At 72.3% G+C, this 56,605-nt stretch carries 56 protein-coding genes and 2 pseudogenes (1 of these 58 cut by a window edge); 38 read left to right on the top strand and 20 right to left on the bottom strand.

Annotation, left to right across the window (positions count from 1 at the left end; genetic code table 11):
* Positions 1 to 322 precede the first annotated feature (322 nt).
* Positions 323 to 1,645 (top strand): Na+/H+ antiporter NhaA, encoded by a 1,323-nt coding sequence (gene nhaA / locus O7627_RS16855; protein ID WP_278094472.1) that lies wholly within the window; start codon positions 323 to 325, stop codon positions 1,643 to 1,645.
* 4 nt (positions 1,646 to 1,649) lie between these two features.
* Here the strand turns inward: nhaA and O7627_RS16850 are convergent, their stop codons facing one another.
* The 7 genes from O7627_RS16850 to O7627_RS16820 form a co-directional block, all read right to left on the bottom strand.
* On the bottom strand, positions 1,650 to 2,015 hold the full coding sequence (locus O7627_RS16850; RefSeq protein ID WP_278094471.1) for a DUF1622 domain-containing protein: 366 nt from the start codon (positions 2,013 to 2,015) through the stop codon (positions 1,650 to 1,652).
* A gap of 86 nt (positions 2,016 to 2,101) precedes the next feature.
* Positions 2,102 to 2,689 (bottom strand): TMEM165/GDT1 family protein, encoded by a 588-nt coding sequence (locus O7627_RS16845; RefSeq protein ID WP_278094470.1) that lies wholly within the window; start codon positions 2,687 to 2,689, stop codon positions 2,102 to 2,104.
* 151 nt (positions 2,690 to 2,840) lie between these two features.
* Positions 2,841 to 3,851 carry an L-histidine N(alpha)-methyltransferase gene (egtD, locus tag O7627_RS16840; RefSeq protein WP_278094469.1) on the bottom strand — a complete coding sequence of 337 codons (1,011 nt, stop codon included), beginning with the start codon at positions 3,849 to 3,851 and terminating at the stop codon, positions 2,841 to 2,843.
* Complete coding sequence (gene egtC / locus O7627_RS16835) at positions 3,848 to 4,600, bottom strand: ergothioneine biosynthesis protein EgtC (RefSeq protein WP_278094468.1); 753 nt, start codon at positions 4,598 to 4,600, stop codon at positions 3,848 to 3,850. The genes egtD and egtC overlap by 4 nt, the downstream gene beginning before the upstream one ends.
* A 34-nt stretch (positions 4,601 to 4,634) precedes the next feature.
* A complete protein-coding gene (egtB, locus tag O7627_RS16830) occupies positions 4,635 to 5,975 on the bottom strand; it encodes an ergothioneine biosynthesis protein EgtB (RefSeq protein WP_278094467.1) in 1,341 nt (446 codons plus the stop codon).
* A complete protein-coding gene (egtA, locus tag O7627_RS16825; protein ID WP_278094466.1) occupies positions 5,972 to 7,207 on the bottom strand; it encodes an ergothioneine biosynthesis glutamate--cysteine ligase EgtA in 1,236 nt (411 codons plus the stop codon). Before egtA ends, egtB begins: the two co-directional genes overlap by 4 nt.
* A gap of 30 nt (positions 7,208 to 7,237) precedes the next feature.
* Positions 7,238 to 8,089, bottom strand: a complete 852-nt coding sequence (locus tag O7627_RS16820) for a hypothetical protein (protein ID WP_278094465.1) — start codon at positions 8,087 to 8,089, stop codon at positions 7,238 to 7,240.
* A 120-nt stretch (positions 8,090 to 8,209) separates the two neighbouring features.
* Here O7627_RS16820 and O7627_RS16815 point away from each other — a divergent pair, with 120 nt between their 5' ends.
* From O7627_RS16815 to O7627_RS16720, 20 genes are all read left to right on the top strand, one after another.
* On the top strand, positions 8,210 to 8,557 hold the full coding sequence (locus tag O7627_RS16815) for a metalloregulator ArsR/SmtB family transcription factor (RefSeq protein WP_278094464.1): 348 nt from the start codon (positions 8,210 to 8,212) through the stop codon (positions 8,555 to 8,557).
* Complete coding sequence (locus O7627_RS16810; RefSeq protein WP_278094463.1) at positions 8,554 to 9,426, top strand: SRPBCC family protein; 873 nt, start codon at positions 8,554 to 8,556, stop codon at positions 9,424 to 9,426. Before O7627_RS16815 ends, O7627_RS16810 begins: the two co-directional genes overlap by 4 nt.
* Positions 9,427 to 9,553: 127 nt before the next feature.
* The gene (locus O7627_RS16805; RefSeq protein WP_278094462.1) at positions 9,554 to 10,909 is read left to right on the top strand and encodes an ABC transporter substrate-binding protein; all 1,356 of its coding nucleotides are present in this window, start codon (positions 9,554 to 9,556) and stop codon (positions 10,907 to 10,909) included.
* Positions 10,894 to 11,811 (top strand): sugar ABC transporter permease, encoded by a 918-nt coding sequence (locus O7627_RS16800; RefSeq protein ID WP_278094461.1) that lies wholly within the window; start codon positions 10,894 to 10,896, stop codon positions 11,809 to 11,811. The genes O7627_RS16805 and O7627_RS16800 overlap by 16 nt, the downstream gene beginning before the upstream one ends.
* Entirely contained in the window at positions 11,808 to 12,644 is an 837-nt protein-coding gene (locus O7627_RS16795) for a carbohydrate ABC transporter permease (protein ID WP_278094460.1), read from the top strand. Before O7627_RS16800 ends, O7627_RS16795 begins: the two co-directional genes overlap by 4 nt.
* A 42-nt stretch (positions 12,645 to 12,686) precedes the next feature.
* Entirely contained in the window at positions 12,687 to 13,817 is a 1,131-nt protein-coding gene (locus O7627_RS16790) for an ABC transporter ATP-binding protein (RefSeq protein ID WP_278094459.1), read from the top strand.
* Between the two features lie 21 nt (positions 13,818 to 13,838).
* Positions 13,839 to 15,323: a serine/threonine-protein kinase gene (locus tag O7627_RS16785; protein ID WP_278094458.1), complete on the top strand. Its 1,485-nt coding sequence runs from the start codon at positions 13,839 to 13,841 to the stop codon at positions 15,321 to 15,323.
* 202 nt (positions 15,324 to 15,525) lie between these two features.
* A complete protein-coding gene (locus tag O7627_RS16780) occupies positions 15,526 to 16,527 on the top strand; it encodes an LCP family protein (protein ID WP_278094457.1) in 1,002 nt (333 codons plus the stop codon).
* A 96-nt stretch (positions 16,528 to 16,623) separates the two neighbouring features.
* Complete coding sequence (locus tag O7627_RS16775; protein ID WP_278094456.1) at positions 16,624 to 16,830, top strand: hypothetical protein; 207 nt, start codon at positions 16,624 to 16,626, stop codon at positions 16,828 to 16,830.
* A gap of 128 nt (positions 16,831 to 16,958) precedes the next feature.
* Positions 16,959 to 18,479, top strand: coding sequence for an alpha-N-arabinofuranosidase (locus tag O7627_RS16770; protein WP_278094455.1), 1,521 nt, complete (start codon positions 16,959 to 16,961; stop codon positions 18,477 to 18,479).
* A gap of 52 nt (positions 18,480 to 18,531) precedes the next feature.
* A complete protein-coding gene (locus O7627_RS16765; protein WP_278094454.1) occupies positions 18,532 to 19,734 on the top strand; it encodes a PLP-dependent aminotransferase family protein in 1,203 nt (400 codons plus the stop codon).
* Positions 19,735 to 19,992: 258 nt separating this feature from the next.
* Positions 19,993 to 21,225, top strand: coding sequence for a sugar ABC transporter substrate-binding protein (locus O7627_RS16760; RefSeq protein ID WP_278094453.1), 1,233 nt, complete (start codon positions 19,993 to 19,995; stop codon positions 21,223 to 21,225).
* 49 nt (positions 21,226 to 21,274) lie between these two features.
* The gene (locus O7627_RS16755) at positions 21,275 to 22,240 is read left to right on the top strand and encodes a sugar ABC transporter permease (RefSeq protein ID WP_278094452.1); all 966 of its coding nucleotides are present in this window, start codon (positions 21,275 to 21,277) and stop codon (positions 22,238 to 22,240) included.
* The gene (locus O7627_RS16750; RefSeq protein ID WP_278094451.1) at positions 22,237 to 23,148 is read left to right on the top strand and encodes a carbohydrate ABC transporter permease; all 912 of its coding nucleotides are present in this window, start codon (positions 22,237 to 22,239) and stop codon (positions 23,146 to 23,148) included. The genes O7627_RS16755 and O7627_RS16750 overlap by 4 nt, the downstream gene beginning before the upstream one ends.
* Entirely contained in the window at positions 23,145 to 23,714 is a 570-nt protein-coding gene (locus tag O7627_RS16745) for a hypothetical protein (protein ID WP_278094450.1), read from the top strand. Before O7627_RS16750 ends, O7627_RS16745 begins: the two co-directional genes overlap by 4 nt.
* A gap of 186 nt (positions 23,715 to 23,900) precedes the next feature.
* Positions 23,901 to 25,643: an ABC transporter family substrate-binding protein gene (locus O7627_RS16740; RefSeq protein WP_278094449.1), complete on the top strand. Its 1,743-nt coding sequence runs from the start codon at positions 23,901 to 23,903 to the stop codon at positions 25,641 to 25,643.
* A gap of 84 nt (positions 25,644 to 25,727) precedes the next feature.
* Positions 25,728 to 26,714, top strand: coding sequence for an ABC transporter permease (locus O7627_RS16735; protein WP_278094448.1), 987 nt, complete (start codon positions 25,728 to 25,730; stop codon positions 26,712 to 26,714).
* Complete coding sequence (locus O7627_RS16730) at positions 26,707 to 27,633, top strand: ABC transporter permease (RefSeq protein WP_278094447.1); 927 nt, start codon at positions 26,707 to 26,709, stop codon at positions 27,631 to 27,633. Before O7627_RS16735 ends, O7627_RS16730 begins: the two co-directional genes overlap by 8 nt.
* Positions 27,630 to 28,691, top strand: a complete 1,062-nt coding sequence (locus tag O7627_RS16725; RefSeq protein WP_278094446.1) for an ABC transporter ATP-binding protein — start codon at positions 27,630 to 27,632, stop codon at positions 28,689 to 28,691. The genes O7627_RS16730 and O7627_RS16725 overlap by 4 nt, the downstream gene beginning before the upstream one ends.
* Complete coding sequence (locus tag O7627_RS16720; RefSeq protein WP_278094445.1) at positions 28,688 to 29,743, top strand: oligopeptide/dipeptide ABC transporter ATP-binding protein; 1,056 nt, start codon at positions 28,688 to 28,690, stop codon at positions 29,741 to 29,743. Before O7627_RS16725 ends, O7627_RS16720 begins: the two co-directional genes overlap by 4 nt.
* Before the next feature lie 238 nt (positions 29,744 to 29,981).
* Here the strand turns inward: O7627_RS16720 and O7627_RS16715 are convergent.
* Positions 29,982 to 30,059, bottom strand: a pseudogene (locus O7627_RS16715) (GntR family transcriptional regulator); the annotation flags it as partial.
* 215 nt (positions 30,060 to 30,274) lie between these two features.
* Here O7627_RS16715 and O7627_RS16710 point away from each other — a divergent pair.
* Together O7627_RS16710 and O7627_RS16705 are read left to right on the top strand one after the other, a co-directional pair.
* Positions 30,275 to 30,580, top strand: coding sequence for a cell division protein DivIVA (locus O7627_RS16710; protein WP_278094444.1), 306 nt, complete (start codon positions 30,275 to 30,277; stop codon positions 30,578 to 30,580).
* A 46-nt stretch (positions 30,581 to 30,626) separates the two neighbouring features.
* Positions 30,627 to 31,457 (top strand): sugar nucleotide-binding protein, encoded by an 831-nt coding sequence (locus tag O7627_RS16705; protein WP_278094443.1) that lies wholly within the window; start codon positions 30,627 to 30,629, stop codon positions 31,455 to 31,457.
* Positions 31,458 to 31,534: 77 nt separating this feature from the next.
* Here the strand turns inward: O7627_RS16705 and O7627_RS16700 are convergent, their stop codons facing one another.
* The 5 genes from O7627_RS16700 to O7627_RS16680 are packed head-to-tail and all read right to left on the bottom strand — an operon-like array spanning position 31,535 to position 36,712.
* Positions 31,535 to 32,470, bottom strand: coding sequence for a nucleoside hydrolase (locus O7627_RS16700; protein ID WP_278094442.1), 936 nt, complete (start codon positions 32,468 to 32,470; stop codon positions 31,535 to 31,537).
* Entirely contained in the window at positions 32,467 to 33,975 is a 1,509-nt protein-coding gene (locus O7627_RS16695) for an MFS transporter (protein ID WP_278094441.1), read from the bottom strand. Before O7627_RS16695 ends, O7627_RS16700 begins: the two co-directional genes overlap by 4 nt.
* Before the next feature lie 45 nt (positions 33,976 to 34,020).
* Entirely contained in the window at positions 34,021 to 34,755 is a 735-nt protein-coding gene (locus O7627_RS16690; RefSeq protein ID WP_278094440.1) for a DUF2071 domain-containing protein, read from the bottom strand.
* Between the two features lie 48 nt (positions 34,756 to 34,803).
* Entirely contained in the window at positions 34,804 to 35,040 is a 237-nt protein-coding gene (locus O7627_RS16685) for a hypothetical protein (protein WP_278094439.1), read from the bottom strand.
* Between the two features lies 1 nt (position 35,041).
* Positions 35,042 to 36,712 (bottom strand): DUF885 domain-containing protein, encoded by a 1,671-nt coding sequence (locus O7627_RS16680; RefSeq protein ID WP_278094438.1) that lies wholly within the window; start codon positions 36,710 to 36,712, stop codon positions 35,042 to 35,044.
* A 70-nt stretch (positions 36,713 to 36,782) separates the two neighbouring features.
* On the opposite strand from O7627_RS16680, the gene O7627_RS16675 reads away from it, so the two are divergent.
* From O7627_RS16675 to O7627_RS16665, 3 genes are all read left to right on the top strand, one after another.
* Positions 36,783 to 38,174, top strand: a complete 1,392-nt coding sequence (locus O7627_RS16675; protein ID WP_278094437.1) for a BNR repeat-containing protein — start codon at positions 36,783 to 36,785, stop codon at positions 38,172 to 38,174.
* 107 nt (positions 38,175 to 38,281) lie between these two features.
* Positions 38,282 to 40,969, top strand: a complete 2,688-nt coding sequence (ppdK, locus tag O7627_RS16670; RefSeq protein WP_278094436.1) for a pyruvate, phosphate dikinase — start codon at positions 38,282 to 38,284, stop codon at positions 40,967 to 40,969.
* A 10-nt stretch (positions 40,970 to 40,979) separates the two neighbouring features.
* A complete protein-coding gene (locus tag O7627_RS16665) occupies positions 40,980 to 41,471 on the top strand; it encodes a hypothetical protein (protein ID WP_278094435.1) in 492 nt (163 codons plus the stop codon).
* A 79-nt stretch (positions 41,472 to 41,550) separates the two neighbouring features.
* On the opposite strand, the gene O7627_RS16660 is transcribed toward O7627_RS16665, so the two are convergent.
* A complete protein-coding gene (locus O7627_RS16660) occupies positions 41,551 to 42,255 on the bottom strand; it encodes a CBS domain-containing protein (RefSeq protein WP_278094434.1) in 705 nt (234 codons plus the stop codon).
* Between the two features lie 182 nt (positions 42,256 to 42,437).
* Between O7627_RS16660 and O7627_RS16655 the strand changes: the two genes are divergently transcribed.
* Genes O7627_RS16655 through pflA form a run of 3 tightly spaced genes read left to right on the top strand, consistent with a single transcriptional unit; the run spans position 42,438 to position 45,935 of the window.
* Positions 42,438 to 42,983, top strand: a complete 546-nt coding sequence (locus O7627_RS16655) for a universal stress protein (RefSeq protein WP_278094433.1) — start codon at positions 42,438 to 42,440, stop codon at positions 42,981 to 42,983.
* Complete coding sequence (gene pflB / locus O7627_RS16650) at positions 42,934 to 45,180, top strand: formate C-acetyltransferase (protein ID WP_278094432.1); 2,247 nt, start codon at positions 42,934 to 42,936, stop codon at positions 45,178 to 45,180. Before O7627_RS16655 ends, pflB begins: the two co-directional genes overlap by 50 nt.
* Positions 45,180 to 45,935, top strand: coding sequence for a pyruvate formate-lyase-activating protein (gene pflA, locus O7627_RS16645; protein WP_278094431.1), 756 nt, complete (start codon positions 45,180 to 45,182; stop codon positions 45,933 to 45,935). The genes pflB and pflA overlap by 1 nt, the downstream gene beginning before the upstream one ends.
* A gap of 7 nt (positions 45,936 to 45,942) precedes the next feature.
* Here pflA and O7627_RS16640 read toward each other — a convergent pair whose 3' ends face one another.
* Complete coding sequence (locus O7627_RS16640) at positions 45,943 to 46,287, bottom strand: hypothetical protein (protein ID WP_278094430.1); 345 nt, start codon at positions 46,285 to 46,287, stop codon at positions 45,943 to 45,945.
* Positions 46,288 to 46,559: 272 nt separating this feature from the next.
* Between O7627_RS16640 and O7627_RS16635 the strand changes: the two genes are divergently transcribed.
* The 4 genes and pseudogenes from O7627_RS16635 to O7627_RS16620 form a co-directional block, all read left to right on the top strand.
* Positions 46,560 to 47,648, top strand: coding sequence for a helix-turn-helix transcriptional regulator (locus O7627_RS16635; protein WP_278094429.1), 1,089 nt, complete (start codon positions 46,560 to 46,562; stop codon positions 47,646 to 47,648).
* Positions 47,645 to 48,175, top strand: coding sequence for a hypothetical protein (locus O7627_RS16630; RefSeq protein WP_278094428.1), 531 nt, complete (start codon positions 47,645 to 47,647; stop codon positions 48,173 to 48,175). The genes O7627_RS16635 and O7627_RS16630 overlap by 4 nt, the downstream gene beginning before the upstream one ends.
* Before the next feature lie 58 nt (positions 48,176 to 48,233).
* The gene (locus tag O7627_RS16625; protein ID WP_278094427.1) at positions 48,234 to 49,163 is read left to right on the top strand and encodes a siderophore-interacting protein; all 930 of its coding nucleotides are present in this window, start codon (positions 48,234 to 48,236) and stop codon (positions 49,161 to 49,163) included.
* A 40-nt stretch (positions 49,164 to 49,203) separates the two neighbouring features.
* Positions 49,204 to 49,644 (top strand): annotated as a pseudogene (locus O7627_RS16620) (DUF2690 domain-containing protein); the annotation flags it as partial.
* Here O7627_RS16620 and O7627_RS16615 read toward each other — a convergent pair.
* Positions 49,607 to 50,056: a PPOX class F420-dependent oxidoreductase gene (locus O7627_RS16615; RefSeq protein WP_278094426.1), complete on the bottom strand. Its 450-nt coding sequence runs from the start codon at positions 50,054 to 50,056 to the stop codon at positions 49,607 to 49,609. The pseudogene O7627_RS16620 and the gene O7627_RS16615 overlap by 38 nt on opposite strands.
* Before the next feature lie 56 nt (positions 50,057 to 50,112).
* Between O7627_RS16615 and O7627_RS16610 the strand changes: the two genes are divergently transcribed.
* On the top strand, positions 50,113 to 50,601 hold the full coding sequence (locus O7627_RS16610; RefSeq protein ID WP_278094425.1) for a MarR family transcriptional regulator: 489 nt from the start codon (positions 50,113 to 50,115) through the stop codon (positions 50,599 to 50,601).
* Positions 50,602 to 50,728: 127 nt separating this feature from the next.
* On the opposite strand, the gene O7627_RS16605 is transcribed toward O7627_RS16610, so the two are convergent.
* Together O7627_RS16605 and O7627_RS16600 are read right to left on the bottom strand one after the other, a co-directional pair.
* Positions 50,729 to 51,379: a nucleotidyl transferase AbiEii/AbiGii toxin family protein gene (locus tag O7627_RS16605; protein WP_278094424.1), complete on the bottom strand. Its 651-nt coding sequence runs from the start codon at positions 51,377 to 51,379 to the stop codon at positions 50,729 to 50,731.
* A complete protein-coding gene (locus O7627_RS16600; protein WP_278094423.1) occupies positions 51,379 to 51,729 on the bottom strand; it encodes a hypothetical protein in 351 nt (116 codons plus the stop codon). Before O7627_RS16600 ends, O7627_RS16605 begins: the two co-directional genes overlap by 1 nt.
* A gap of 49 nt (positions 51,730 to 51,778) precedes the next feature.
* Between O7627_RS16600 and O7627_RS16595 the strand changes: the two genes are divergently transcribed.
* The 4 genes from O7627_RS16595 to O7627_RS16580 are packed head-to-tail and all read left to right on the top strand — an operon-like array spanning position 51,779 to position 55,640.
* Positions 51,779 to 52,723 carry an NADP-dependent oxidoreductase gene (locus O7627_RS16595; protein WP_278094422.1) on the top strand — a complete coding sequence of 315 codons (945 nt, stop codon included), beginning with the start codon at positions 51,779 to 51,781 and terminating at the stop codon, positions 52,721 to 52,723.
* Positions 52,724 to 52,774: 51 nt separating this feature from the next.
* A complete protein-coding gene (locus tag O7627_RS16590; RefSeq protein ID WP_278094421.1) occupies positions 52,775 to 53,317 on the top strand; it encodes an SRPBCC family protein in 543 nt (180 codons plus the stop codon).
* The gene (locus O7627_RS16585) at positions 53,314 to 54,489 is read left to right on the top strand and encodes a zinc-dependent alcohol dehydrogenase (RefSeq protein ID WP_278094420.1); all 1,176 of its coding nucleotides are present in this window, start codon (positions 53,314 to 53,316) and stop codon (positions 54,487 to 54,489) included. Before O7627_RS16590 ends, O7627_RS16585 begins: the two co-directional genes overlap by 4 nt.
* A gap of 47 nt (positions 54,490 to 54,536) precedes the next feature.
* The gene (locus tag O7627_RS16580) at positions 54,537 to 55,640 is read left to right on the top strand and encodes an SMI1/KNR4 family protein (protein ID WP_278094419.1); all 1,104 of its coding nucleotides are present in this window, start codon (positions 54,537 to 54,539) and stop codon (positions 55,638 to 55,640) included.
* A gap of 75 nt (positions 55,641 to 55,715) precedes the next feature.
* Here O7627_RS16580 and O7627_RS16575 read toward each other — a convergent pair whose 3' ends face one another.
* Positions 55,716 to 56,288: an RloB family protein gene (locus O7627_RS16575; protein WP_278094418.1), complete on the bottom strand. Its 573-nt coding sequence runs from the start codon at positions 56,286 to 56,288 to the stop codon at positions 55,716 to 55,718.
* A gap of 75 nt (positions 56,289 to 56,363) precedes the next feature.
* On the bottom strand, positions 56,364 to 56,605 hold the final stretch of the coding sequence (locus O7627_RS16570) for an ATP-binding protein (protein ID WP_278094417.1). Its footprint extends 979 nt past the window's final position; the window shows 242 of its 1,221 coding nt (coding positions 980-1,221); the start codon falls outside the window, past its right edge; its stop codon occupies positions 56,364 to 56,366.

Below are 56,605 nucleotides of genomic sequence, written 5' to 3'. Positions count from 1 at the left end.
CGGGAGCCGATACGTTCCAGCGGTGTGATCGACGCAGCGTCTCACTGAATGTAGAGGAACCAACCCGTCTAGTTGCCGCGAATCGGCTCAACAAGGCAGATAACTAGCCACCGACCGTCGGGGTAACGCGGCAGGCCGGCAACCGACGGTGAGTGCCGGAAGCGGCGGACATCTGGCAGGGTGGGATCGGCCACTGAGCGCCTCCGACCGGTCGCCCTGGGCATCCCATCCCGATAAGATCATCGAAGGCGTGCCGGGAAGTCTGGTCGGCGAGCGATGCCTGCTGACCTTGACCGGAACCTGACGCGGAGGGTGCATCACCATGTCCGACCGCACTCCCCCACCCACCCCCACCGGACTCCGCCGGCTGTTGCAGCCGTCGTCCTGGCCGGAGGCACGGTTCGTCGGTGACATCCTGCGCACCGAGACCGTCGGCGGTGGGCTGCTCCTGTTCGGCGCCGTGGTCGCCCTCGTCTGGGCCAACTCCCCCTGGTCGGAGTCCTACTTCCGGCTCGGCGAGTTCGTCCCCTGGCCCGGCGGCGAGGCGCTGCACCTGGACCTCGACCTGTCACACTGGGCGGCCGACGGACTGCTGGCGATCTTCTTCTTCGTGGTGGGCCTGGAACTCAAACGGGAGTTCGTCGTCGGGGACCTGAGCAACCCGAGACGGGCGGCGCTGCCGATCGTCGCCGCGATCGGCGGCATGGTCGCACCGGCCCTGATCTACGTCGCCTGGACGGCCGGCGCCGGCGGCGAGGGGCTGCGCGGCTGGGCGATCCCCACCGCCACCGACATCGCCTTCGCCCTCGCCGTGCTCGCGGTGATCAGCTCCCACCTACCGCTCGGGTTGCGCGCCTTCCTGCTCACCTTGGCGGTCGTGGACGACCTGTTCGCCATCACGATCATCGCGCTCTTCTACACCGATGACCTGAACCCGCTCCCGCTGATCGCCACCATCGTGCCGATCCTCGCCTTCGCCTTCCTGGTGCAGCGGCGAAAGACCTGGTGGTGGGCGCTGATCCCACTCGCGGCGGTGGCCTGGACGCTGATGCACGCCTCCGGCGTACACGCCACGGTGGCCGGGGTGATCCTCGGCTTCACGGTTCCGGTGCTGCGCCGGGACCGGGAGGGCGTCTGCCTGGCCGAGAAGCTGGAGCACCGGTGGCGGCCGATCTCGGCCGGCTTCGCGGTGCCCGTGTTCGCGTTCTTCGCCGCCGGGGTGGCGCTGCGCGGTGCCGACTTCGGCGAGCTGGTGAGCGACCCGATCGTGCTGGGCGTGGTCACCGGCCTGGTGGTCGGCAAGACCGTCGGGATCCTCGGCTTCACCTACCTGTTCTCCCGGTTCACCCGCGCCGAACTCGACTCCGACATCACCTGGACCGATCTGCTCGGCGTCGCGCTGCTGGCCGGGATCGGCTTCACCGTGTCCCTGCTCATCGGTGAGCTGGCCTTCGGCAGCGGCAGCGAGGCCAACGACCACGTCAAGGCCGCCGTTTTGACCGGCTCGCTGACCGCGGCGGTGCTCTCGTCGATCGTGCTGATCCGCCGCAACCGCGTCTACCGGCGGCTGCGCGAGGAGGAGACCCGCGACGTCGACGCCGACGGCATCCCCGACATCTACCAGCAGCCCGCCCGCGAGACCTGACAGATCATTCGGTACGCCGGTCGCCGCCCCGCCCGACCTGACGCTGCTCCTGGTCGATCTCCCGGCCGAGGAAGTAGTTGAGGGCGGTCCGGATGGTGGCGATCGCGGCCAGCTGGCCGATCTGCTCGAAGCTCGGCGCCGCCGCCGTCCGCAGGATGTCCGCCGCGAGCTGGAACTCCAGCCCGAGGGTCAGGAACCGACCGAGCGAGAGCCGGATCGGCGTGAAGACCTCGGCGGAGCGGTGCCGGATCCCGGCGACCACGAACCGGGCCACCGCCCAGAGCGCGCCGACCGAGATCACCGTGGCGCCGGCCGCCTCGATGACGGCGACCAGCACCCCGGAGACCCGGTGCAGCACCTCTTCGGACACCCCGCGCCCCCTCCGCACCGCCGGCCACCGGATTACCCGGCATCCGGGCCGGTACGCGTCCGGCTCAGGTGAGCTGGGGTCGGGGCTCAGGTGAGCTGGCCGACGGCGTCCACGGTCAGCCAGATGCCACAGATCCCGAACAGCGCCGCCGCGCCGTACCGGATCGTGCGGTCCGGCAGCCGGCGACCGAGCATCCGCCCGGCGACGATGGCCAGCGCGTCCGCGGCGACCATGCCCACCGTCGAGCCGAGCCAGGTGCCGAACCAGCCGTACTGGGTGGCCAGCGTGATGGTGGCCAGCATGGTCTTGTCGCCGAGCTCGGCGAGGAAGAAGGCCACCGAGACCGCGACCACGGCCGACCGGTCGCTGCGCTCCGCCCGGGTCTTCTCCTGCTCGGTGAGCGAGTCCCCGCGCAGGGTCCAGATCCCGAAGCCGAAGAACGCCAGCCCGGCGACCAGGGCGATCCAGCCGGTGGGCAGGGCCGCGCCGAGACCCACGCCGATCGCCACCGAGACCAGGTGGACCAGGGCGGTCGCGCCGGTGATGCCGATCAGCACCGGCAGGGTGCGGAATCGGGTGGCGAAGGTCAACGCCATCAACTGGGACTTGTCGCCGAGTTCCGCGACGAAGATGACGCCGAAGCTGATCACGAGCGCGGCGAGAAAGCCCTCCATGTAACCCCTCCCGGTCGAGCCGGGTTCGGGGCACGACGACCTCGACCCGGCTGGTACAGCCAGAGTCGAAGGTCTCGCTCGCCCCAGCTGGTGCTGAGGCCGCGCGGCCGGGTGCCCACGGGCACCAGTGTGTCGACCACGGCGTTGGGAGCTACTCCCCTTCGCGTACCGCCAGCCTAGCCGGTTGGTCCGCGCCGACCTGGGCCAGGGTCACCGAGAAGAGCCGATCGGGGTCGGTCCAGCCGGCCCGAGGTACGAACCCGGCCGCGGTGAGCTCGGCCGGCAGGTCGGCCGGGCGGAACTTCGCCGAGATCTCGGTCCGTACCTGCTCACCATCGGTGAACGCCACGGTCAGGTCCAGGTCACGGATCCGGACCCGCATCGCGCGGCGGGCGCGCAGCCGCATCTCGATCCAGCGCCGCTCGGCGTCCCAGACCGCCACGTGGTCGAACCCGGCCGGGTCGAAGTCCCCGCCCAGCTCCCGGTTGATCACGTGGAGCACGTTGCGGTTGAACTCGGCGGTGACGCCGGCCGCGTCGTCGTAGGCCGGCACCAGCAGACCCGGGTCCTTCACCAGGTCGGCGCCGAGCAGCAGCCAGTCGCCGACCGCCAGGGCGGCCCGCATGTCGCGCAGGAAGTCGGCCCGCTCGGCCGGCACCAGGTTGCCGATGGTGCCGCCGAGGAACGCCACCAGCCGGCCACCACCGGCCGGCAGCCGATCCAGGTGCCGGCTGAAGTCGCCGACGATGCCACGGACCCGGACCCCGGGGTAGTCGGTGGCGATCAGCTCGGTGGACCGGGCCAGCGCGCTGGTCGACACGTCCAGCGGGACGAAGGTGCCCAGACCACCCCCGGCGTAAAGCGCGTCGAGCAGTAGCCGGGTCTTGTCCGACGATCCCGAGCCGAGCTCGATCAGGGTCTTGGCGTCGGTGAGTCGCGCGATCTCGGCGGCGTGCGCGGCCAGGATCGCCCGCTCGGTACGGGTCGGGTAGTACTCCGGCAACCGGGTGATCTCCTCGAACAGGGCGCTCCCCCGGGCGTCGTAGAACCACCGCGGCGGCAGCCACTTCGGCCGGGCGGTCAGCCCGAGCCGGACGTCCCGGCGCAGCTGCCGGGCCAGCTCCGGCTCGGTCAGGTGGATCTCCAACGGTTCGGCGGTCATCCAAGACTCCCATCCATCGGTCGCATCAGGACACGGCCGTCGGTGACGGTCACCAGCTGACCGTCGTCGACCGGCCGCCAGCCGGGTTCGTCATCGAGCGGTTCCGAGGCGATCAGCACGGCGCCGGCCCGTTCGCACACCGACAGGGCGTGCCCGACCGCGCTGGCGACCGCCCGGCGGCCGTCGGTGAGCAGCAGGTTCAGCCGGGAGCCGGGCGCGGCGGCGAGCACGTCGCGGACCGTGCCGGCGACCGCCTCGTCGGGGGGGTGACCGGTCCGCAGCCGGTGCCGCACCAGCGCCCAGAGCAGCGCCGAGTCGGTGGGCGCGTCGAGGGTGAGCAGGTCCCGGGTCGGCAGCCGGCTGGCGAGCGGGACCACCGACCCCGGCCAGTCCCGGACCACGCCGTTGTGGCTGAACAGCCAGGGTCCGTCGGCGAACGGCGCCGCCGCCGTCTCGACCACCGGCATCCCGACGGTGGCCGACCGGACCGCGGCGAGGACCGCACCGGAGCGGACCTGGTCGGCCAGCGCCGGCAGCCCCGGATCGGTCCAGATCGGCCGGTCGCTGCGGTAGCGCACCGGGTCGGGGCCGCTGCCGTACCAGCCGATCCCGAATCCGTCGGCGTTGATGGTGCCGCCACCGCGCATGTCGCGCGGGGCGTAGGACTGCCGGACGAGGCCGTGCGGCGGGTCGAACAGCAGGGCGCGCAGCGCGACCGGCGGGCCGAGGTGGACCAGATGCCGGCACATCAGTCGACCACCACCGCCGCCGGCCGGGCCGCCGTCAAGCGGAAACCTCGTCCGGACCCGGATCGCGGGCGCAGCGGAACCCGCTGAAGATCTGCCGGCGGATCGGCAGGTCCCAGTTGCGGAAGGTGCCCCGGCAGGCGGCGGCGTCGGTGCCGAAGGAGCCACCCCGCAACACCCGGTAGGCGTCGCCGAAGAACACCTCCGAGTACTCCCGGTACGGGAAGGCGGTGAAGCCCGGATAGCCGCGGAACGGGCTGGCGGTCCACTCCCAGACGTCCCCGATGAGCTGATGCACGCCGAGCGGCGAGGCGCCGGCCGGGTAGGCGCCCACCGGCGCCGGGGTCAGGTGCCGCTGCCCGAGGTTGGCCCGTTCGGGACCGGGGTCCGCGTCGCCCCAGGGGTACCGCCGGGACCGGCCGGTGGCCGGGTCCCACCGGGCGGCCTTCTCCCATTCGGCCTCGGTGGGCAGCCGCTTGCCGGCCCAGGCGGCGTACGCCTCGGCCTCGTGGTAGCCGACGTGCACCACCGGCTCGTCGGGGACGACCGGCGAGTACCGGCCGAACCGGCGACAGACCCAGTTCGCGCCGTCGCGGTGCCAGTGCATCGGCGCGGTCAGGTCGGCGGCCCGGCGGTGCTCCCAACCGGCGGCGCTCCACCAGCGCCGGTCGTCGTATCCCCCGGCGGCCAGGAACTCCAGGAACTGGCCGTTGGTCACCGGCGCGGCGTCGATCAGGTACGCCGGCAGGTCGACCTGGTGGGCCGGGCGTTCGTTGTCCAGCGCCCACGGGTCGGTCGAGGTGCCCATCGTGAACGGGCCAGCCGGAATCAGCACCTCCCCGGTGACCGGCCGCGCGGCGGCCGGCGGCGGGGGCGCCGCCAGTACCGGCGGGCCGGCCCGCAGCTGGTGGGTGGCGAGCATCGTCTCGTCGTGCTGCTGTTCGTGCTGGACGATCATCCCGAACGCGAACCCGCCCGCGGTGAGCGGCCGGTCGTCGAACCGCACCCGGCCCAGCAGGTCGAAGACCTTGTCCCGCACGGTGAGCAGGTAGTCGCGTGCCTCGCCCGGCGGCAGCAGGGGCAGCGACGGACGGTCCCGGCGGGGCTGTTTGAAGGCGTCATAGAGGTCGTCGATGTCGCGGCGGACCGGTTCCCGGCCGCCGACGTCGCGTACCAGCCAGAGTTCCTCCTGGTTGCCGACGTGCGCCAGGTCCCACACCAGCGGCGACATGATCGGCGAGTGCTGACGCATCAGGTCGGCGTCGTCCACCGCCTCGGTGAGCAGGGCGCTGCGCCGCCGGGTGCGGGTCAGCTCGGCGGCGATCCGGTCCCGCAGCCGCTCCGGCTGATCCGTCGTGGGCCAGGTCTCGTCGTTCACAGCGGTCTCCTCTCACCGGCGGCAAGCCGCCGGTCGACGATGTTGCCGATCTGTTCGCGGGTGGCCGGGCGCAGGTCGGTCCGGTCCAGGACACGGGTGGCGAGGTCCAGCACCCGGGCGGCGGCCCGGGCCAGGTCCGGGTCGGCCAGTCCGAGCAGGGCCGCGTCCCGCCAGCGGTCGAGCACCGGTTCGCAGGCCGCCAGGGCCTGGCCGAGCGCGGCCTCGTCGGCCAGCAGCGCGGCCAGCACCGCTACCGGGGCGACCCACTCGTCGCCGGGCTGGCCGTCCAGGTACCGGATCTCCAGGTAGCCGCGCGGGCGGACCGGCGGGAACAGGGTGGTCAGGTGGTAGTCGAGGTCGTCACGCGTCGGCGGTCGCGGCAACGCACCGCCGATCCAGTCCCGGAAACTCACCCGGTACGGGTTGAGCCAGTCCCCGCCGCGGCGGCGTACGCAGAGCAGCGGCGCCGTCAACGCGTACCGGATCCAGGAGTGCACCGGGTCGGCCGGGCCCACCGCCGGGGTCCAGACCGGTCCGGTGCGGGCCGGGTCGATGGCCAGCCAGGCGGCCATCCGGGCGGACGCCCAGCCGGTGTCCCGGCCGGCGTGCCGGCGGGCGGTGGCGAAGGCCGCCACCAACGGCGGGCCGAGGGCGTGCACCGCGTACCACCGCTGCGCGAGCCGGTCGGACTCGCCGGCGTCCAGGCAGAGCTGCAGCCCGGCGGTGCTGTACATCATGGTCCGGCCGGCCGGACCGCGGCGGTCGAACGCACGCCGCATGGCCCGGTAGCGGGCGGTGTCCAGCAGGGGTCGGGGCGGCCGGTGGGGATCGATGCCGGTGTCACCGAGGGTGAGGCCGGCGGCGTTGAGGAGTTCGCTCAGGTGGGCGATGTCCGACCGGGCGGACTGGTGGAGGTCGTCAAGGGAGCGGCGCGGGGCGGTGGAGATCTCCACCTGTCCGCCGGGCTCGACGGTGACGGTGCCGGAGTGCGGCAGCGGGACCGGGCGGCGGTGCGGATCGAGGGAGCTGGGAGCGTAACGGCCGAGTGCGGTGCGGAGGCGGGTGCGGTCGAGGTGTCGGTCGGGTTCGGCTGCGTCGTGGACGGTCCATTCCAATTCCACGCCGGTCAGCGCGGGTGGCCCCGTCTTGAAGCAGATCCTGGCCAGATAACCCTCCGCCTGGCTCTCCTCGCGCAGGACGGTGGTGCCGTCAAGATCCGGGTGGGTCGACACTGATGGCGCCCCCTCGCATCGGTGGTCGGCTCAATCCTGCCACCGCACCGCCTGTTCCAGCCATCGAATCAGCTGCCGCCACTGGGTGGCCAGCCGGGACGATTCGAAGCCGCGGAGCCGGCGGCGGGCCAGCGAGAAGGTGCCGGCGCCGGTGGCGGCCCGCAGCGCGTCGTCGAAGCGGTCGAGATACTGGCCCTCCGCCAGCGCCCCCTGGATCCGGCGCAGGTTGAGCGCGTGGGCCAGCTCCGCGGTCAGGTTCCGGGCCGGCAGCAGCAGCTCCGGGATCCACTGGTCCGGCGAACCGGCGAGGTTGGTGGGCACCAGGTCGAACTCGAACCGCTGGACCCCGTCCAGCGGTGCGTCGTCCGGGTCGGCCGCGGCCACCCCACCGTCGGTGCCCGACCCGCCGGCGGCGTCCGGCTCGGCGTCCGGGTCCGGCTCGGCGTCCGCCCCGGTGTCCGCGTCGGGCTCGGCGTCCGCGTCCACGCTGGTGTCCGCGTCGGGCTCGGCGGTTGCCTCCGGCTCCGCGGCCGCGTCGGGCGCCGGGGTCGGCCGGGCGCCGGTCTGGACCGGCACGGAGGGCTCCGGAGCCTCGGTCAGTGCCGCCGGCACCAGGTCGGTGGCCCGATCGCGCCAGCCGGGCAGCCCGGTCAGGTCGTGTTCGGCGTCGCCGGCCAGGAACCGGGCCAGCGCCGCTGGGCTCTGGAACAGCAGCAGCTTCCCGTCCCGGGTCAGGAAGGCGGCCTCACCAGGGGTCCCGACGGCATCGACATCGGGGTACGTCCGCAGGGTGTAGCCGGTGCCGGAGGGAAGTACCAGCTCGATGATCTCGACCGCGAACTCGCGTACGTCATCGCGGTAGGTCAACTCGGACGAATCCACGACCGCGAGTGTAGAGGATCGCGGACCGGCGGTCGGGATCCGATGCGGGGCGCCCGGCGGGCCGGCCTCAACCCGTGCATTCTCTTGCGGTCATATTACCGGCAAGGTATGTTGCAACGCGTGTCCGCACCCTTTGATGTGCTCGCCGAACCCGTCCGGCGCCGGATCCTGGACCTGCTCCGGGAGCGGCCGCACCTGGTCGGCGAGCTGACCGAACAACTCGGGCTGACCCAGCCCGGCACCTCCAAACACCTGCGGGTGCTGCGTCGCGCGGGCCTGGTGAAGGTCCGCGCGGACGCCCAACGCCGCTGGTACGAGCTCTGTCCGGAACCGCTGGCCGAGGTCGACGCCTGGCTGGCGCCGTACCGGTGGATGTGGGCCGACCGGTTCGACGCCCTGGAGCGCCGGCTGGACGCGATGCCGGACCAGCCACCGACCGAGCAAGCCGACCAAGGAGACGAGACATGACCGAAAACCTGAACACCGTCGACGGCCGGCAACGCCTGCGGATCGAACGACGACTCGGCCACCCGCCGGCCAAGGTCTGGCGGGCACTCACCGAACCCGACGAACTGCGCCACTGGTTCCCGGCCGAGGTCCGGCTCGAACCCCGGGCCGGCGGGCGGATCACCTTCGGAGCCGATTCCGATCAGGACTTCAGCGTCATCACCGCGTACGACCCGCCGCGGCTGCTCGCCTTCGGCTGGGGCGGCGACACGCTCCGGTTCGAGGTGACGCCCGACGGGCCGGGCAGCCTGCTCGTCTTCGAGCACACCTTCGACACCCGGTCCGCCGCCGCCAGCTACGCCTCCGGCTGGCAGGCGTGCTTCGAAGGGCTGGACCGGGTGCTGGCCGGTCGGCCGGCCGAGCTGCCCGGCGAGCCGTCCGCCGCGGCACACGAACACTTCGTCCGCGCGTTCGGGTTGGACGAGGGCGCGGCGGAGACGACGGAGGCCGGCTGGCGGGTCCGCTTCGACCGGCAGCTCACCCAGCCGGCCGAGAAGGTCTGGGCGGTCCTGCTGGCCGCCGGCCCGGACCCGGCGGCCGAGCCCGTGGTCGGCGGGCCGGTCCCGGCCGGGTTCGGCCACGAGAGCTTTCCCGCCGCCGCGGTTGCCGCCGTCGACGCGCCCAGGTTGTGCGAGTACGGCTGGCGGGCCGACGACTCCGACCCGGGCCAGCCGGTCGGCCGGATCCGCTGGGAACTCGCCGCCGGCACCGGCCACGGGGCGCGACTGCTCCTGACCGTGACCGGTCCCGAACAGCTCAGCGGGCACCGGGACGCGGCGTTGACCGGCTGGCGGAGGCGGATCAACGAACTCGCCGACCAGCTCCGGTGACCTGATGGCCCTCGGTAACCCTTGACAATCAGGTAGGCAAATATGTGCACTGGTGGCAATCCGCCACCGCCGCACCGGCGCCCGCGGAGATCATCCACGTCCCGGCCACCACCCACGGGGGACAACGATGCATGGTCCGCGTACCGCTGCCGACGCCCACCTCCGGCTCGACCGACGCACGCTGCTCGGGCTCGGCCTCACCGCCGGGATGGCGCCGCTGCTGACCGCCTGCGGCGGCGCCTCCACCAGCGGCGGTGACGGCGGCGAGGGCGCCGTCACCTTCCTCTCCACCCAGTTCACCCCGGTCGAGGAACGCCAGCGGTTCGAGGGGATCCTCGCCGCCCGGTTCACCGCCGCGCCGGTCGCCTACAACCCGGTCGAACCCGGCGTCTTCGCCGCCACCATCACCTCCCAGGTGGACGCCGGCCGGGTCGAGATCAGCCTGGCCGGCGGGCTGCACGGCGACCTCGCCCCGCACGCCGAGCGGTTCGAGGATCTGACCGACCTGGCCGGGCAGCTCGCCGACCGGGGATTCGGAGCGGACATCGCCGCGCTGGGCCGGCTGGACGGCGCCGGGACGGCGTACCTGCCGTGGATGCAGGCCTCCTATGTACTCGCCATCCACAAGCGCGCCCTGCAGTGGCTGCCGTCCGGCGCCGACGTGCAGGCGCTCACCTACGAGCAGCTGCTCGACTGGCTGACGGCCGCCCGGCAGGGCAACGGCGGCCGCCCGGTGTTCGGGCTGCCGTGCGGACCCAAGGGCCTCTACCACCGGTTCTTCCAGGGGTACCTGCTGCCGAGCTTCACCGGCGGGCAGATCACCACCTTCCGATCCCCGGAGGCGGTCGGGGCCTGGGAGTACCTGAAGCAGTTGTGGGCGCAGACCGCGCCGGCCTCGACCAACTACGACAACATGCAGGAGCCGCTGCAGCGCGGCGAGGTCCTCATCGCCTGGGACCACGTGGCGCGGCTGGTCAACGCGCCCGCCGACCGGCCGGACGACTGGCTGATGGTGCCGGCCCCCCGCGGGCCGAAGGGGCTCGGCTACATGCTCGTGGTCGCCGGTCTGGCGATCCCCCGCGGCGCCCCGGAGCCGGACCTGGCCCGGCAGGTCATCACGGCGCTGACCAGCCCCGACGCCCAGCTCGACGTGCTCCGCCAGAACGCCTTCTTCCCGGTGGTCGACGCGCCCACCGCCGCCGGTCTGCCAGCCGCGGTGGCGCTGGAGGCCGAGGCGGTACGCCGGCAGCAGGACGCCGACGGCGCCATCGTGGCGCTGCCGCCGGTGGGGGTGGGCAGTCGCGACGGCGAGGTCTCGCAGATCTTCAAGAACTGCTTCAAGGAGATCTGCCTGGACGGCCGGCCCGTCCGGCAGGTCCTCGACAACCAGGCCGAACAGCTCAACGCGATCCTGGACGAGTTGAAGGTGCCCTGCTGGCGGCCCGACCCGGTGACGGCGGGGCAGCCGTGCCGGGCGCTCTGACCGACCCGGGGCCGGCCGGCCCGGGACCGTCGGCCGCCCGGCGCCGGCGCGCCCGGCGGCCGCGGCTGCCGACGGCGGTCCTGCTCGTCGCGCCGTCCGTGCTCTTCCTGGCCGCGCTCTTTCTCTGGCCGGTGGTGGTCGGTGTCGGACAGGCGGTCACCGGCGACGACGGACCGACCCTCGCGCACCTGCGCCGGATGCTCGACGACCCGTACTTCTGGCCGGCCGCCCGCAACACGGCGTTGCTGATCGTGGTGCTGATCCCGCTGCAGTTCGCGTTCGCGCTGACGATGGCGTTGCTGCTGCGCGCCCGCCCCCGACTCGGATCGTTCTACTTCTACGTCTGGTGCGTACCGTTGGCGATCAGCGACCTGGCCGCCGGGCTGGTGTGGCTGGCCATCTTCGCCGACCGCGGCTACCTCAACTCCGTCCTGGCCCACCTCGGGCTCGGCGACGGATACGCCTGGCTGTCGTACCAGAACCAGACCACCATGTTCGTGGCCGTGCTGCTGGCCGAGCTGTGGCGGGCCACCTCGCTGGTGCTGGTGATCGTGGTCGCCGGCCTGCAGAACGTGCCGCGCGACTACGACGAGGCGGCGGCGGTGTTCGGGGCGACCTACTGGCAGCGGCTGCGGCACGTCATCCTCCCGCAGCTGCGGCCCAGCCTGCAGGTGGCGCTGATCCTGCGGACCATCCTCGGCCTGCAGACCTTCGCGGTGGCGCAGGCGCTGACCGGCCGGAACTTCCCGCTGCTGGTCGGCGAGACGTACCACTGGTACGTGACGCTGCGCAACGAGCGGGTGGCCGCCGCGATCGCCCTGGTCATCCTCGCCATGTCGCTGGCCACCGCCCTGGTCTACCTGCGGGTGCTGCGCTCGCCCGAGGCCGGGGTGTCCCGGTGACCGGGCCGTCGTCGGCGGCCCGGCGGGCGGCCCGCCGGCGCACGGCGCTGATCCAGGCGGCCTGCGTGGCGGTCACCGTCTTCATGGGGCTGCCGATCTACCTGATCGCCCTCGCCGCGTTCGCCACCCGCGAGTCACTCAACCAGTTTCCGCTCGCCCTGCTGCCGACCGACCTGTCGATCGAGACGATGCGGATCTTCCTCGACTCGACCGGCGTGACCCCCGGGTTCCGCAACTCCCTGGAGGTCGGCCTGCTCAGCCTCCTGCTGTCCCTGCTGCTCGGCGTGCCGGCCGGGTACGCGGTCGCCCGGTACGCGTTTCCCGGCCGGGACCCGTACCAGCTCTTCCTGCTGCTGACCCGGGCGCTGCCGATCGTGGTGCTCTCCGTACCGCTGGCCCGGGTCTTCCTCGCCACCGGCCTCTACGACACCACGTACGCGGTGGCCCTGCTGCACACCGCGCTCGCGTTGCCGACGACCGTGCTGATCACGTCGGCGATCTTCGTGGCGGTGCCGGTGGAGCACGAGGAGGCGGCGAAGGTCTTCGGCGCCACCGCGCCGCGCGCGTTCCTGCGGGTGGTGCTGCCCCAGGCGCTACCCGGGATCGCCGCCGCCGCCATCTTCACCTTCGTCACCTCCTGGAACGAGGTGCTCGGCGCGGCGGTGCTGACTCTCAACCGCCGCACCCTGCCGGCCCAGGTGCTCGCCACGCTGTCGGAGTCACCGATGGCCTTCCGGTTCGCCGGCGGTTTCGCGCTCGTCGTACCGGCGCTGGTCTTCATCGCGTTCATGCGGCGCTATCTGATCAACATGTGGGGGTCGACCGTCCGGTGACCGCACCGGACGGCGCGACCGCAGTGCGACGGGAGGACGGCGTTGGCCGAGATCGAGATCCGCGACCTGGTGAAGACCTATCCGGGCAACCGGAGCCGGGCCACCGACAACATCAGCCTGCGGGTGCACGAGGGTGAGTTCCTGGTGCTGGTCGGCCCGAGCGGCTGCGGCAAGACGACGCTGCTGCGCATGATCGCCGGGCTGGAGACGCCGGACGCCGGCACCGTGCACATCGGGGGACGGGAGGTCACCCACCTGCCGGCCCGGGAGCGCGGCCTGTCGATGGTCTTCCAGTCGTACGCGATCTTCCCGCACCTGCGGGTCCGGCAGAACATCGCCTTCGGCCTGACGATGCGCAAGCTCCCCCGGGCCGAGATCGACCGCCGGGTCGGCGAGGCCGCCGAACTGCTGCACCTGACCGAGTTCCTGGACCGCTACCCGGCCCAGCTCTCCGGCGGTCAGCGGCAGCGGGTCGCGGTGGCCCGCGCGATCGTGGTCGACGCCGACGTACTGTTGATGGACGAGCCGCTGTCCAACCTGGACGCGTTGCTGCGGATGGAGTTCCGCACCGAGCTGAAGAAGATCGTCGCCAAGCTCGGCACCACCACCGTCTACGTCACCCACGACCAGGCCGAGGCGCTGTCGCTGGGCGACCGGATCGCGGTCCTGCGGCAGGGCCGGATCGCCCAGATCGGCGCGCCGCTGGAGGTGTACGACGCGCCGGCCGACCGGTTCGTCGGCGGCTTCCTCGGCGCACCGCCGATGAACTTCCTGCCGGCCCTGCTCGACCGCGCGGCCGGCCGGCTGCGCGTCGGCGGCCAGTCGATCCCCGCCGGAGCGGCCGGAGCCGACCCGCCGGCCGGAATCGAACCGCCGGGCGACGGCACGGTGCCGGTCACCGTCGGGATCCGCGCGGAGAACATCGAGGTCTTCGACGCCGGCGGGGGCGACCGGCTGGCCGCCCGGGTCGAGGTCGTCGAACCGACCGGCTCGGCCGTCCTGCTCACCGTGGACCTGGACGGTCACCAGCTCAAAGTCCAGACCCCACCGACGGTACGGGTGCGCGCCGGCAACCCGGTCTGGCTGGCCGTCGACCCGGCCCGGGTCCGGCTCTACCCACCCGACGAGCGGGCCGACCAGCCGCTTCGGGATCGGCCGGGCGCCGCTGCTTGACGGCCGGCCCGGCTGGGTACGGTGGGAACCGTGTTGGAATCCGGAGTCCTGCTCAGCGACCGCTACCGCCTCGACGAACGGGTGGCCACCGGCGGCATGGGTGACGTCTGGCGGGCCACCGACCTCGTGCTCGACCGCCGCGTCGCCGTCAAGGTGCTGCTCCCGGCGTTGCTCGCGGATCCCGGTTTCATCGCCCGGTTCCGGGCCGAGGCCCGGATGATGGCGGCGCTGCACACACCGGGTGTGGTGCAGGTCTACGACTCCGGCGAGACCACCCTGCCGGGTGGCAGCAGGGCCGACTACCTGGTGATGGAGTACGTCGACGGCGAGCCGCTGTCGCGCCGGCTGGCCGCCGTCGAGCGGCTCGACGTCGCCGAGACGATGTCGATCGTCGCCCAGGCCGCGCAGGCACTGCACGCCGCGCACAAGGCCGGGATCGTGCACCGCGACGTCAAGCCGAGCAACCTGCTGGTGCAGGCGGACGGCACGGTGGTCCTGGTCGACTTCGGGGTCGCCCGGTCGACTGCGGTGACGAGCATCACGGGCACCAACGCGGTACCGGGAACGGCCCTCTACATGGCGCCCGAGCAGGCGTTGGGCAAGCCGGTCTCGGCCGCCACGGACATCTACGCGCTGGGCGCCGTCGCCTACCACTGCCTGGCCGGCCACACGCCGTTCACCGGCGACAACCCGCTCGAGGTGGCGATCAAGCACACCCAGGACGAGCCGCCGCCGCTGCCCGCCGACGTGCCGGCCCAGGTGGCGGAGCTGGTGGCCCGGACGTTGGCCAAGGACCCGGCGGCCCGATACCCGGATGCCGAGGCGTTGGCAGCCGCGGCCCGGGCGGTCGCCACCGGCGGGCCGGCCACGCCGGAGGACGAGACGGCGGCCATCGCGCCCTGGGCCGCGACGGCCCGGGTCGGTGCGCCGGCACCGGGTCCGCGCACCCTGACCGACCTGCCCGCGGTGCCGGTCGCCGCGGCCGGCGCACCGCCTCGCAACCGGGCCGCCGCGGTCGCCATCGTCGCGGTGGTGCTGGTCTTCGCGGTGGCGGGGCTGGCCACCGCGTGGAGCCTCAGCGACGACTCGGATGCGCCCACCACCGGCCCGACCCCGACGACGTCGGTGACAACGCCCGGCCCGACCTCCTCCCCGAGCGCCGAGGCGGACCCGGACCGGGCGGATTCGGGGACCGGCCAGCAGACCGAGCGGCCCGATCGGCCCGAGCCGGAGCCGTCCAGCGTGACCACCACCGCAGACCCGGAGCCGACCGCCGACGAGCCGACCGCCGACCCGGAGCCGACGACGCCGCCGGACGATCCCGAGCCGAGCCAACCGGACGAGGAGCCACCGGGCACGACCGGCCCAGGTGCGGGCGGCTCGGGTTCGGGCGGCTCGGGTTCGGGTGGCTCGGGTTCGGGTGGCTCGGGTTCGGGTGGTTCCGGGTCTGGTGGCTCGGGTTCAGGTTCGGGCGGTTCGGGCGGGAGCTCCGGCGAGGACGGGTAACGCCTGCTCGGCCATTCCGCGTGACGCTCCGTGGCGTTACTTCGCCACTTACCCGTTATATCCATCCAGGGCCTCTATCATCCCTGGAATGGACGAGAATCCTACTGAGCGTGATCATAACTCGTACCAGGAGTCAGATTCAGACGGTGCAGCCGAGGCCGGCGCCCATCGGCCACGTCGCTGGACCCGCCGGCTCCGCCGGGTGGCGATCGCGATGGCGATCCTGCTCACCGTCGGCACGGTCGGGGCAGCCGCGACCATCTACGTCCTCGGCAGCCGACTCGCCGACAACGTCCAACGGCTGGAGGGCGCCTTCGACGGGCTCGCCCCGACCCGCGACCCGGCCCCCAACCCGGCCACTCCGCGCAGCCGCACCATCCTGGCGGTCGGGTCCGACCTGCGGGCCGACGGCCAGAGCACCGGGCGGGACGCCGCGGTCCAGGCCGACGAGAGCGACCAGCGCACCGACGCGATCATGCTGCTCCGGTTCGACCCGGCGAAGGACTCGGCTGCCGTGGTCTCGATCCCCCGCGACTCCTGGGTCTCGATTCCCGGGCACGGCCGCCACAAAATCAACGCCGCGTACTCACTCGGCGGGCCGCCGCTGCTGATCAGCACGGTCGAGCGGCTGACCGGAATCCGGGTCGACAACTTCATGATCATCGACTTCGCCGGCTTCCGGTCGATAGTGGACGCCCTCGGCGGCGTCCAGGTGCAGGTCGCCCAGGCCGTCACCGGTCCGGGCAACGTGCACTTCCGGCAGGGCACGAACGACCTGGACGGCACCCAGGCCCTGGCCTACGTCCGGCAGCGTCAGGGCCTGCCCAGGGGCGACCTGGACCGGGTACGGCGGCAGCAGAACGTCCTGCGCGCGATCCTGGTCAAGGTCGCGGCCACCAAGCCCAGCGGCGATCCCCGGCGGACCTACCGGCTGCTCGACGCCGTCACCCGGTCGGTCACGGTCGACGATGGCTTCACCGGTGGCGAGCTGCGCGGGTTCGCACTCGACGCGGCGCGGCTGCGCAACGAGCGGGTCTGGTTCCTCACCGCGGCGGTCCGGGGCGGCGGATGGGAGGGCGACCAGAGCGTGATCTACCTCGACGACACCCGAAACACCGGGCTCTGGGCGGCGCTCGGGGCCGACACGATGGCCGATTATATCGAGGCCGACCCGTCCGCCCTGCTCTCCAAGGTGCCGCGCTGAACGGCGGCCCCGACGTTTCAGCTCCACCTCGAACCGGGTACGAGAGTCCGTCATGTGAGGGTCCGACCCCGCGGACCCCCGACCGAGGAGGCAACAGTGCGGAGCGGATCAATCGGAGGAATCCTCCTCGTCATCTGGCTGATCATCGGCGCGATCGCGGCCGGACAGCGTGGCTACTTCAACGACTCGAACGACAACTGCGCTGAGGCCGGCACGACGATCGTCACCGTCATCGCCGGTCCGCTGAACTACGTGGGGCTGAACCCGAAGATCGAGTGTGACGTCCCCGAACCGTCCGAGTGACCGCGTACCGATGACGACGGGTGGCGGTTCCGGCTCCGGCCGGAACCGCCATGTTCTTGACAAACCGGATGTGACCGCTAACACTGCACGGAGCCCACCTCCCCTGCGCCACCACCTGGAGGAGACCTGTGCAGCAGGCGTCCATCGCCCTCGATCCCGCCTTCACGATCGCCCCGGTCAGCCGCCGGACCTTCGGCTCGTTCGTCGAACACCTCGGGCGCTGTGTCTACACCGGCATCTACGAACCCGAGCATCCCACCGCCGATCCGGACGGGTTCCGTGGCGACGTACTCGCCCTCACCCGCGAACTCGGAGTCAGCACCGTGCGCTACCCCGGCGGCAACTTCGTGTCGGGTTACCGCTGGGAGGACGGCATCGGCCCACGCGCCGAGCGGCCGGTCCGTCGGGAGCTCGCCTGGCACACGACCGAGACCAACGAGGTCGGCATCGACGAGTTCGTCGCCTGGTGCCGGCGCGCCGGGGTGGAACCGATGATGGCCGTCAATCTGGGCACCCGCGGCGTCGCGGAGGCGCTCGACCTGCTGGAGTACGCCAACCACCCGGACGGCACCCACCTGTCGCAGCGGCGGATCGCCGGCGGCGCGGTCGAGCCGCACGACATCCGGATGTGGTGTCTCGGCAACGAGATGGACGGCTCCTGGCAGATCGGCAACAAGAACGCGGTCGAGTACGGCCGGCTGGCCGCCCAGACCGCCCGGGCGATGCGGATGAGCGATCCGGACCTGGAACTCGTCGTCTGCGGGTCCTCCGGCGCCGGCATGCCCACCTTCGGCAGCTGGGAGGCCGAGGTGCTGACCGAGACCTACGACGTGGTGGACTACATCTCGCTGCACGCCTACTACGAGGAGCACGACGGCGACCTCGGGTCCTTCCTGGCCTCCACGGTGGACATGGAACGCTTCATCCGGTCGGTCGTCGCCACCGCCGACCACGTCGGTGCCAAACTCAAGAACCACAAGCGGATCCAGCTCTCGTTCGACGAGTGGAACGTGTGGTACATGAGCCGCGAACTGAACCAGGGCCCGCGGGTGGGCTGGCCGCGGGCGCCCCGGCAACTCGAGGACATCTACCACGTCGCCGACGCCGTCGTGGTGGGCAGCATGCTGATCTGCCTGCTGCGCAACAGCGACCGGGTGACCGCCGCCTGCCAGGCGCAGCTGGTGAACGTGATCGCCCCGATCATGACCGAACCCGGCGGGCCGGCCTGGCGGCAGACCATCTTCCACCCGTTCGCCCAGGCGTCCACGCTGGCCCGCGGCGAGGTGCTGCGGGTCGAGCCCCGGGTCGCCGCGTACGAGACCGCCCGGCACGGCCCGGCACCGCTGGTGGACGCCGTCGCCACCCACGACCCGGAGTCGGGCGACGTCACGGTCTTCGCGGTCAGCCGGGCCACCACCGAGCCGGTCACCCTGCGGATCGACACCCACGCCTTCCCCGGTGGTCTGGTTCCCGGCGACTGCACGGTGCTGGCCGACCCCGACGTGTACGCGGTGAACACCGCCGCCGAGCCGGACCGGGTGCGGCCCCGCCCGCACCCGGGGGTGACCGCCGGTGACGGCGCGATCGAGGTGGTCCTACCACCGGTCTCGTGGAACGTGCTGCGGCTGCAGGCGCCACCCGCCGGCTGACCGGCCGCCCGGCGCCGGCCCACCGGCCGGCGCCGGGCACTACGGTGGATCAGTGACCGGGTACGCCTCGGAACCCGTCCCGACCGTCCAGTTCGGTGGCCGGGAGGACGTTCTCGACCTCGGCTGGGGCCACCCGCACCCGGCGGCCCTGCCGGTGCGGCAGTGGGCCGAAGCGGGCCGGGCCGCCATGGACCGGTACGGGCCGGCGGCGCTCACCTACGGCCACTCGGCCGGGCCGGGACCGCTGATCGAGTGGCTGCGCCACCGGCTGGGCCAGTGCGACGCGCTCATCCCCCGACCCGACCAGGTCTTCGTCACGGCCGGCGCCTCGCACGGCCTGGACCTGGTGTCCGCGCTGCTCTGCCGGCCCGGCGACACCGTGCTCGTCGACTCGCCCACCTACCACCTGGCGCTGCGGGTGCTGGCCGACCGGGAGGTAGGCCTGCGGGCCGCCCCGGTCGACGGCGAGGGAATCGACCCCGACGCGACCGGCGACCTGATCGGTCGGGTCCACCGCGAGGGCGGTCGGGTGCCGATGGTCTACCTCGTACCGACCTTCAACAACCCGTCCGGGCGGTCGTTGTCGGCCGCCCGCCGGGCGGCGCTGGTGGCGGTTGCCCGGCGCGCCGGGACGGTGCTGGTGGAGGACGACACCTACCGGGAGCTGGCCTACGACGGGCCGGCACCGCCCTCCCTGTTCAGCCTGGACGACAGCGGGCCGGTGGCCCGGATCGGCTCGTTCGCCAAGACGGTGGCGCCCGGTCTGCGGCTGGGCTGGGTGACCGGCAGCGCCGAGCTGGTCCGGGCCCTTCGACTGCGCGGCAGTGTCGACAGTGGGGGCGGCGTCAACCACACCACCGCGCTGGCGATGGCCGAGTTCGCCCGGGCCGGCGGCTATGAACGGCACCTGTCCGGGATCCGGGACCGCTACCGGGCGCAGCGCGACGCGCTGATCGGCGCCGTGCGGCGGGAGCTGCCCGACGTCGGGTACGACCCGCCGGCCGGCGGGTGGTTCCTGTGGCTGTGTCTCCCCCAGCCCCGCGGCGGCACCGCCCTGCTGCCGCACGCCGAGGCCCACGGAATGTCCTACCTGCCGGGCACGCCGTTCTTCGTCACCGGCGCCGGCCACCGGTTCCTGCGGCTGTCGTTCTCCCTGTTCGGCCCCGAGCTGCTCGCCGAGGCCGTGCGGCGACTCGCGGCCGCCTACCGTTCGGACGCCTTCCAGCGGGACCCGGCCGCCGGTCCGGACGGTTGATCGCGCCGGGACGGCGGGGTTGTGCGGCGCATGGACCAGGTCCGATCCTTGACCGGTGGCCACCTGCGGCGCGGAGAGGTCGGCGACGGCGGGCGGTTGTAACGTTTTAGGCCCCCCATTGACGCGACCGTAACAGCCTCCTAACCTACCTTGACAAGCGCTTACCTGTGGCCAGCGCCACTTGAGCCGGCGCCGCTGGATGGGCCATGACCGGAGGTTCGCATGGACAGAATGAAACGATTCAGGACTGTGCTGGCCGTGACCGCGGCCCTTGCCTGCGTGGCTGCGGGCACCGCGGCCTGCGGTGACGACGACGGCGGGTCCGGCCCCGTCACGTTGCGTTACTCCTGGTGGGGCAACGCCGACCGGGCCGACCTGATGCAACAGGCGATCGCCGTCTTCGAGTCGCAGAACCCGGACATCAAGGTGACCCCCAGCTTCCAGGAGTACGAGGCGTACTGGCAGAAGATGGCCACCGAGACGGCCGGCGGCAACGCCCCCGACGTGTTGCAGATGGACTTCTCCTACCTGCGCGAGTACGCCGACCGCGGCGTGCTGCTCGATCTCAAGCGGGAGAGCGACAACCTCAAGCTGGACGACCTGCTCCCCGGCTTCCAGGGCGTGGGCGAGGTCGACGGTAAGCAGTACGCGGTTCCGATCGGCGGCAACACCTGGAGCATGTTCTACGACCCGGCCAAGTTCGCCGAGGCGGGAGTCGCCGAGCCGGCGCTCGGCTGGACCTGGGACGACTACCACGCCGCGCTGCAGAAGATCACCGACGCCACCGACGTCTACGGCGGCGGGAACTACACCGGCATCATCTACAACCTGGAGATGCAGCTGCGCCAGCAGGGCGGGGCGCTGTTCACCGAGGACGGCAAGCTCGGTTTCACCAGGGAGCAGCTGACCGACTTCTGGAACGACGGTATCCGGCTCATCGAGCAGGACGTCGTCCTGCCGGTCGACAAGGCCGTCCAGATCAAGCCCGCCTCGCTCTGGGTCGACGGACTGGCCGCCTCCGAGCTGGGCTGGGACAACTTCCTGGTCCGGTACGCCGGGGAGTCCACAATCGAGATCAAACTCGGACCGGTGCCGAGCGACAACCCGCAGCAGCTCGGCCAGTACCTCAAGCCGGCCATGCTGCTGAGCGCCTCGCAGCGGACCGAGCACCCGGAGGCGGCCGCCAAGCTGATCTCGTTCATGATCAACGACCCGGAGGCCGGCCGGATCTTCGGCGGCAACCGCGGCCTGCCCGCCACCAACGCGCAGCGGGCCGCCGCCCAGTTGGAGGGTCCGCTGGCCGCGGTCGCCGCGTACGAGGAGACCATCGCCGACCAGCTCACCAAGGCGCCGCCCGCACCACCGAAGGGCGCCGGCACCATCGAGGCCGCGTTCATCCGGATCAGCGAGGAACTGCACTACCGGCGGATCTCGGTCGAGGAGGCGGTCGACCAGTTCTTCACCGAGGCCGAGGAGACGCTGCAGTCCTGAGGCGGAACGGATCAGGACGGCACCGGACCAGTCAGGGGAAGCACCGATCATGACCACGACGTCCGCGGTGACGTCAGCCGAACGCACTCCGGCCACCGGGACCGGGGCGGCGGTGTCGCGCAAGCGGCGCCGCCGCCCCGGCGACGGGGCGGCGGGATACCTCTTCCTGTCGCCGTGGATCATCGGGATGCTGCTGCTGACCATCGGGCCGATGGCCGCCTCGCTCTACCTCTCCTTCACCGACTACAACCTGTTCACCTCGCCCGAGTGGATCGGGCTGGAGAACTACCGGCGGATGCTCGGCGACGCCCGCTGGCTGCAGTCGGTCCGGGTCACCCTGCTCTACGTCCTGCTCGCGGTGCCGATCAAGCTGGCCGCCGCGCTCGGGGTCGCGATGCTGCTGAACAACCGCCGCCGGGCGCAGGGCTTCTACCGGGCGGCGTTCTACGGACCCTCCCTGATCGGCGCCAGCGTCAGCGTCGCGATCGTCTGGCGGGCGTTGTTCAGCGACGACGCGGTGGTGGACCGGCTGATGCGGTCGGTCGGGGTCAGCACCGGCGGCTGGCTCGGCAACCCCGACTACTCGCTGCTGATGCTGGTGCTCCTCGCCGTCTGGCAGTTCGGCGCCCCGATGGTCATCTTCCTGGCCGGGCTGAAGCAGGTGCCGCCCGAGCTGTACGAGGCGGCGCACGTCGACGGCGCCGGCCGGTGGCGGCGGTTCAGGTCCATCACCCTGCCGATGATCTCGCCGGTGCTCTTCTTCAACCTGCTGCTGGAGACGATCAACTCCTTCCAGATCTTCACCTCGGCGTACGTGATCGGGGGCAAGAACGGCAGCCCGGCCGGGTCCACCCTCTTCTACACCGTGCACCTCTACGGTCAGGGCTTCTCCGACTTCCGGATGGGCTACGCCTCGGCGATGGCCTGGATGCTGCTGCTCGGGATCGGGCTGGTGACGATCGTGCTGTTCCGCACCGCACGCGGCTGGGTCCACTACTCCGGGGACAACCGATGACCACACCCGGAGGTACGCCGATGACCACCGTGGACCCGCCACCCGGTCCCCCGTCGGCCGCCGCGCGGCGGCGCGGTCACCGGCTCGGCAGCATCTGGTGGCACCTCGGCGCGCTCGCCCTGCTGGCGGTGGTGCTCTATCCGGTGGTCTGGGTGGTGGCCGCCTCGTTCAAGCCGTCCCAGTCCATTCTCGGCAGCCTGGAGCTGCTACCCAGCGAGCCGACCACCGAGAACTACCGGCGGGCGGCCGACGGGGTGGCCGGCATCAGCGTGTTCCGGTTCTTCTGGAACTCGACGGTGCTCGCGGTGCTGTCGGTGGTCGGCACGGTCGCCTCCTCGGCCCTGGCCGGCTATGCCTTCGCCCGACTCCGGTTCCGCGGCCGGGGCGTGATGTTCGCCCTGATGATCTCCACCCTGCTACTGCCGTTCCACGTGTTGATCATCCCGCAGTACGCGGTCTTCCAGAACCTCGGCCTGGTGGACACCTACCTACCGCTGCTGATCGGAAAGTTCCTCGCCGCGGAGGCGTTCTTCGTCTTCCTGATGGTGCAGTTCATGCGCGGCATCCCGCACGAGCTGGACGAGTCGGCCCGCATCGACGGCGCCGGACACTGGGGCACCTTCTGGCACATCATCCTGCCGCTGTCCCGACCGGCGATGATCACCACGGCGATCTTCACCTTCATCTGGACCTGGAACGACTTCTTCGGACCGTTGATCTACGTCAGCACGCCGGAGAAGTATCCGCTGCCGCTGGCCCTGCAGCTCTACATCGACCAGACCAGCCTGTCGGACTACGGTGCGCTGATGGCGATGTCGATGCTGGCGCTGGTGCCGGTGATCGGATTTTTCCTGTTCTTCCAGCGATTCCTCGTCGAGGGCGTCTCCACCTCGGGGCTCAAGGGGTGAGCCCGCCCGCACCACCGGCGCGCGGGCAGCGCTTCGCGCTGTTCGGCGAGTGCCTGCTGACCGGGCTGCTGGTGACCCTGGCGGCGGTGCCGGTGGTCACCCTGCTGGCCGCGCTCGCCGCCGGTGCCGCCCAGATCAGCGCGCACGTCGACGGCGAGAGCACGGCCCTGCGTGCGTTCGCGGGCCGGCTGCGCTCGGCGTACCCGGGAAGTGCCGGCTGGTCGCTCGGCGCCGCCGGCGCCTTCGCGCTGCTGGCGCTCGACGCGGCGGTGCTGCGGACCCGGGTCCCCGGCGGCGGCCTGGTGGCGGTCGTCAGCGGGCTGACGGCCGTCGGGCTGGCCGTGCTGCTGCTGCGGGCCGGCGCGCTCTGGCGCCCCGGCGACCGGTGGCCCGACCTGCTGCGCCGCGCCGCTCATCGGACGGTGGTCGCCGATCGGTCCGGCTCGTTGCTGCTGGTCCTCGCCCTCGGCCTGCTCGCGCTCGTCACCTGGCAACTGCTGCCGCTGCTGGTCCCGATGATCGGCTGTGTGGTGATGGCGGCGGTGGCAACCGAACGGCGCCCGTAGGGCGTTCCTTGAGAGCGTGGTCGACCACGCCCCGATCCGGTCGCGTCGTCCAGTAACGACATCGTCACAACGCGACAGATGGTCTGGGCATCGGTTGATATTGCGCGTTTCATGTGGACACGAACGTGATCGGCCGTCCCGGAGTGGCTCCGGCGCGCCGGCCGCGACGCCGACTGGAGGGTGCCAATGTTCACTCGACACAGGAGGGCGGCGGGCCTTACCTCGCTCGCCGTCACCGCGGTGCTGATCACCACCGCCTGCACCAGCGACGGCGGCAACTCCGAGGCCGAGGGCCAGGCCGGCCTGGCCGGGTGCGCCGAACGCCCGCTGGACTGCAACAGCGGCGAGACCAGACAGGGCGGCCAGATCGTCTGGTACATGGAGCAGGACATCGCCACCTGGAACGTCAACAGCGACGACGGTGGTCACTTCTCCACCACCCAGATGCTCAACGGTCTGATCCCCGGCGCCTACTACGCCGCGCCCGACCTGCTCCCGCACTGGAACACCGACCTGCTGGTCGAGGAGCCGACCATCACCGTCGAGTCACCTCAGACCGTCGTCTACAAGATCCGTCCGGAGGCGGTCTGGAGTGACGGCACGCCGATCAGCGCCGAGGACTTCATCTACCAGTTCAAGACCCGCAACACCCGGGACTGCCCGGACTGCGCCACCGCCAGCAGCAGCGGTTACGACGTGCTGGCCAGCGTGGTCGGCTCCGACGACGGCAAGACGGTCACCGCGACCTACCAGGACGGGGTGAAGTTCCCGGACTGGCGCCAGGTCTTCGGCGAGATCTACCCGGCGCACATCGCCAAGGCAAACGGCGGGACGGACACCCCGGAGCAGCTCGCCGCCTCCTGGCAGTACTTCAAGACCACCCAGCCGACCTGGTCGGGTGGCCCCTACGTGATCGAGAGCTACGTCGAGGGACAGCAGCTCATCCAGATCCCGAACGACAAGTGGTACGGCAAGGTCAAGCCGCCGCTGGAGAAGTTCATCTTCAAGATCACCACAGATCAGTCGTCGTTCGTGCCGGCACTGCAGAACGACGAACTGCAGGGTGGCTACCCGCTGCCCAACCAGGACATGGTCTCCCAGGTCAGCCAGTTGCCCGGCTACCACACCTACATCGGACACGGGTTGAACTGGGAACACTTCGACCTCAACCTGCAGAACAAGTTCCTCAAGGACAAGGCGCTGCGGGAAGCGGTCTTCAAGGCCATCGACGTGCCGGGCATCATCGCCCGCACCGTCGGCCAGTACGACCCGAAGGCCGAGCCGCTGGGCAGCCACAACTACTTCCCCGGCAGCCCGTACTACCAGGACGTGGTCACCCCCACCGGCGCCGGCAGCGGCGACGTGGAGGCCGCCAAGCAGGTCCTGACCGCCGCCGGCTACACCGACGTCGGCACCGCCCTCAAGACGCCCGCCGGCGAGCCGGTGACCCTTCGGATCCGGCACACCGCCGGCAACCAGTCCCGGGCGACCACCTCCGAACTGGCCCAGGCCAGCCTCCGGGAACTCGGCATCGACGCCACCATCGAAACCACCGAGGACCTCAGCGGCACGCTGGCCAACGGCGACTTCGACCTGATCGTGTTCGCCTGGATCGGTACGCCGTTCGCGTTCCAGGGCGCCCAGCAGCTCTGGGGCCTGGGCAGCGGCAGCAACTTCGGCAAGTGGGAGAACCCGGCCGCCAACGACCTGATCAACCAGGCCGCGTCGCAACTGGACGAGGCGAAGGGTGCCGAACTGCTCAACCAGGCCAACGCGCTGATGGCCGCCGACTACTACGTGCTGCCGCTCTACCAGCGGCCCACCTACCTGGTGGTCAAGTCCGACTACGTGAACGTCCGCGACAACGCGACCTCCGCCGGCCCCACCTACAACCTCCAGGAATGGGGTCTCAAGGCGACCGCCGAGTAGCGCAGGCCCGGTCGGTCCCGTGCCGGGTCCCGGACGCCACCCGTCCGGAACCCGGCACGGCAGGTCGTCACTCGCGGAGGAACCATGCTCGCGTACGTCGTACGGCGGCTGCTCGCCGCCATTCCGGTGCTGATCGCCGCGTCCGCACTCGTCTACTTCCTGGTGGCGGTCTCCGGCAACCCGCTGGAGCCGCTGCTGCTGCGCAACCCGCCGCCGCCGCAGGCGACCATCGACCTGGTCACCGACCGGCTCGACCTCGACAAGCCGGTCTGGCAGCGCTACCTGGAATGGCTCTGGGGTCTGGTGACCCGGGGCGACTTCGGGGAGTCGGTGCAGGAGAACTACGACATCGGCAGCCAGCTCATCGACCGCAGCGTGGTTACCCTGCGGCTGGTCTTCGTGGCGATGCTGCTGGCGCTGATCTTCGCCGTGGTCAACGGCGTGCTCAGCGCGGTGCGGCAGTACTCCACCTTCGACTACACCGTCACCTTCACCGGCTTCATCTTCCTGGCCATGCCGTCGTTCTGGCTGGCCCTGGTGCTCAAGCACGCGGCGGTCGCGGTCAACCAGGCCAGCGGCAGCAGCACCTTCTACACCATCGGTGAGGCGTCACCGGACACCACCGGGATGACCGCCTGGGAGAAGATCACCGACATCGCCGGACACATGGTGCTGCCGACGATCGCGCTGGCGTTGATCTCCTACGCGGCGTGGAGCCGGTACCAGCGCTCCGCCATGCTCGACGTGCTCAACAGCGACTACCTGCGGCTGGCCCGGGCCAAGGGGCTGCGCTGGCGGCAGGTGCTGGTCCGGCACGGGCTGCGGACCGCGCTGATCCCGCTGACCACCGTCACCGCCCTCGACATCGCCGGTCTGCTGGGCGGAGCGGTGATCACCGAGACCGTTTTCAACTGGAACGGACTCGGCCGGATGCTGATCCGCGGCATCGACCTGCAGGACACCAACGCGGTCGCGGCCTGGCTGCTGCTGGCCGGGTTCGTGGTGGTGGTGTTCAACATCGTCGCCGACGTGCTCTACGCGGTGCTGGACCCGAGGATTCGCTATGAGTGACATCAGCGGCGCGGTCACGGCCGGCCCGCCGGCCGCCGGCCCGGACCGGGAGTTCACCGTCCGGGAACGCAGCCAGACCAGGCTGGTGCTGCGCCGGTTCTTCCGGCACCGGTTGGCCGTGGCCAGTCTGGTCACCTTCCTGCTCATCGTCGCCTTCGCGTACCTGGGCCCGCTGTTCTGGACGTACGACTTCACCACCATCACCGACGACCTGTCGCAGCCGCCGTCGGCGCGCCACCCGTTCGGCACCGACAGCATCGGCCACGACACGATGGCCCAGGTGATGCGGGGCACCCAGCAGTCCATCAAGATCGCGCTGACCGTCGCCCTGATCGGCGGCGTCGTCGGCTCGGTCTGGGGCGCGATGGCCGGCTACTACCGGGGCTGGGCGGACGCGCTGATGATGCGCTTCGTCGACGTGCTGCTCACCATCCCGGTGATCGCGATCGCCGCCGCGCTCGGCGGGATGGGCTTCGGCGGCGGCGCCTGGTGGGCGATCGCGGTCATCCTCGGCGCGCTGAGCTGGCCGTACGTGTCGCGGGTGGTCCGCGGCGTGGTGCTGTCCCTGCGCGAACAGGACTTCGTGGAGGCGGCCCGGGCACTCGGCGCCAGCGACGCCCGGATCATCCTGCGGCACCTGCTACCCAACGCGCTCGGCTCGATCATCGTGGTCTCGACCGTCTACGTCGCCGCCGCGATCCTGGCCGAGACGGCGCTGTCGTTCATCGGGTTCGGCGTCCGCTCCCCCGACACCTCGCTCGGCCTGCTGGTCACCACCTCGGCGCAGGCGATCACCACCCGGCCGTGGCTGTTCTACCTGCCCGGGATCTTCATCATCCTGATCGCGCTGACCATCAACTTCGTCGGCGACGGCCTGCGCGACGCGTTCGACCCACGGCAGACGAGGGTACGCAAATGACAGAGCGTGAGTTGCTGTTGTCGGTCGACGACCTGACCGTCGACTTCCCCACCGAGGACGGCCTCGTCCACGCGGTACGGGGGGTCAGCTACCAGCTGCGACGGGGCGAGGCACTCGGCATCGTCGGCGAGTCCGGCTCCGGCAAGTCGGTCACCTCGCTGGCCGTGATGGGGCTGCTGCCCCGCACCGCCAGGATCAGCGGCTCGGCCCGGCTCGGCGACCAGGAGCTGCTCGGCCGCACCGACGACGAGATGTCGCGGATCCGGGGCCGGCGGATCGCGATGATCTTCCAGGACCCGCTGACCTCGCTCAACCCGGTCTACCCGGTCGGCAAACAAATCGCCGAAGCGGTGCTGGCCCACCACCGGGTCGCGCGCGCCGCCGCCCTGGACCGGGCGGTCGAACTGCTCGACGCGGTCGGCATTCCGCTGCCGAAACAACGGGTGCACAGCTACCCGCACGAGCTCTCCGGCGGGATGCGGCAGCGGGTCGTGATCGCGATCGCGATGGCCAACGACCCAGACGTGATCATCGCCGACGAGCCGACCACCGCGCTCGACGTCACCGTCCAGGCGCAGGTGCTGGAGGCGCTGGAGGCGGCCCGGGAGCAGACCGGCGCCGCGCTGATCCTGATCACCCACGACCTGGGCGTGATCGCCGGCCACGCCGACCGGGTCGCCGTCATGTACGCCGGCAAACTGGTCGAATCCGGCTCCGTCGATGACATCTTCTACCAGCCGCGGATGCCGTACACGCTCGGGCTGCTGGGCAGCCTGCCCCGGCTGGACGACGACGGCCGGACCCGGCTCACCCCCATCCTCGGCGCCCCGCCATCGCTGCTCAACCTGCCGCCGGGCTGCCCGTTCACCCCGCGCTGCCCACTGGCCCGGGACCGGTGCGAACACGACGAACCGGTGCTCACCGGCACCGGCAGCGCCGGGCACCTGGCGGCCTGCCACTTCCACGCGGAGGTCGCCGGGCACGCCGCGCGGGACCTGTTCGACCCGACGGCCGCCGACGCGGACCTCGTCCTGGCCGATCCGGAGGCCCCCGAATGACCGACAGCGCCGTCGTGCCGGCACCGCGCGGTCCGCAGGCCGCCGAACCCCTGATCGCGGTCCGCGGCCTGGTCAAGCACTTCCCGGTCCGGGGCCGGGGGGTGGTCCGCCGCCAGGTCGGCGAGGTGCACGCGGTCTGCGGCGTCTCGTTCGAGCTGCGCGCGAACGAGACCCTCGGGCTGGTCGGCGAGTCCGGCTGCGGCAAGACCACCACCGGCCGCCTGCTGCTCAACCTGGTGCCGGCCACCGCCGGTGAGGTCCGCTACCGGGGCCGGGACCTGGTCGGACTGACCCGCCGCGAGATGCGGCCGCTCCGCCGCCACCTGCAGATCGTCTTCCAGGACCCGTTCGCCTCGCTCGATCCCCGGATGACCGTGCACGAGCTGATCGCCGAACCGCTGCGCATCCATGGCGCCTACGGCGTCGAGGGCCGGGCCAAGGTCCGCGAACTGCTGAAGGTGGTGGGCCTCAACCCCGAACACGGCAACCGGTACGCGCACGAGTTCTCCGGCGGGCAGCGGCAGCGCATCGGGGTGGCCCGCGCGTTGGCGCTGCGGCCGAAGGTGCTGGTGCTCGACGAGCCGGTTTCCGCGCTCGACGTCTCCATCCAGGCCGGCGTGATCAACCTGCTGGAGGATCTGCAGGGCGAGTTCGGCCTGTCGTACCTGTTCATCTCGCACGACCTGTCGGTGGTGCGGCACGTGGCGCACCGGGTGGCGGTGATGTACCTGGGCCGGATCGTGGAGACCGCGCCGACCACTGACCTGTTCGCGAGCGCCGCACACCCGTACACCCAGGCGTTGATCTCGGCGATTCCGCTGCCGGACCCGCGCAAGGAACGCGGCCGGCAGCGGATCATCCTGGCCGGCGACGTGCCGAGCCCGGCCGACCCGCCCAGCGGCTGCCGGTTCCGCACCCGCTGCCCGAAGTTCGCCGCCGAGCTGACGCCGGACCAGCGCACCCGCTGCACGGACGAGGTCCCGGCGCTTGTCGACCGCGCGGTGGGCCATCCGGTGGCCTGCCACTACGCACAACCCCTACGCCTGGTCTGACTGCACGAGTGCCCCGTCAGTGCCCTCCGCCCCGCCCAGACGGGGACACCCGGGGGGGACGCCTGACGACCCAGCGGTGCGTGCCGTCTGGGTCCGCGACGCGGTGCCGCCGATGGCGGGCGCTTCTTGATGATCTGAGCGCTACTGCTGTTAAACGGCGCCTTTAACAGCAGTAGCGCTCAGATCATCAGTCGCAGCCCACGCGAGCACGCCGGTGGAGACGGGTCGAACGATCGGGTCAGGGTTCGCGCATCCAGGTCTTCGGGTCGGTGACGTAGACGCCCTTCCCCTGGTGCCGCCGAATCACCCGCAGCGCTGCTCTCCTCGCGTGGCAACGAAATGGGTGGCTCACCCAGACGGTCGGGGTGGGGACGCCCACCTCGGCCGGTCAAGCCAGCTCCGCTGCCGTACCGCCGAACGAGGCTGCGGTGGCGGGGCGGGCGGGCCGCCCACGGCCGGCAGGTGGACGGCCCGCCCTTCCACCCGCCCAGGGTGACCGGCACTCCCCCGACCGTTCCGGAGAGGACCGCTGTGGCACAGGCGTATCGCGGCGGCCGGCCGATCGGCACCGGCTGGCCACACCGGCCGACCCCCCACGAGGTACGCAGCGAGGAGTTCGCGCCACGGCGGTGCGGCGCCGACCCCGATCAGGTACGCGACTTCCAGCACCGGATCGCCGAGGAACTGACCACCCTGCACCGCGAGATCCGCACCGTACGCGAGGAGAACGACCGCCTTCGGCGCGTGCTCCGCGACTGGCAACTCCGCCACGCCCGCCCCACCGGCCCCGCCCCGGAGCAGTACCGCAACAACACCGGCCACTGGCCGACCCGCTGAACCCGCGGACCGGTCGAGCGCCGGCCGGCTCCCGTACCGTGACCGGGTGGATCTGCTTGTGGTGGGCGGCAGCGGCCTACTCGGTCTGGAGGTCATTCGGCAGGCGCGGCTCGCCGGTCACCACACCGTGGCGACCTTCCACAGTCACCGACCGGCCGTGGCCGACGTCGACTGGCGGAACCTGGATGTCCGGCACCGCGACGACGTAGCGGACCTGGTCGGCTCCGCCCGACCCGCTGTGGTCGTCAACGCCGCCTACCGGCAGGCCGACTGGGCAACGACAGCCGACGGCGCCACGCACGTCGCGCTGGCATCGGCGGCGGCGGGCGCCCACCTGGTGCACGTCTCCAGCGATGCGGTCTTCTCCGGCGGGGCGGCCCGCTACACCGAGGCGGACCTGCCGGACCCCACGACGCCGTACGGCGCGGCGAAGGCCGCCGCCGAGACTGCGGTCAAGGGCATCACGCCGACCGCCGTCATCGCCCGGACCTCCCTGATCATCGGTGCCGGGAACTCCCCGCACGAGAAGCGTGTGCACGCGCTCGCGTCCGGCACCGTCTCCGGCGCGCTGTTCACCGACGATGTGCGTTGCCCCGTGCACGTCGCCGACCTCGCCGCGGCCCTGCTGGAACTGGCCGCATCGCGATCCGCCGGAATCTGCCATGTCGCCGGCGCGGACGCCCTCAGCCGTTACGAACTCGGAGTGCTGATCGCCGATCGGGACGGCCTGGACCCGGTCGCCCTCCCCACCGCTCTGCGCGCCGGCAGCGGTCTACCCGGACCCGTCGCCGTCCGGTTGGACAGCACCCGCACCCAGGCTCGTTTGAGAACCCGCGTCCGAGGGGCACGCGAATTCCTCACGCCCGATCCGCCGTGAGAACGAGTTGCTGTCGGTCAGCCCCTCGCTTGTTCAGACGCGCACAGCCCGCCGGGTGCGACAGACGTCCGCAGGCGTCAGCCGGCGGGGGCGGTCTGGCCCACCCGGGTCACGATGAGGTCGGCGAAGGCCGCGACGTCCACTCCCGTCGCGACCCGGGCGACCGGCCCGTCATCGGGCTGGTCGACGGTGGTGGCTCCCCGGTCCGGTCCGGACGAGGTGTCCACCTCGATCCGGGCCGGCCGCAGCTCCACCAGGTCCGGCCGGATCGCCGCCAGCACCGCGACGGCGTCGTGTACCGGGACCGCGTCCCGACCCAACACCTCCGCGTAGCTGCGCAGGTAGTGCCCCAGCGCCTGGCCGACCAGGGCGCCGACCGGGCCGGCCGCCGCCAGCCGGGTCAGGTCGTCGCGGCCGAGCGCGGCGGCGTAGGTGGTCTCCAGCCCGACCATCGTGGTCGGCACCGGCGGTTCGGTCAGTACCCGGTACGCCGCCTCCGGGTCGAACCAGATGTTGAACTCCGCCGCCGGGGTGATGTTGCCGGCCCCGGTCGCGCCGCCCATCACGATCAGCCGGCCGAGCCGGTCCGCCAGCTCTGGATAGCGGGCGTAGAAGAGGGCCACATTCGTCAGTGGTCCGATCGCCACCACGGTGACCGGCCGGTCGGAGGCCTCGACCATCGCCGCCAGCAGGTCGATCGCGTGTCGCGGGTCGGGTGCGCCGGCCGGCTCCGGTAGCCGGATACCGCCCAGCCCGTCCGGGCCGTGCGGGTGTCCGGCCCTCGGCGGCGGAACGCGCACCAGGGTCCGGGAGGCGCCGGGGGCGACCGGCAGGTCCGCGCGGCCGGCGAGCGCGAGAACCGCGCAGGCGTTGCGGGTGGTCGTGGCGAGACCCAGGTTGCCACCGACGGTCGTCACGCCGAGCAGTTCGATCTCGGGGCTGGCGCAGGCCAGCAGCAACGCGACCATGTCATCGACGCCGGGATCACAGTCAATGACGACAGGTACGGTCATCGCCGAATGGTAGGGGGTGCCGGCCGCCGGCCCGAAACCGATGTTGGCGCCGGCGCCACGAGTGACGATGGCTGCGATCCCGCTGGGGGCGCTGCCGGCGGGCCCAGGTCTGGCGCCGTTGGCGGCGATCCCGGTAGGGCCGGGTCCACTGCCAGCATGCGCAGGGCGGGTGTGCGCAGGCCGGCGAGGGCGGCGCCGGCCAGGACGGCGGCGCAGAGGGTCAGCGCGGTGGCGGCGGTGGCGGCGTCGGCCAGGTGCCCGAGGATCGGGTTGGTCGCCAGCAGCGGCAGATTCTGCGCGAGGACGACGACCGCCTGGACCCGCGCCAGGTGACTGTCCGGCGCCCGGCCGAGCAGCAGCGGCCCGATATGCGTGGCGAAGAGTCCGCTACCCACACCGATGAGGACCGCGGCCGTCAGGGCTGCCGCCCGCGGACCGGGTGTCGCCAGCGCGCCGACGCCCACCGCGGCGATCAGCAGCCCGACGGCGGCGACCCGTTCGGCGCGGGGCAGGGCGCCCCGGGCCGTCACGGCCAGCGCGACGGTCGTGGCGCCGAGCGCCACCGCGCCGAGCAACACCCCGGCGAACGGGGCCGGCCAGTACCGGTCCCGGGCGAGCAGCGGCACCAGCAGCGACGCCACCGGCAGCAGGAAGCCGGCCGCGACGGCGGTCAACAGCAGGGCGGCGCGCAGGGCAGGATCACGCCCGGCCAGCCGGACCCCGGCCGACCCGGTCGACCACCATCCCTCGTCACGTCCCGACCGCCGACCCCGGCGGTCAGAGCTCTGGCCACGGTCTGCCTGCCGCCCCCGATCCGAGAGCCGGCCAGGAGCTGAGGGCCGGCCAGGAGCTGAGGGCCGGCCAAGAGCTGAGGGCCGGCCAGGAGCTGAGGGCCGGCCAAGAGCTGAGGGCCGGCCACGGTCTGCCCGCTGAACCCGGGCTGACCGCGCGGCGGCGTGAGGGCGCAGCACCATGAGCACGAGCAGCATCGCCGCAAAGGTGACCGCGTTCGCGAGGGCCGCCGCCGCCAGCCCGGCGGCCGCCACCAACAGTCCGCCGACCGGCGGCCCGGCGAGGGTGCCGACCTGGCCGGCCACCTGCCGGGCGGACAGGGCACGGGCCAGCGACCCGGCCGGTACCAACAGCCGGGGCATCGACCCCGAGCCGGGCAGGTAGCAGGCGTCCACGACGCCGATGGCCACCGCCACCGCCAGCAGCAGCCCCGGCCGGGGGCCAAGTAACCACGCCCCGATCGCGAGTCCGGCCGTCACCGCCACCATCGTGGTATCGGCCACGATCATGACCCGCCAGGCGCCGAACCGGTCGGTGAGCCAGCCACCCACCAGCAGCAACAACACCCGGGGCGCGACGATCGCGGTCAACACGGCCCCGGCCAGCGGTCCACTGTTCTCGCTCGCGGCCCAGGCCATCGCGAACGCCATGACCTGGGTCCCCAGCAACGACATGGTGACCCCGGCCAGCCAGATCAGGTAGGGGTACGGCACGCCGGGAAGCTATGGGCTCGACCCGGTCGAGGGTCAAGGGTGCGCTCACGCAGCCCGGACGGGTGCCCCGAACCGCACCGGCACCCCGGGCGAGAAGAGCACGCTGACCGGTGGTGCGGTCGGGGCCGGCAGCCCAGCGGCCTTGACCAGTTCGTCGTCGAGTCGGGTCAGCTCCGCCCGGTGCAGGGGCCAGCGGGGGTGCACGTTCGGCAGGTACAGGGTGCGGCCGTGCGCCCGCACGTGCAGCCCCCACCGGGCGGTGAGGAAGTGCTCCAGCGGAGTTGGCTCGGTCACCGGCGGGCCGACCCGTACCGTCATCTTCCCGGCCGCCCCCCGCGGGCCGGGCCAGCGGCGCCGGCAGGTGTAGGTGTAGTGGTCGCCGTCGCGGTGCAGCCGCATCGCCGACCACTTGTACGGCAGCCGCAGGCTGGCCGTCGCCACCAGCACCGGCAGCAGCCGGGCCGCGTCCAGGGACCGGAAGACCACCCCCCGGCGGCCCGCCGCGTCGACGGAGTAGAGCCGCACGTTCGTCTCGCAGAACGTGCCCAGGTACGGCACCCCGGGCCCGGACAGCGGCCCGACCCCGACCATCCGGAACCCGATCAGGCCCACGTACGTGACGCCGTCCAGGAGGTCCGGCCGGGTCCCGGCCGGTAGCAGCGGTCCGACGGTCGCCGGATCCGCCGGCCAGTGCAGGAACGCCAGGTCGCGCCAGCTCTGCACCACGATGGAACGCCGCACCGACCGAGGGGGCAGCTCGGTCACCGGCTCGATGTCCATCAGATCATCATGCCGGCCGGTACCGCCGACGAGCGCACCGGTCCGGGCTCAGCTGCCGCCTCCGCCTCCGCCACCCCCGTCGCCGCCACCACTGAAACCGCCACCGCTGTCGCCGCCCCAGGAGTCGGTGACGCCGCCGGCGCCCGCCGCACCGTGGTAGGCGTCGTGCGTCCGCTGCGGATTGTCCGTCGGGTGCCCGCTACCCCGCCCGGTGACCAGGTTGATGAACATCATCACCACGATCACGGCGACGATCAGTCCGCCGATCCAGAATGCCGTTTCCATGTCACACGCTCCCCTCATCCGCAGTGTGCACCGGCTCGGCAACCGGCCCGGTCGACGCGGGCAGCTTGCGGAGCGCCTCGGCCAGGCCGTCGAGGCCGATCGGCCCGAGGTCCAGGGCGGCCGTGTGCCACCGTTTCAGGTCGAAGCCGGGCCGGGTCCGCGCCTCGTCGCGGGCCGCGAGCCAGGCCCGCTCACCGAGCTTGTACGAGATGGCCTGCCCCGGCCAGCCGAAGTAGCGGACCACCTCCGGGTGCACCCGGTACGCCTCGGACCGGCCCCGGGTCCGCAGGAACTCGCTGGCCACCTCGAAGCTCCACCGGGAGCCGTCGGGCAGCGGCAGGTCCAGGTGTACGCCGATGTCGATCACGACCCGGGCGGCGCGCAGCGCGGAGCCGGTGAGCATGCCGAGCCGGCTGCCCGGTTCGGTGAACCAGCCGAGTTCGTCGGCGAGCCGTTCGGCGTAGAGCGCCCAGCCCTCGGAGTGGCCGCTGACGCCGGTGAACCGGGCGAACCGCGACAGCCGCCGGTCGTCGGCCAGCCGGACCGCGCCGACCTGCAGGTGGTGTCCGGGTACGCCCTCGTGGAAGACGGTGGACAGTTCGCTCCAGGTCTCGAACCGCTGCCGGCCGCCGAGCGGCCACCAGGTGCGCCCGGCCCGGCTCAGGTCCTCGCTCGGCCCGGTGTAGTACGGCGCGCCGGAGGTGGAGTCGGGTTCCAGGGTCACGTCGATGCGGCGCAGCGGGGCGGGGATGTCGAAGTGGCGGCCGTCGAGCTGCTCGATCGCCCGGTCGTGCCACTGCCGCAGCCAGTCATGGTAGGCCTGGGTCCCGACCACGTACCGGGTCTGGTCGAGCAGGGCGATCGCCTCGTCCACACTGGCGCCGGAGCGTACGCCGTCGGCCTCCCGCCGCATCTCCTCCTCGATGCGGTGCAGCTCCTCCCACCCCCACCGGTAGGCGTCGAGCGGGTCGAGGTCCGCGCCGAGGCTGCGCCGGGCGCCGACCGCGTACCGTTCGGCCCCGACCCCGTCGGTTTCGGTGGCCCGGGGGGCGTACTCCCGGCGCAGGTAGTCGGCGGTTTCGGCGTACCCCCGGTAGGCCGCCCGGGCGGCCTGGGCGAGTTCGGCGGCGAGCGGGCCGTCGCCGTGGGCGGCGACCAGCCGGTCGTGCGACCCGACGTAGCGGTCGGCCTGGCCGGCCGACTCCAGGGCCTGCCGGCGGGCGGCCGGCAGGCCCCGGTCGAGGCCGAGCGCCAGGCTGGCCCGCCAGCCGGCCAGCATCGTCGGGATCGCGGCCAGCCGGGCGGCGACCCGCCGCCACTGGTCGTTGTCGTGGGTGGGCAGCAGTTCGGCGCTGTCGCGGACGGTGTGGAGCAGCCCGAACGGGGCCTGCAGGTAGCGCAGCGGTTCGCCGGTGTCGTGCCAGACGCGGTCTGCCGTCAGCCGTTCGCGCAGGTGGTCGGCGGCCAGCCGGTCCGACTCGGAGGTCACCTCGGTGCGGTCGAGCTCGGCGAGGGTGGTGCGGATCAGGTCGGCGCGGGCGGCGTACCCGTCGGGGCTGTGGTCGGTGGCCGGGCCGAGATCACCGGCCACCCCGCGCAGCTCGGCGGAGACCGGGTCGAGGGCGGCTGCCTCCGCGACGTATCGGGCGCAGAGGGCGAAGACGGGCGTCATCGGGTCACTGTATCCGCGGCTGGCCGGCGTGGTGTGCCCACCTTTTCAGTCCCATTGATATCTTTCAATTGTGACCAATGTGGATCGCTCCGCCCCGCCGGCCGGGATCTCGCCGAACGGCGCGGGAGCGCCGCCGGTCGCCCGCCTCGACGACACCCGGCTCGACCGGACCGCGCTGTACTTCGTCTCCTACGACGGCCTGGTGAACACGGCGTCATACCAGCAGAGCGGCATCCTCACCTGGGCCGGCCACCAGTACGCCGCCTGGTACACCGCGAGCCGGCAGGTGGTGCTGGCCCGCCGGCCGGTCGGCAGCGGGATCGCCGGCGACTGGCAGCGGCTGGCCCTGCCGCACAGCCTCAGCACGTACGACTCCCACAACACCATCTCGCTGGGGGTCTCCCCCGCCGACGGCCGGCTGCACGTCGCCATGGACACCCACGACACCCCCGTGCACTACGTCCGGTCCGAGGCCGGGCTCGTCGCCGACCCGGCCCGCCGGGACTGGCGCGCCACCCGGTTCGGTCGGGTCCACCGCGATCTGGACGGGGCGGACCTCGGCGGGATCAGCTACCCCCGGTTCCTGGCCGCCCCCGACGGCCGGCTGCAGCTGTCGTACCGGACCGGCCACTCCAGCAACGGGCGGATGGAGCTGGCCGAATACCACGACGGGCGGTGGAACCTCCTCGGCCCCTGGACCAGCGCCACCGGCACGTACGCCGCCAACGGCGCCACCAGCACGACCCGCAACCTCTACCTGCACGGGCTCACCTACGACGGCACCGGCCGGCTGCACGCGGCCTTCACCTGGCGGGAACGCACCGCCGTGCTCGGCGACCCGGGCGGCCTGGCCAACCACGACACCGGGTACGCGTACAGCGACGACACCGGCCGGACCTGGCGCAACAACGCCGGTGAACCGGTGGCCACGACCGGCGGGCCGACGCTGCTGTCGCTGACCAGCCCCGGCCACGTGGTCGACCCGCTCGGCGTCGACCACGCCCTGATCAACCAGGAGAGCCAGGCGGTCGACTCGACCGGCCAGCCACACGTGGTCATCAGCTACGTGCCCGCCCGGTTCACCCCGTGCGTGACCAGCTTCGTCGCCCAGCGGCGCTCGCACGGCCGGATCTTCCACCTGCGCCGCGAACCGGCCGGAACCTGGCACAAGACGGAGATCCCGGTGCCGCTCAACGCCTTCGGCCGGACCCGGATCGTCCTCGACGCCGCCGACAACGCCTACCTGGTGCTGCCGTACGGGCGGATCGTGGCCGCCAGCCGGGCCAGCGGCTGGACCGACTGGGCGCTGCGGTTCGACGGGGCCGGCCTGAACGCCTTCGGTGAGGTGGTGGTCGACGAGCACCGGGTCCGCAGCCAGGGGGTGCTGTCGGTGCTCTACCAGCAGCGGTCGACCGGCACCAGGCCGTCGCCGCTGCGGGTCGCCGACTTCCGGCTGGGCTGACCGGCGAAGGTCCCCTCCGCTCGGGACCTTCGCCGCTGGGCGGCCCCCACCCCGGTTGGTACGACGGAGGGAGAGCATCCGCGCGGATCCGAGTGGAGGCGGTCGAGATGCCTGTCAACAGCCCGTCCAAGTACGTCTACAACTTCACCGAGGGCGGCCGGGAGCTGGTCGATCTGCTCGGCGGCAAGGGCGCCAACCTCGCCGAGATGACCCGACTGGACCTGCCGGTACCGGCCGGCTTCACGATCACCACCGAGGCGTGCCGGGCCCACCTGGCCGGTGGTGAGCCGCCCGCCGGGCTCTTCGACGAGGTCAACGACCACCTGCGCGAGCTGGAGGCCCGGATGGGCCGGGTGCTCGGCGACCCCCGCAACCCGCTGCTGCTGTCGGTGCGTTCCGGGGCCCGCTACTCGATGCCCGGCATGATGGAGACGATCCTCGACGTCGGCCTCACCGACGCCAGCGTCGCCGGCCTGGCCGCCCTCACCGGCGACGAGCACTTCGCCTGGGACTCCTACCGCCGGCTGATCCAGATGTTCGGGCGGACCGTCTGCGGCGTACCGGCCGCCGAGTTCGATCGGGAACTCGACGCGGCCCGTACGGCGGCCGGCGTCGCGACGGACAGCGAACTCTCCCCCGCCGACCTGCGGCACCTGGTCGAGACGTACAAGAAGGTCTTCCACGCGCACACCGGCCGGGACTTCCCGCAGGCCCCGCACGAACAGCTCTACCTGGCCATCCGCGCGGTCTTCGACTCCTGGAACTCGCCGCGCGCCCGGCTCTACCGCCGGCAGGAGCAGATCCCCGACGACCTCGGCACCGCGGTGAACGTGATGTCGATGGTCTTCGGCAACCTCGGCGCCGGCTCCGGCACCGGAGTCGCGTTCACCCGCGACCCGGCCACCGGGGCGCGCGGCGTCTACGGCGACTACCTGGCCGACGCGCAGGGCGAGGACGTGGTGGCCGGCATCCGCAACACGGTCGCCCTGCAGGAGCTGGAACGACTCGACCCGACCAGCTTCGACCAGCTGATGTCGATCATGGACCGGCTGGAACACCACTACCGTGACCTGTGCGACATCGAGTTCACCATCGAGCGCGGCAAGCTGTGGATGTTGCAGACCCGGGTCGGCAAACGGACCGCCGCGGCGGCGTTCGTGATCGCCAACCAGCTCGTCGACGAGGGCATCATCGACCTGGACGAGGCGCTGCGCCGGGTCACCGGGGACCAGCTCGCCCAGCTGATGTTCCCGACCATCGACCCCGCCGCCGCGGGCGAACCGGTGGCGACCGGGGTGGCCGCCGCACCGGGCGCCGCGGCCGGCCGGGTCGTCTTCGACTCCGCCGCGGCGGCCGCGGCGGGCGGACCGGTCATCCTGGTCCGCCGCGAGACCAACCCGGACGACCTGCCGGGCATGATCGCGGCGACCGGCATCCTGACCAGCCGGGGCGGCAAGACCTCCCACGCCGCCGTCGTCGCCCGGGGCATGGGCAAGACCTGCGTCTGCGGGGTGGAGGATCTCGTCATCGCGCCGGACGGTCAGCACGCCACCCTGGCCGGTGTCGAACTGCGTGCCGGCGACCCGATCTCCATCGACGGCACGACCGGCCGGGTCTACCGGGGTACCGCGCCGGTGCACCCGTCCCCGGTCGCCAGCTACCTCGACGGCGACCCGACGTCGCAGCGGGACCCGGTGGTCGCGGCCGTGCACCGGCTGCTCGGCCACGCCGACGCCACCCGCCGGCTCGCGGTGCACGCCAACGCCGACACCCCGGCCGACGCCACCCGGGCCCGCCGGCTCGGCGCGGCCGGTATCGGGCTGTGCCGCACCGAGCACATGTTCCTCGGCGACCGGCGCGAGCTGGTGGAGCGGCTGATCGTCGCGGAGACCGACGCCGAGCGGGAGGCGGCCCTGGCCGCGCTGCTGCCGCTGCAGCGGGCCGACTTCGTCGGCATCCTCGCCGCGATGGACGGGCTGCCGGTCACCATCCGGCTGCTCGACCCGCCGCTGCACGAGTTCCTGCCGGCGCTGGAGGAGCTGACCGCCCGGGTGGTCCGCGCCGAGGCACTGGGGCGCGATCCCGGCCGGGACGCCCTGCTGCTGCGGGTGGTGCGGCGGCTGCACGAGGCCAACCCGATGCTCGGATTGCGCGGGGTCCGGCTCGGGCTCGTCCTGCCCGGCCTGCTGGCGATGCAGACCCGGGCGATCGCCGAGGCGACCGCGGAACGGATCCGGGCCGGCGGCGACCCGCGGCCGGAGATCATGGTGCCGCTGGTCGGCGCGGTCCAGGAACTGGACGCGGCGCGGGCCGAGGTGGCGGTGGCGCTGGCCGAGGTCGACGGGCTGCCACCGATCCCGATCGGCACCATGATCGAGGTGCCCCGGGCCGCGCTGACCGCCGGTGAGGTGGCCGGTGCCGCCGACTTCTTCTCGTTCGGCACGAACGACCTGACCCAGCTCGGCTGGGGATTCTCCCGCGACGACGTCGAGGCCGCGTTCTTCCCGCGCTACCTGGAGCTGGGCATCTTCGCCCGGTCGCCGTTCGAGACCCTGGACACCTCCGGGGTGGGCCGGCTGATCCGGCTGGCGATCGACGAGGGCCGCACCGCCCGCCCCGGACTGCGGATCGGCGTCTGCGGCGAACACGCCGGGGACCCCGAATCGGTCGGCTGGTTCCACGGCGCCGGGGTCGACTACGTCTCCTGCTCGCCGTACCGGCTGCCGGTGGCCCGGCTCGCCGCCGGCCACGCCGCCGTCGTCACCACCGACGACCCGTCCGCCGCCAGCCGATAAGGAGTACGACATGAGCAGCACCGCACCGCGCGTCCGCCCGTTGGCGGCGGACGCGCCGCGCGCCCCGGCGAACGGGGCGGCCGGGCAACCGTCCCGGCGGGTCCCGACGGGCGGACCTGACTCCCCGCTGGTCCCGACGGACGGGCCGGCGGCTCGGCTGGTCCCCGTGGAGCGGGGCGGGAGGCCGGTGGGTGCCTACCTGGTCACCGGCACGACAGCCCGGTTCACCCCCGTGGTGGACCTCGACCAGGTGCTGTCGGCGGCGCTGGCCGCGGTGACCGTCACGGCGGCGGCGGTGTCGCTCGTGGCGATCCGGCGGCGCCGCCCGCCGGTCATCGGAACGGTGACGATGGGACCGGGCGGCTGGGTGAGCCTCAAGGGACTCCCCGGCCCGGACCTGCGGGCCAGCCGGTCGGGCGGGACCGGTCGGCGTCCGCTGTGGGCCCGGATCCTGCGCGCCCAACGGCTGGTGGTCGAGCCGCCGGCCCGGGCGCGTCGGTGAGCCGCCGCCCCGGGGCGCGTCGGAGGGGACCAGGGCGAACCTGGTCCCCTCCGGCCTGCCGCGCCAGGCGTCGGCCCGGTCAACGGACCCCGGTGGTCGGGGGCGGGAAGGCCACCGCACCGGTCAGCAGGGTGTCGTCGAACTCGTAGTCCAGCTCGTCGATCACCTCGACGACGCCGCTCACCTGGGCCGCCAGCCGCAACGCGATCTGCACCGCGCTGCGCCGGTCCAGCCGGCCACGCAGCCGCACCACGCCGCCGTCGACGGTCACCTGGATCCGGCCCTCCTCGACCGCCAGGACCCGCCAGAGCACCTCCTGCACGACGTCGAAGCGGATCTCGGCGTCCGGACGCAGGTGCACCTTGAGCAGGTCACCGCGGGTCACGATGCCCACCAGCCGGCCGAGGTCGTCGACCACCGGCAGCCGCTTGACGTCCTCGCGTTCCATCCTGCGGGCCGCCCGGGCCAGGGCGGTGTGGCCGTGCACGGTCACCGCCGGGGCGGTCATCAGGTCCCGCGCGGTCGCCGCCTCGGCCTTCTGCTCGGCCGTGCGCCGGCGCCGGCTGGCGAAGATCCGCCGCTGGTGCGGTTGGCCGATCAGCTCGACCTTGTGCAGGAGATCAGCCTCGGAGACCACCCCCAGCACCCGACGGAAGTCGTCCACCACCGGCACCGCGCTGACCCGCCGGCCGGTGACCACGTCGATGATCTCCCGGTACGGGGTGTCCTCGCCGACCGCCGCCACGTCGGTGGTCATCACGTCGCTCACCCGCCACGTTCTCATCTCGGACCCTCCTTCCGCGCCCGGTCCCTCGTCTCCGGTCGCTCACACCAGTTCTCCACGTCCGAACTTCTGCCAATCCGACGGTATGGCGGGGTGGCCGGTCGCCGGCAGGGCCGGGTGGCCCGGGCCGGCCGGGCCCAGCGGCCCTACGCCGCTGCCACGCACGACTGCAGGATCAAGGTGTGGAGACAGCGCACGGGACGACGGATCGGGGCCGGATCGCGGTCGGCTTCGACGGATCGCCGGCGGCGCGGGCCGCACTGGCGTGGGCGCTGCGTGAGGCGGACCGCCGGCAGTCCCGGGTACTCGTCGTCACCGCCTGGCCGACCGCCGACCGGGCCACCGCCCGCCGGCGCGACGACCTGGTCACCGCGCGGTTGAGGCTGCAGCGGCGGCAACGCGACGCGGTCGCCGCGGCCGGCGCGGGCCTGGTCCCGATCCCGCCGGTCGCCACGGAGGTCGTCCTGGCCGACCCGGTCACCGCGCTGTGCCACGCGGCCGACTTCGCCGACCTGGTCGTGGTCGGTGGCGGCGGACCCGCCACCGACACCGGGGCCGTCCGCACCGGCGACGCGCTCACCGCCCGGCTCGCCCGCCGGCGCGGACCCCAACCGCCGGTGCCGGTGGTGGTCGTCGCGGCCCCCACCGAACCGGCAGCAGCAGAAGGAGGGACGGGTCGTGACCGTCAACGAACAGCGACCAGCGGCATGGCGCGGCTTCCAGGGTGACACCTGGCGGCAGCGCGTCGACGTGGCCGACTTCATCCGACACAACCACACACCGTACGAGGGGGATGCCTCGTTCCTGACCGGCGCCACCTGCCGCACCCTCCGGGTCTGGGGACGGCTGCAGGAGATGTTCGTCGAGGAGCGCAAGCGTGGCGTGTACGACGTGGACGCCGCCACCCCCGCCACCATCACCGCGCACGCCCCCGGCTACATCGACCGGTCCGACGAGCTGATCGTCGGCCTGCAGACCGACGCCCCCCTGCGCCGGGCCATCATGCCGGCCGGCGGCCTGCGGATGGTGGAAGCCAGCCTGCAGGCGTACGGCTACCAGCTCGACCCGGCGGTGCGGCGGACCTTCACCGCGCACCGCAAGACCCACAACGACGCGGTCTTCGACGCGTACCCGGCCGCCGTGCTGGCGGCCCGCCGCTCGCACATCATCACCGGGCTGCCGGACGCCTACGGGCGGGGCCGGATCATCGGCGACTACCGCCGGGTCCCGCTCTACGGCGTGCAGCGGCTCATCGCCGAACGACAGGAGCACCGGGCCGCGCTGGACGACCTGCCGTCCACCGAGGAGGTGATCCGGGACCGGGAGGAGCTCGCCGAACAGATCCGGGCGCTCACCGAGCTGACCGAGATGGCGGCCAGCTACGGCCAGGACGTGTCCCGGCCGGCGGCCACCGCCCGGGAGGCTGTCCAATGGCTCTACCTGGCGTACCTGGCGGCGACGAAGGAGCAGAACGGGGCCGCGATGTCGCTGGGCCGCACCGCCACGTTCCTCGACATCTACCTGGAACGGGACCTCGCCGAGGGCCGGTTGACCGAGATCGACGCGCAGGAACTGGTCGACGATTTCGTGATCAAGCTGCGGATCATCCGGTTCCTGCGGACCCCCGAGTACGACCAGCTCTTCTCCGGCGACCCGACCTGGGTGACCGAGGCGCTCGGCGGGATGGCCGGCGACGGGCGGACCCTGGTGACCCGTACCAGTTTCCGGTACCTGCAGACCCTCTACAACCTCGGTCCGGCGCCCGAGCCGAACCTGACGGTGCTCTGGTCGCCGGCCCTGCCGGCCGGGTTCAAGCGGTTCTGCGCCCAGGTCTCCCTGGACACCAGCGCCATCCAGTACGAGAACGACGACCTGATCCGGACCCGGTTCGACGACGACACCGCGATCGCCTGCTGCGTGTCGGCCATGCGGGTGGGCAAGGACATGCAGTTCTTCGGCGCCCGCGCGAACCTGGCCAAGGCGTTGCTCTACGGGATCAACGGCGGCCGGGACGAGATCACCGGCGAGCAGGTGGCGCCGGCGACGCCGCCGGTGGGAGGCGAGGAGCTCGACTACGACGAGGTGCTGGCGGCTTACGACCGGGTGTTGGACTGGCTCGCCGACACCTACGTCGACGCGCTGAACGTCATCCACCGGATGCACGACCGGTACGCCTACGAGCGGATCGAGATGGCGTTGCACGACTACCCGGTTCGCCGCTTCCTGGCCACCGGGATCGCCGGGCTGTCGGTGGCCGCGGACAGCCTGTCGGCCATCAAGCACGCCAAGGTCAAGGTGCTGCGCGACCAGACCGGCCTGGTCACCGACTATGTGGTCGACGGGGAGTTCCCGTGCTTCGGCAACAACGACGAGCGGGTCGACCAGATCGCGGTCTGGCTGGTGCGTACCTTCATGGCCAAGGTGCGGCGGCGGGCCACCTACCGGGCGGCCGAGCCGACGCTGTCGGTGCTGACCATCACCTCGAACGTCGTGTACGGCCGGCACACCGGCCACACTCCGGACGGCCGCCGGGCCGGTGAACCGTTCGCGCCAGGGGCGAACCCGATGAACGGGCGGGACCGGCACGGCCTGGTCGCCGCAGCGCTGTCGGTGGCGAAGCTGCCGTACGACGAGGCCCGGGACGGCATCTCGCTGACCGGCACGGTCACCCCGGACGGGCTCGGGCACGACCGGGACGAGCGGATCACCAACCTGGTCGGGGTGCTGGACGGCTACACCGACGCGGGTGGTTTCCACCTCAACGTCAACGTGCTGGATCGGGCCACTCTGCAGGACGCCATGGCGAATCCGGAGAAGTACCCGCAACTGACCATCCGGGTCTCCGGGTACGCGGTGAACTTCGTCCGGCTCACCCCCGAGCAGCAGCGCGACGTCATCGCCCGGACCTTCCACGGGCGGACGTGATGTCGGCCCAGCGGGTGGCTGGCGAGGTCACCGGAGCCGTCCACTCCTTCGACCTGTCCACCGGAGTGGATGGTCCGGGTACCCGGTTCGTGGTCTTCTTGGCCGGCTGCCCGCTGCGGTGCCAGTACTGCCACAGCCCGGACACCCGGCTGCGCCGCAACGGCACGCCGACCACTGTCGACGCGCTGGCCGCGGAGATCGACCGGTACCGCCGGTTCATCGCGGTGGCCGGGGGCGGGGTCACGGTCAGCGGTGGTGAACCGCTGATGCAGCCCCGGTTCACCACCGAGCTGCTGCGTCGCTGCCGGGACGCCGGCCTGCACACCGCGCTGGACACCTCGGGCGTGCTGGGCGCCCGGGCCGACGACGCGCTGTTGGACGTGACGGATCTGGTGCTGCTCGACATCAAGTCCGGCGATCCGCGGACCTACCGGCGGGTGACCCGGACCGGTGAGCTGGCACCGACGTTACGGTTCGGGCGCCGGCTCGCCGGCCGGGGAATCCCGATCTGGGTACGGTTCGTGCTGGTTCCGGGGCTCACCGACGAGCCGGCGAACGTGGCCGCGGTGGCCGACCACGCCGCCGCCCTGGACACCGTCGAACGGGTGGAGGTGCTGCCGTTCCACCGGCTCGGCGCGCCCCGGTACGCAGCCCTCGGCCTACCGTACCCGCTTGCCGGCACCGCGCCTCCGGACGCCGCGCTGCTGGACCGGGTCCGGTCCCAGTTCCGCGACCGCGGCCTGACCGTCTACTGAGCGCCGGTCAGGGCCACTCCCCGTGGTTGCAGTTGACCAGCCGACCGGTGGTCGCGGAGCCGCTGGAGTTGGCGACGGTCACCCCCAGTTGGGTGGGCTGACTGCAGCCGAGGGTGATCCGGTCCAGGTTGTCCCAGCCCGAGATCGGGCTTCCGCGCAGGGTCCACCGGATCTGGACCGGGGTGGATGAGCTGTAGGTGACGCCGCAGACGATCGTCCGGGCGCCGGAGTCGCAGTGCATGGCGGCCGTCGGTGGCGTCGTCGCGGCACCAGCGGCCAGGCCGGTGGCCGGCGGTGCGACGACGGCGGCCACCACCACCGCCGATGCGGCCGTCAGGACTCTTCGGAGCATTCCTCGGGGCATCTGTCGTCGCCTACGTATCCATGACTGAGCGGTAGCTCGACGATCGGTTGCCGCGGCCGGCGGGTCAACGCGCCGCCGGCGAGATGCCCGCCTTTCGAGGGATTCGGCTACGTCATATCGCAGCCGCGTTGCCGCTTGCCGCATCGGCAGCCGTCCCCGGGGAAGGGCTGCGGGATCACGCAACGATGGGCATCGAATGGGTCACGGGGATGCCGGCACCCGGGGACGGCTGATTCGATGGAGCAGGGCTTGGAGGTTCGATGCAGGAAACTTCGGACAGGCTGGTCTTCGGCGCGGCGATCCCGTCGATCACCCGGTGGGGACACACCCCGGATGCCGACCTCATCTATCGAGCACTGCTGATGCTCGGTCCGCGACCGGCCGGGGAACTGGCGCGGACGCTGGGACTCTCCCCCCGGCGGGTCTCGGTCGCGTTGCATGAGTTGTCGACGGTCGACGCGGTGAGCATCCGGGTCGACCCGGGGCGTCGCGAGACGCGCTGGGTCGCCCGGCCGCCGTCGACGCTGCTGGAATCGCTGCGGAGCACCCGGCGACCCGGCCCGGCCAGCACGGCGGCGGTCCGGCCGGCCCCCGGGACGGCCGGTCCGACCGCCGCCGTGCTGGCGGCCGACGGCCGGCTCGGGGACGGCCTGGCGCACCTACCGAGCCGCACGGCCGCCCGGCGCCGGCTGGCCGAGTTGGCCCAGGCCACCCGCCACGAGCACCTGGCGATGAACACCGAGATCGTCTTCGACGCGCCGTCGGCCCGGTCGGCCGTGCCGGTGGACCGGACGCTGCTGGACCGGGGGGTGCGGATGCGGGTACTGGGCCGGCAGAATCCCGACGAGCCGGACCCGCTCATCCACCACGGGCGACGCCCCGAGGAGCACCGTCCGGACTACCGGCAGGCGCACGTGGTGCCGATGAAGCTCATCGTCGTCGACCGGCGGATCGCGCTCTTCCCGGTCGCGCCGCACGACTTCGCCCGGGGCTATCTGGAGGTGAGTCAGGCGCCCGTGGTGGCGGCCCTGGTCGGCCTCTTCGAGCGCGAGTGGGACGCCGCCCAGCCACGGCAGGAGGGCCAGATGCCGCAGATCATCCTCGACGACCGGGAAAGGGCGCTGGTGACCCTGCTCGCCCGGGGCCACACCGACGCCACCGCGGCCCGCGAACTGCACGTCAGCCCCCGAACGGTGAGCAACATCCTGCGGTCGTTGATGGACCGGGTCGGGGTGGAGAACCGCTTCCAGCTCGGCCTGGCGCTGGGGGCCGCCCGGGCGGTACCGCCGGGAGCGCCACCCGGACGGCCCGACACCGGCACCGTCGAACCCCTGGCAGGTGCCTCATGACGTCCGTCGCCAGTCGCCTGGTCGCCGCCGCGCTCGGCCTCGTGCTGGCCGGCGGCGCGGCACCGGCGCACGCCGTGGCGGAGCCGCCCGCCCAGACCCTCTGGTCACCGGTGTCCTGCGCGACCGGTGAGTTGACCGCCCACGTCAACGGCCCCAGCGAGGTCTGGGTGTCGGGCTGGATCGAGCCGTGTCGGCGGAACGGCCCTCCGGCACTGGGCACCTTCTCGGTCGGCTACTACCTGTCCACCCGCACCGCGGCGCGGGGCCGCGAACTGGTGTACGACAGCCCAACCGGCCCTACCCCCTTCGGCGGCCGATTGCAGAACGGCTACTTCTCCCAGTTGGTCGCCGTCTGCCTCACGTTCAGCGCCACCGGGCGGGTCGCCTGCCTGGCCGTCGAACCCACGGCCGACTGGGTCACCGTCGTACCGATCGGGACCGACGACCCCAGGGTGGCGATGCCGCTCCCGCCGCCGCCATCACCAAGCCAACCCGGCCAGAACCCCACCTGCGGGAACTGCGTCTGACCCGGGGTGTGGTGGGCCGCACCGACACCTTAGGATAGCCATACCTAAGGAGTGAGGAATGACGCAGACCGCCGCACCCCAGAGCAGCACCCACCCGTTCCGTGTCTTCGCAGTGCGGGTCGGGCGGCTGCGCCGGTTGAGCCCCAGCTTCCTGCGGGTCACCTTCACCGGGCCGGAGCTGCGCGACTTCGCCGACAACGGTTTCGACCAGCGGATCAAGCTGATCGTGCCGCTGGCCGACGGTGCCCTCGACCACCTGCCCACCGGCCCGGACTGGTACGCGCTCTGGCGGGACCTGCCGGCCGACCGGCGCAACCCGATCCGCACCTACACCGTCCGCGCGGTCCGGCGCGAAGCCGCCGAGGTGGACGTGGACATCGTCCTGCACGGCGACGCCGGCCCGGCCTCCCGGTGGGCCAACCGGGTCACCGCCGGCGACCGGGCCGCCCTGGTCGGGCCGGACGCCCGGTTCCCCGGCCCGCACGGCGGGGTCGAGTTCCGCCCGCCACCGAAGGCCGACGCGGTGCTGCTGGCCGGCGACGAGACCGCCGTACCGGCGATCGCGGCGATCCTGGAGCGGCTGCCCCGCGAAACCCGGGGCGAGGCGCTGCTGGAGGTGCCGGCCACCGGCGACGCGTTGCCGGTCGACGGGCCGCCGGGGATGACCGTCCGGTGGTTGCCGCGCGACGGCGGCGCGCCCGGCAGCCGACTGGTTCCCGCGGTCGAGGAGGCCGCATCGCGGCTGCTGGCCGATGAGCCGTCCCGGCCCGAACAGCAGCTGTCCGACGTGGATGTCGACACCGACATCCTCTGGGAGGTCGCGACCGACGCGCCGGTCGTCGGCGCCGCCGGACTCTACGCCTGGCTGGCCGCCGAGGCCGGGGTGATCAGGACGCTGCGCCGGCACCTGGTGACGGAGTGCGGGGTGGACCGCCGCGCAGTGGCGTTCATGGGTTACTGGCGGCTCGGCCGGGGCGAACAGAACTGAGGGCGCACCGAGCGCCGACTGACGGGCCGACCCGAAGGAGGCCGGCTGCGCCGACGACCCCTGGCTGGACAGCCTCGATACCTCCGCCGTGCTGGTCGACGATCAGGTGGTCGGTGTCGTCGAGTTGCGCTACTCGCCGTCCTGCGGGACCGGCTGGCCACGGTTCCTTCCGGCGGCACCGGGTCAGGCCGATCTGCCGCCGGACACCCGGGTCCACGTCGGCATGGTCGACGGCGTCGACCCGCGCCGGTGGACCGACTTCGAGATGGACTACGCGGGCCTGTCGGTGTACGGGGACATGCTGATCAACGTGACGTCGTGCGTGGCGGCCACCGCGTACTTCTCCGGTCCGGGATGGCGGTCAGCCGCGGCCCGCACCGGCTGCTACCGAGGCAGGACCCGAGTCCCGGTGGCGACCGGCTCCGGCACCTCGCCGACCAACCTCACCCGGAGCCGTTCGGCCAGCCGTACACCCTGCTGACCCGCAGCCGGACGGTCAGCCGCCGGTCGGCGACCATCACCGCGCGGTAGTCGTCCCAGTCGGGGTGTTCGCCCTGGACGCCGCGGTACACCTCGACGAGTTCCTCGACGGCGTCGTCGTCGGGGTGGGCCGCCGGGCTGGACAGCTCGGCGGTGCCCTCGGCCACCGCGTAGGCCGACCCGTCGCCGGTGGTGACGTAGAAGCTGGCCCGGGGGTCGCGTCGGAGATTGTGCACCTTCGCCCGGTCGCTGGTGGTGGAGAGGCGGATGAGGTGGGTGTCCGGGTCGGCCAGGTAGTCGACGTTCGACAACTGGGGCCGGCCGTCCCGCTTGAGGGTGACGAGCACCCCGCGGCCGGTGCGGCCGACAAGGGCCCAGAGTTCGGCGCTCACCGGCGCCTCATTTGTTGACATGTCACCAAGATAGGAGCGCGATTGGTGACATGTCAACGAAGGGCTAGGATCGGTTCATGGACGAAGCCCGGTGGCTCGACGAACGCGAAGACCGCGCCTGGCGCGGCTACCGCCGGATGCGCGCCCTGCTGGATCTGCGCCTCGCCCGTGACCTCGACCGGGAATCCGGCCTCTCCGAGGCCGACTACGACGTGCTCTCCACGCTCTCCGAGACCGACGGGGACCGGCTGCGCCTCACTGAGTTGGCCGCGCGGCTACTCTGGTCGACCAGCCGGCTCTCCCACCACGTCACCCGGATGCAGAATCGCGGGCTGGTCGCCCGGCAGGAGTGCCCGGACGACGCCCGAGGCTCCACCGTCGCCCTCACCCGCGACGGCCGGCGCGCCATCGAGGACGCCGCACCCGGCCACGTCGCGTCGGTGCGGCGGAACATGATCGACCTGCTCACCCCGGCCGAGCTCACCGCCCTGGACGCGCTGAGCCACCGGGTCGTCGCCCACCTCACCGCCGCGGACCCTGGTCCGACCGGAGACCGCCGGCCGTAGCGCGGCGTCTACGGCAGCGTCGCCGGAGCGTACGGCGGCTGGGCACCCGCGGAGCGCGCGGACCGAACATGCTGCGGATCCATCGCGACGATTGGCGGGCCTGCCTGACCGACCTGACTGTCGATCGCTACCGGGGCCAGGCGGCGAAGCGCCGGCGAATCAGCGCGATCGCGCTCCGATCCGGCTGGTACGGAAGGAACGCCTCGTCCGGTAGCCGGTCGAGTCGCCGCCCGACCAGCGGTACGTCCTCGTCGGCCATTCCGGGATCGGCCCTTCTCGCCATCGCCAGAAGGTCAGCCGGCCGGTACGTGTCCAGTACAGCGGCCACATCGACGTAGTCGCGTTCCCGGGCCCGATCCACCAGGGCCACCACCTTCCAGGCGAGCAGGTCAGTCAGGTCGACCACCGGGCCAAGATCCATGGCCACCGGCCGGCGGAGCCGGGACTGACAGGCCAGGGTCAACCGGACAACACGGCCGCCCCGGTGCAGCTCCCATTCCAGAACGTGCTGATCCAGATCGGACACCAACGCGGACTCCGCGTCATCGACGACGGGGATCACGGTGAAGCCCGCCGCTTCCAGGGCCGCCGGAACCACCTCGGCCGCAGCCGCGACGCCCGACTCGATGTCCGTGAACGCATCGACATCCTCGGTCGGCCGGTCCACCACACCATGCACGACCAGGGCAAGTCCGCCGCCCAGTGCAAAGCCATGCTGTTCGGCGACGGCGAGAACGATGCGCGCGACCTCGGTGTAGAGCGGGTCGGGTTCCGCCATCAGGCAACGGTCGGCAGGCGCCGTAGCACGTGGTGACGCTCCTCCCATGCCCGGCGAACGCCCCGCGGCAGATAGAGCTCGTCCCAGACCCGGATCAGGGTCACCCGGTCCAGCCAGGCCCGCAACTCGTCCGCGCGGATCGCCTCGGTGAGCACCGTCTCGTACGTCGACCTGAGCTGCCACGACTGATCGAGATCGACCACCCGGTCGGGTCGCCACAACAGGCGATGGGGCAGCTCGATCAGACCGTGGGTCGGCCCGACCAGCTCGGCGAGGTCATCGACCACCACGGCGAGCCGCCCGGGCCTCGACCGGTATGGCGACGCTGTGCGCTGGGTGACGGTGGCCACGTTGCCAGGATACCCAGGCCGGGCCTGATGCCGGCATAGCCTCGGAGTCATGACACAGACGGACGGCACGATGCGCGCGGTCGCCTACGACAGCTACGGCAGCACCGAGGTGCTGAGCGTGACCCGCCTGCCCAGACCGAAGGTGGCGCCCGGCGAGATCCTGATCCGGGTGCGCAGCGCAGGGGTCAATCCGGTCGACTGGAAGCTGATGGCCGGCGGGCTGGATGCACTGATGCACACGGTCTTCCCGGTGGTGCCGGGCTGGGACGTGGCCGGGGTGGTCGAGGCGGTCGGCCCCGACGTGCCGGAGTTCTCCCCCGGCGACGAGGTGTTCGCCTACACCCGCCGTGACTACGTGCACGGCGGGACGTTCGCCGAGTTCGTGACCGTCGCGGCCGGCGCCGTCGCGCCGAAACCCACCTCGCTGAGCTGGGACGAGGCTGCCGGCGTACCCCTGGCTGGTTTGACCGCCCGACGGACCCTGACCCGGCTCGGGGTGGACGACAACACCGTCCTGCTCATCCACGGCGCGGCCGGCGGGGTCGGGGTGTTCGGCGCGCAGTTGGCCAGGGTCGCGGGCGCCCGGGTGATCGGCACCGCCTCGCCGGCCAACCACGAGCGGCTGGCCGGGTACGGCGTCGAGCCGGTGGCGTACGGCGACGGGCTCGCCGGCCGGGTCCGCGCGCTGGCGCCGGACGGGGTGACCGCGGTGGCCGACTTCGTCGGCGGGGTTCTCGACACCACCCTGGCGGTGCTGGCCGACGGCGGTCGACACGCCTCGATCGCGGACCCGACCGTCGGAACCGCGGGTGGCGACTGGATCTGGGTACGCCCCGACGGCGCCGGCCTGTCCGCCCTGGCCGAACTCGCCGACCAGGGCCGGTTGACCGTGCCGGTCGCCGAGGTGTTCCCGCTGGCAGAGGTCGCGGAGGCGTTCCGGCTCAGCCAGGCGGGGCACACCCACGGCAAGATCGTCATCAGGGTTTCCGAATAAGTCGTCGGCGTCGGGAGGTGTAGCCGCGGCGAACGGTGGTACCGGGCAAGCATGGAGCTGACCGCCGCCACCACCATCCGTAAACCGGTAGCCGACGTCTACACCTTCTGGCGCCGACTGGAGAACCTGCCGACCTTCATGGCGCATCTCGACGAGGTGCGTACCACCGGCGACCGCACCAGCCGGTGGACGGCGACCGCGCCGTTCGACCGGACCGTGAGCTGGGACGCGGAGATCACCGAAGACGTTCCGGACGACCGGATCACCTGGCGCTCGACCGGCGACGCGGACGTGCCGAACTCGGGCACGGTCACGTTCACTCCCGCCCCCGACCCGGCCGGCACCGAGGTACGGGTGCACCTCGCCTACGACCTGCCGGCCGGGCCGCTCGGCAAGGCGGTCGCGAAGTACTACGGCGAGGAGCCGCACCAGCAGCTCGACGACGATCTGCGCCGGCTCAAGCAGGTGCTGGAGACCGGTGAGGTGATGCGCTCCGACGGGGCGCCGGGCGGCAAGCAGGCCCGCCAGGAGTTCCCGCAGCGCCCGGCCCAGCCGTTGGCCAAGGACGAACTTCTCCAGGAGGTACGGGCATGAGGGCGAACACCTGGGCCGGGCGCAACAAGGTCGAGGTCCGGGAGGTGCCCGACCCGAGCATCCTGAACCGCCGGGACGCCATCGTCCGGGTCACCTCCACCGCCATCTGCGGCTCCGACCTGCACCTGGTGGACGGTTACGTGCCGACCATGCAGGACGGCGACGTGCTCGGGCACGAGTTCATGGGCGAGGTGGTCGAGGTGGGCGCCGACGTCGACCCCGGCCGGCTGCGGGTCGGCGACCGGGTCGTGGTGCCGTTTCCGATCGCCTGCGGCGCCTGTGCCGCCTGCGCCGCCGAGCTCTACTCCTGCTGCGAGAACAGCAACCCCAACGCCGGCATCGCGGAGAAGCTGTACGGCCACCCGGTCGCCGGGATCTTCGGCTACTCGCACCTGACCGGCGGGTTCGCCGGCGGACAGGCGCAGTACGTCCGGGTGCCGTTCGCCGACGTCGGGCCGTTGAAGATCGAATCGGACCTCACCGACGAGCAGGTGCTGTTCCTCTCCGACATCCTGCCCACCGGCTACATGGGGGCCGAGATGTGCGACATCCGGCGCACCGACGTGGTGGCGGTGTGGGGGGCCGGGCCGGTCGGCCAGTTCGCGATGGACAGTGCCCGGCTGCTCGGCGCGCACACCGTCATCGCCATCGACCGGGAGCCGTACCGGCTGGAGATGGCCGAGCGGGCCGGGCACCTGCCGATGAACTTCGAGGAGGTCGACGTCCGGTCCAGGCTGCTGGAGCTCACCGGCGGACGCGGCCCGGACAAGTGCATCGACGCGGTCGGCATGGAGGCCACCCACGGCAGCGCGCACGTCAGTGTCTACGACCGGGTGAAGCAGGCGGTGCGCTCGGAGACCGAACGCCCACACGCGCTGCGCCAGGCGATCACCTCGTGCCGCAGCGGCGGCGTGGTCTCGGTCATCGGCGTGTACGGCGGATTCCTGGACAAGTTCCCGGCCGGCTCCTGGATGAACCGGTCGTTGACGCTGCGCACCGGGCAGTGCCACGTCCAGCGGTACCTGCGGCCGCTGCTGGAACGGATCGAACGCGGCGACCTCGACCCGACCCGGATCATCACCCACACCCTGCCGCTGGACGAGGCCGCGCACGGCTTCGACATCTTCAAGAACAAGCAGGAGAACTGCCAGAAGGTGGTGCTGAAGACGTAGCGCACCCGCGCCGCGGGCCGATGGCGGCGGCTTGCCATGATGACGCCATGCCACCGGACGTCGACGAATCGTGGGATCTCATCCTGAGCTGGCTGGGCCGGCACTCCCCCGCCGAGGCCGCCCTGCTCCGGCCGCCGGCGGACCCCCGCGACATCGACGCCGCCGCCCGCGCCGTCGGCGCGGCGCTGCCCGCCGACCTGGTCGCCTGGTGGCGCCGGGCCGACGGCCAGGCCGGCAAGGGCCAACTGCTGCCGTCGCTGTACTCGCCGTACCCGGTCCGGGAGGCTCTGCACAGCCGCGACATCTGGCTGACGGCCTGGAACCCGGCCGCCGCCGGACCGGACCCGGACCGGTTCGCGGCCTGGGTGTCCGAGCTGGACCGGGCGCCGGCCGGCACGCCCTGCGCGGGCGCCTGGCTGCCGAGCTGGCTGCCGATCGCCGGGGACGGCGGCGGCGACGACCTCTTCGTCGACCTGCGACCGGGGCCGGCGCACGGCTGCGTACGCGAATTCCGGCGCGACAGTGGCGCGTCGGACGCGGTGTTGTGGCCTGGTGTGGCGGCGATGCTCGCCGAGGTCGCCACGGCGTTGCGGCGCGGCGTCCCGATCCGCGGCGACCGGCAGATCTGGGTGTACGACGACGGCAGCATCTGCTGGGACAGCGCGGTCGGCCGCTGGTCGGCCGGCGGCAGCGCGCTGGTGCTGGTGCACCGGCTACGCGAGCGGTACGCCGAGGTGGTCACGGAGGTCCGCACCGGCGGGTTCGGCGCGCCCGAGGGGACCTGGCCGGCGGAGTTCATCGCCGCGCACGTGGCCCGCAACACCGAGCTGCTGATCGCTACGACGGAGGCGCTGCTGGCCGGCGATCCGGAGCCGGTCTACGACAACTCCGACGCGATGGACCCGGCTACCCTGCACCGGTACGCCGCCGCCGGTCTCGGCGCGCTGGCCGACCAGATCTCGTTCCTGGGCTCCCGGCTGTGCGAGTTGGCCGAGCCGCTGAACCGGGGGCGGCCGGTCGCGCACGTCCGGATCGTCGACCACGGCCAGGTGATCGTGGACGGACGGCAGGGGTGGCTCGGCGTACTCAACGCGCTGTGGAACCGCCAACTGCCGATCCGCGCCCGGCAGCTGCGGGCACTGCGCCGATAACCACCTCCCGGGCAGCTCGTTGCTCCTGCCTGCGGGTCACTGGCGCGCTGCCGGCCACGACAAGGACGGCTTGCCCTATGCCGACCGGTTCTGACTTGAACCCCGCCGCCCCTCGGGTTCGATGGCGGCTAGCAACTCATGGAAGGTCGACGAGGGGTTGTCGTCGGGGAACCGAGTCTGGTTCTTGGCGTGGAGTCGGCTGAGGGCTTCCGCCCGGCGGACGGCGCCACGCCGCAGTTCAACGTAGCGGTGTCCCGAAATACGCTTGCCCGGTCGGCCATCGAGCTTCCGACTCCTCCGCTCGGCCTCGGCAGTGGTGAGGAAGGCCGTTTGGTCGGTGAAGTGCAGGATGAGCCACAGCTCAAAGCAGGGGTTGGAGATCGCCAGTTTGATCCGGTGTGCCCGCGCAAGCTGGATCGCCTCATCAAGGCGGGCGTGATTCTGCGGCCACTCAACGTCGAACACGCACCAGCACTCGTCGACCTCGTCGTCCTCGCTGCGCATAACCGCCCGCTCGACGAGGGTGATCGGTGCACCCTGTTTGGGATCGACCTCGATGCTGATCGCGGTGTTGTCGCGCACCTCAGGGAGTCGCTTGAGCGCATTGATGTAGTCGGGCTCCGACGCCTCGCCTTCACAGAAGACCACGATCGTCCTTCGCTCGGGTCGCCTGGCGACCGGGCGCCGGAGGTCCTTGGCCCGGGTTCGTCTGGGTGCCATCTGTCAGCCGATCAGGCCGAGCGCGCGCAGCACCTCGGTCCGGTCGACGTCGGGTAAGGCACCGAACCTCCCGTGGAGGTACGCCCGCTCCAGGTTCTGCGAGCGGCGCACCCGCTCACCGGCGAAGTCGGCGAGAGAGCCGAGTCGGGTGGCCCCATTCTCACCCTTCTCGGTCAGCCATACCTCGTCTCGATTGAGATGGTTGAGCAGGCTCGTGTCATGGGAGGTGAAGATCAACTGCGCAC

Source organism: Solwaraspora sp. WMMD1047 (assembly GCF_029626155.1).
In the GTDB taxonomy this organism is placed as follows: Bacteria; Actinomycetota; Actinomycetes; order Mycobacteriales; family Micromonosporaceae; genus WMMD1047.
The sequence above is the reverse complement of the archived record's forward strand: the minus strand, read 5'-3'. Positions and strand labels throughout refer to the sequence as shown.

What these genes read in the sequence shown, in the direction of transcription:
- nhaA (WP_278094472.1), top strand. Translation starts at nt 323, where the DNA reads ATGTCCGACCGCACTCCCCCACCCACCCCCACCGGACTCCGCCGGCTG.
- O7627_RS16845 (WP_278094470.1), bottom strand. Translation starts at nt 2,689, where the DNA reads ATGGAGGGCTTTCTCGCCGCGCTCGTGATCAGCTTCGGCGTCATCTTC.
- egtD (WP_278094469.1), bottom strand. Translation starts at nt 3,851, where the DNA reads ATGACCGCCGAACCGTTGGAGATCCACCTGACCGAGCCGGAGCTGGCC.
- egtC (WP_278094468.1), bottom strand. Translation starts at nt 4,600, where the DNA reads ATGTGCCGGCATCTGGTCCACCTCGGCCCGCCGGTCGCGCTGCGCGCC.
- O7627_RS16810 (WP_278094463.1), top strand. Translation starts at nt 8,554, where the DNA reads ATGACCGAAAACCTGAACACCGTCGACGGCCGGCAACGCCTGCGGATC.
- O7627_RS16805 (WP_278094462.1), top strand. Translation starts at nt 9,554, where the DNA reads ATGCATGGTCCGCGTACCGCTGCCGACGCCCACCTCCGGCTCGACCGA.
- O7627_RS16755 (WP_278094452.1), top strand. Translation starts at nt 21,275, where the DNA reads ATGACCACGACGTCCGCGGTGACGTCAGCCGAACGCACTCCGGCCACC.
- O7627_RS16750 (WP_278094451.1), top strand. Translation starts at nt 22,237, where the DNA reads ATGACCACACCCGGAGGTACGCCGATGACCACCGTGGACCCGCCACCC.
- O7627_RS16740 (WP_278094449.1), top strand. Translation starts at nt 23,901, where the DNA reads ATGTTCACTCGACACAGGAGGGCGGCGGGCCTTACCTCGCTCGCCGTC.
- O7627_RS16735 (WP_278094448.1), top strand. Translation starts at nt 25,728, where the DNA reads ATGCTCGCGTACGTCGTACGGCGGCTGCTCGCCGCCATTCCGGTGCTG.
- O7627_RS16730 (WP_278094447.1), top strand. Translation starts at nt 26,707, where the DNA reads ATGAGTGACATCAGCGGCGCGGTCACGGCCGGCCCGCCGGCCGCCGGC.
- O7627_RS16725 (WP_278094446.1), top strand. Translation starts at nt 27,630, where the DNA reads ATGACAGAGCGTGAGTTGCTGTTGTCGGTCGACGACCTGACCGTCGAC.
- O7627_RS16720 (WP_278094445.1), top strand. Translation starts at nt 28,688, where the DNA reads ATGACCGACAGCGCCGTCGTGCCGGCACCGCGCGGTCCGCAGGCCGCC.
- O7627_RS16700 (WP_278094442.1), bottom strand. Translation starts at nt 32,470, where the DNA reads ATGACCGTACCTGTCGTCATTGACTGTGATCCCGGCGTCGATGACATG.
- O7627_RS16690 (WP_278094440.1), bottom strand. Translation starts at nt 34,755, where the DNA reads ATGGACATCGAGCCGGTGACCGAGCTGCCCCCTCGGTCGGTGCGGCGT.
- O7627_RS16685 (WP_278094439.1), bottom strand. Translation starts at nt 35,040, where the DNA reads ATGGAAACGGCATTCTGGATCGGCGGACTGATCGTCGCCGTGATCGTG.
- O7627_RS16680 (WP_278094438.1), bottom strand. Translation starts at nt 36,712, where the DNA reads ATGACGCCCGTCTTCGCCCTCTGCGCCCGATACGTCGCGGAGGCAGCC.
- ppdK (WP_278094436.1), top strand. Translation starts at nt 38,282, where the DNA reads ATGCCTGTCAACAGCCCGTCCAAGTACGTCTACAACTTCACCGAGGGC.
- O7627_RS16665 (WP_278094435.1), top strand. Translation starts at nt 40,980, where the DNA reads ATGAGCAGCACCGCACCGCGCGTCCGCCCGTTGGCGGCGGACGCGCCG.
- O7627_RS16660 (WP_278094434.1), bottom strand. Translation starts at nt 42,255, where the DNA reads ATGAGAACGTGGCGGGTGAGCGACGTGATGACCACCGACGTGGCGGCG.
- pflA (WP_278094431.1), top strand. Translation starts at nt 45,180, where the DNA reads ATGTCGGCCCAGCGGGTGGCTGGCGAGGTCACCGGAGCCGTCCACTCC.
- O7627_RS16640 (WP_278094430.1), bottom strand. Translation starts at nt 46,287, where the DNA reads ATGCTCCGAAGAGTCCTGACGGCCGCATCGGCGGTGGTGGTGGCCGCC.
- O7627_RS16635 (WP_278094429.1), top strand. Translation starts at nt 46,560, where the DNA reads ATGCAGGAAACTTCGGACAGGCTGGTCTTCGGCGCGGCGATCCCGTCG.
- O7627_RS16630 (WP_278094428.1), top strand. Translation starts at nt 47,645, where the DNA reads ATGACGTCCGTCGCCAGTCGCCTGGTCGCCGCCGCGCTCGGCCTCGTG.
- O7627_RS16625 (WP_278094427.1), top strand. Translation starts at nt 48,234, where the DNA reads ATGACGCAGACCGCCGCACCCCAGAGCAGCACCCACCCGTTCCGTGTC.
- O7627_RS16615 (WP_278094426.1), bottom strand. Translation starts at nt 50,056, where the DNA reads ATGTCAACAAATGAGGCGCCGGTGAGCGCCGAACTCTGGGCCCTTGTC.
- O7627_RS16610 (WP_278094425.1), top strand. Translation starts at nt 50,113, where the DNA reads ATGGACGAAGCCCGGTGGCTCGACGAACGCGAAGACCGCGCCTGGCGC.
- O7627_RS16605 (WP_278094424.1), bottom strand. Translation starts at nt 51,379, where the DNA reads ATGGCGGAACCCGACCCGCTCTACACCGAGGTCGCGCGCATCGTTCTC.
- O7627_RS16595 (WP_278094422.1), top strand. Translation starts at nt 51,779, where the DNA reads ATGACACAGACGGACGGCACGATGCGCGCGGTCGCCTACGACAGCTAC.
- O7627_RS16590 (WP_278094421.1), top strand. Translation starts at nt 52,775, where the DNA reads ATGGAGCTGACCGCCGCCACCACCATCCGTAAACCGGTAGCCGACGTC.
- O7627_RS16585 (WP_278094420.1), top strand. Translation starts at nt 53,314, where the DNA reads ATGAGGGCGAACACCTGGGCCGGGCGCAACAAGGTCGAGGTCCGGGAG.
- O7627_RS16580 (WP_278094419.1), top strand. Translation starts at nt 54,537, where the DNA reads ATGCCACCGGACGTCGACGAATCGTGGGATCTCATCCTGAGCTGGCTG.